Below are 57,671 nucleotides of genomic sequence, written 5' to 3'. Positions count from 1 at the left end.
TGCTTAGAAGGGGATGAAGCTGCTTTAGAATTATTAATGTCAAAATTATTGAAAGACCCTAGACATAAAGATATCAGAGTCTTTGAGGCGAAAACCATTCACGCGGCACATTTTAGAGCTTGGGGCATGAAGTATGTGCAACGTATGAGTAGTGTACATACCAAAATGCGTGAGATGGGTTTTGCAACATTTGAACCGCAGAGTATGAGTCAGCAACAAATTGATCAGTTGTTACAAGACCTTTACGATGCCCAGCCTGATGAGAGTTTGTGTTGAAAAAAGCCCAAGTAGAACTTGGGCTTTTTGTTAGATTTGCTTACGTGTAGGGCGATTGCTTAACCGACAAAGTAGCTCATAACCAATAGTTCCATTGGCTTCCGCAACATCGTCAACTAAGCGGTTTTCACCCCAGAGCTCAACCTTTGTACCGAGTTTGGCGTTTAAACCCGTCACATCGATCGCAATCATATCCATCGCAACTCGGCCCACAATAGCTACTGCTTGACCATTTATAGCAACATAGTTTTGCTTTGGAAATGCACGTGGATAGCCATCACCATAACCAATCGAAACAATGGCCAGTTCAGTTTCTTGGTTTGCGACAAAATGCGAACCATAGCCGACACCTTCACCTGCTTGAATGGTATTTAATGCAATAATTTCCGCCGTGAAGCTCATAACGGGCTTTAAGTCCAAGTCGTGTGCATTTTTATCGGCAAAAGGTGATGCACCGTAAAGCATGATGCCGGGACGAACAAAATCAAAATTAAGTTCTGGCCATTTAAATATAGCAGCTGAGTTACAACATGAGGCTAGGATGGGTGAACAGGCTTCTTTGATGTGTAGAAATTGCGCACGTTGCCGCTCATTGAGTGGGTGATCCGCATCGGCATTGGCAAAGTGCATTGCCAGTACGCATGTAAAGCCTTCTGCTTTTAAAGTGTTGATGACATCAATGATTTCGGCAACTTTAAAGCCTAAACGGTTCATACCGCTGTTGAGTTTGACCCATACTTTGAGCTTTTGATCGATATACGCTGCTTTGTGTGAGATTAACCAATCGACTTGTTGTTGCTGATGAACCACACACTCGATATTTTGCTCAATGACGGTTTGCATTTCATCTGCTGAGAAAACACCTTCAATCAGGGTAATCGGCTGTTTAAAGCCGAGATCACGAATCTCTAGTGCTTCTTGTAAACAGGCGACGCCAAAGGCATCGGTTTCACTTAAGGCTGCTAAACAGTCTTTGACTCCGTGTCCATAAGCATTGGCTTTGACCATGCTGACGATTTTCGCGTTTGGGGCAAGTTGTTTGACACGGTTTAAATTATATTGCAGCGCTTGGCTATCAATATAAACTGTTGCTTGACGCACCCTAATTACTCCTACAGGGTCATGGAAAGGCGATGATGAGGCTTTAATTATTCCTCATCATCGTACTGAGCATAAAACTCAGGGGATAAGTTGCTAAAGCGGGTGTATTGGCCTTCAAAAGCAAGTCGAACGGTACCAATAGGGCCGTTACGCTGTTTGCCAATAATAATTTCGGCAGTGCCCGCTTCTTTGGACTCTTTGTTATAGACTTCGTCACGGTAAATAAACATGATTAAGTCGGCGTCCTGTTCGATCGCACCGGATTCACGTAAGTCTGACATCACGGGACGTTTGTTTGGCCGGTTCTCGAGGGAACGGTTAAGCTGCGATAGTGCAATCACAGGGCACATCATTTCTTTGGCAAGAGCTTTTAAGCTTCGTGAAATTTCCGAAATCTCACCGACACGGTTATCACCCATGCCTGGTACTTTCATTAGCTGTAAGTAATCGACCATGATGCAGCCGAGTTTACCATCGTGCTGTTTGGCAATACGACGTGCGCGAGCACGAACTTCTGTAGGCGGAAGAGCAGAGGAGTCGTCGATATAGAGCTTTTTCTCTTGCAGTTGCAAAATGGTGCCCGTAACTTTTGACCATTCATCACCATCGAGTTTACCTGAACGTAAATGTCCCTGATGGACTTTCCCGTAAGATGAAATTAAACGCATGGCGATGGAGTCGGCTGGCATCTCCATGGAGTAAACCAAGGCAGGTAAGTCATTATTAAACAGCACGCTTTCCACTAAATTCATGGCAAAAGTGGTTTTACCCATCGATGGACGCGCTGCAACAATAATCAAATCACCTGCTTGCATGCCCGAGGTTTTATTGTCGAGTTCAAGAAAGCCTGTAGTTAAGCCTGTAATGCTGCCTTCCATTTGCGACAGCTCATTCAGCTTATCAAATACATCAGCTACAACTGTATTGATGGCTTTAGGCCCTTGAGCTTTGGCATTGTTATTGTGTTGTTCAGCCAAAGAGAAAATATTAGTTTCGGCCAAATCTAAAATTTCACTGACGTTACGACCTTTGGTGTCATAGGCATTTTGTAAAATTTCAGAACTAACCTTGATCATGCTGCGCAAAGTCGAAAATTCTTTGATCTTGGTGGCATAAGTTTCCATGTTATAGAAACTAGACGGGGAGTCTGCCATCAATTGCATCAGGTACTCTTCACCACCAACCGCATCGAGTAGGTTTTGTGTAGTGAGCCAGTCATGCACTAAAACCGCATCATAGGGTGAGCTGTCTTTGGAGAGTTGTGCAATCGCGCGAAAAATATATTTATGGCGCGTCGCATAAAAGTCATTTTCAGTCAGTACATCGCCAACTTGTTCAAAGGATTCAGCAACCGTCATTAAAGCGGCAAGTACAGCTTGTTCCAATGCTAAGTTATGCGGAGGTGTACGGAATTCTTTCAGTTGCCCTGACTCATTTGGTTTATTGTCTTGTTTCGATGAGCTCTTTTGAGCAGTGGCATTCGCCTGTGACATATAACGCCCTGATTTTTAATACAGTAAGAGGGATAACTTAAGATAAATTTCACTGTAAATTTGGAAAAAATTACAGCCATTTAACTGTATGCACTTTATCAAAAAATGCAGCTGCTGTGTGCTGAATTCAAGGCTTATGGATAAAACCCATAATATTCAAATTTGGCATTTTTCGGGGCAGGCTGATGAAGTTTTAAGCTGAGCGAAGAAACTACTTTTTCATAGAGATAAAAAAAGAGCATGCAAAAGCATGCTCTTTTTTTTGCAAGAAATTACTCAGATACGATAGTAACGAGAACTTCAGCAACAACATCATGGTGCAATTGGATTGCGATGTTGAATTCGCCAGTGTGACGAAGTGCACCGTTCGGTAAACGAACTTCTGCACGGTCAACTTCAAGACCAGCATTTGTTAACGCGTCAGCGATATCACGAGTACCGATAGAACCGAATAGTTTACCTTCGTCACCAGCTTTCGCAGTGATTACGATGTTAACTTCGTCTAATTGGCTAGCACGTGCTTGAGCAGCAGCTAAAACATCAGCTTCAGCTTTCTCAAGTTCAGCGCGACGAGCTTCAAAAGCAGCAGTGTTAGCTTCAGTAGCTGCTACTGCTTGACCTTGAGGGATAAGGTAGTTGCGGCCGTAACCAGCTTTAACTGAAACTTTATCGCCTAATTTACCAAGGTTTTTAATGCGTTGTAATAAGATAATATCCACAGCTCAACCTCACTTATGATTGTCAGTGTAAGGGATCAAAGACAAGTAGCGAGCTTGTTTAATAGCAAGCGCTAATTGACGTTGGTAACGAGCTTTAGTACCTGTAATACGGCTAGGAACAATCTTGCCGTTTTCAGTGATGTACTGTTTTAAAGTGTCGATATCTTTGTAGTCGATGTACGTAACGTTCTCAGCTGTAAAGCGGCAGAACTTGCGACGACGGTAAAAACGTGCCATTGATGTTCTCCTTATGCTTCAGCAGAGTCTTGAGCTTGTTGTGCTTCTTCACGTTGAGCTTTACGCGCACGTTTTTCTTCAGCACTCTTAGCCAATAGTGACTCTTCAGTGATAGCGTTCTCACGACGGATGATAAGGCTACGAATAATTGCATCGTTGTAACGGAACAATTCTTCTAACTCATCAAGAGTAGTTTGACCACACTCAACATTCATAAGAATGTAGTGAGCTTTGTGGATCTTGTTAATTGGGTAAGCCAATTGACGACGGCCCCAGTCTTCAAGACGGTGAATTTGACCTTCAGCTTCTTTGATGTGAGTTAGGTAGCGTTCTACCATACCAACGACTTGATCGCTTTGATCAGGGTGTACTAAAAGTACGATTTCGTAATGACGCATTGTCAGCTCCTTACGGTTTAAACAGCCCCTAACAAAAAAGTTGTTAGAAGCAAGGAGTCACAACCAAGGTTGTGTCGCATTAGATGCGAAGGGGGAATTTTAGAGACTTTGCTCGCCAAATTCAAGAACTTCTCTTAAAAAGCCCTAATTATTTTGAGGTTTTGAGCGTAAAAGGAAGACAACATAGCCTTTAAAGTTTGTATCATTTTCAAGCTTTGGCGGTCTATGCCACTCACCGTGTTGAACGATGCCAATTTTATAAGGTAGTTTCAGTACTGAAACTTTTTTTAGATAAGCTGCATAGTTGGGTATGGTGGTTGAACCTTGATAGGTTTGAATGACCAACTCATCGATGGTGTTATTCAGGAGGTTTAAAGTCTCCTGATTTGTAACATTGGCCCAGTCCATTAAACCCGTGATACTGAGTTGATAGTGCTGAGGCAATTGTTTTCTTAATTGACTTAAGAATAGGGCATATTGGTGAATGTGTTTGGTTTTGGCATCGAAATCAATTTGTATGCCTTGAATATGATTCCCTGCATTTTCCCATTGCTGAACGCGTTGTAGAATGTGTGTAAGCTCTTGGCCTTGCCAGTCTAAATGATAATTACGAAAAACCAGCCACACCTTTTGCTGAGGAATTTTTAAGACGCTTACGCCTTGCGGTATGAGCTTAGAGTGATGTGTTTGGGAATCTAAACGGATTTCACCTTGTAAAATATAAAGTTCTTTAGCCGCTTTGAGATAAGGGGCAGATGAAATATTGCCCCAAATCCAAAACGCATCATAGTCTTCGGCATTTACCCGACTAGATGTTGAAGCTGACTGACTCGGCTGACAAGCTATGATGCTCAGCATACAGATCAACGTTATAACAACTGAAAAAATCTGCTTCAACATATACGTTTTACCAATAATACTTTAAAGATTGTGCCCAAGCGGTAGTTGGATAGTCACGTTTAATGTGGTCGAACCATTGTTTACGGGTAGATTTTTCAACTTCTGCATCCTGACAGTCATTCACCCCGCTTGGTGAATAACACATGATTGAGCGATAAAGAGCATAAGCTTTTAAATCGGCTACAGAACTGGATTTGATGATGTCTTTATACACTTGGCCACGGGTAAAAATTGCACCTTGGAAGCGAGCAGTTTCTTTTTCTAAAGCGGTGACATAGCTTATGTTGTAGCCTTGAGGCGAGCGCACATATTCGCCCAAACAAAGTCGGAGTTTTAAATCTTGAGGTGAATTTTCAAGTTTTTGAGTCAGACTGAATAAGTCAGGGCATTGCATTTGTGGCGTGATTTTTGTTCCAGCCCAGATGAAATCACTGAAAGGCGGTTGGTTTTTATAATTTTTATATGTTTCTGAGTCATATTTATACTTCTCGGCATCTTGTGGTAGTAGTAAAAAGGCTTGATTAAACAGTTTAAAGTTCTGATGTACCAATGATTTTTGCAAAGTTTTAAATAAAGCTAAATTTTTTTGATCTGTATTCGATGCTTTGCTCTGGACAATTTGCATTAAGCTTTTTTCATTGGCTTCATTTTCAATAAAGCTTTTTTGCAATGAAGCTTGCTTGATTTTAGCATCTGAACCGATGAATACGTTTGCACTTTGCTGCTGAGCATAATATGGATACAACATTAGCTCAAATAAGCCACGCTGTTCAATGGATTTTGATTGACTAAGTTGACCTTCCCAATACTGCTGTGCATTTTGAGTTTGTCCGAGTTTTTCTAAAATACGACCTTTTAACAATATTTGACTGAGTTGAAGGTAACTATCGATTGAATTAGAGGAATGTTCTGGCAAATATTTTAAAGCTTCAGTTGGTTTGTTCTGCACAAAGAATAAGTGATTGGCTTGTAGGTATTGGAACAGTTCTGGCTGACTCTTAAATAGTGTTTTTTGGTTGTTGAGTTCAGACCAACTTAAGACTTTATCTTCTGCCGATGTTGCCTGACGCATTTGCATTAAATCTGAAATGATCAGAAAGAAGGGATCTTTTAGATTTTTTGCATTGAATGAGCGGCTTTGAAAAATATGGCGATCCATTTCAAAGACTAGATTATCGAGCTCTAAATTATAGTATTTGGAATCAGGATGATTGATTTGCCATGCGAGTTCGTTGGTCAGGAGTTCTGTATTTCCACTCAGCCAATAACAACGACGTAGTAAACCGCGTGCACTTGCTGCATATTTTCCCTCAGGAAAGCGTTTGAAGTAGGTAGTGATATGCTCATAGGTGTTTTTGAGTAAAGCCTGATCTACTTTATCGATTTTTAAGTCACCATATTCACCGACACCCGACTGATAGCTTTCATTGAGGCTGCTACGAATCAGCATATATTGCGATGTTTCTTTGATCCAAGGCTGATCAACCGTAGTTAATACTGAGTAAATTTTAGTAGCTATGGAAAAGTTACTATTATAAAAGGCAATGGTTGCATTTAAATAAGACGCATACTGACGTGCTTGTATAGACCAGTTCGAGTTGACTTGGATGAGGGCAAGATCACGGTCACAGGCCGAGATATTTTGTCTTTCTTGAATCAGTAAATCTTTTTCCGCTTTGCTGAGATTTTTGTCGGCTTTCACCTGCTGGGTATATTGATCCGCACCATTGTCTAGACTACTGCAATGTTCTTGGTAGGGTGTATTTACATTGCTTGGTTTTAATCGGGCATTCGGTCGTTTATTGGTTACGCTTTCAAACAATGTTTTAGCCGCAAATGGTACGTTGCTATATTCATTTTCCCAAAGTGGACTATTTGGCTGATTAAAAATTCAACTTGGCCAAACCCATGTCGCTCAGGAGTAGAAGCATATTAGTTTGGTTGTCATTGGCGGGCGTTAGCGCAGGCAAATTGTCACAGGCTGTATAAGCATTGGTTTGAATGTTGGTCGATGGGTAGCAAGAAACATCGAAACCAGAAAAACTGTGCGTGCTATAAGCAAGAGTGATAGGGAAGAGACTAATAAAAATAGATTTTTTAAAAAATTGTGATGGCATTTTCATTGCAGAGCATGAGTTATTGTTGTGTCTGCTATGGTAACAATTTAAAGACTAGACTTAAATATTGAATAAGTTGAAATAAAAAAGATAGAGAGAACTCTATCTTTTTTAAAACAGCGGCAAATGTGGCGCAGGTGAGACATAGCTAAAACTAAAACTAAAACTTAATGCAGTAATTAAAATCACTGAATATAAGAAATAGCGTTTTGCCCAAACCTGATCATTTTCAGCTTTAAAACCAATGATTGATAAATATACCCAATAAGCACAGAGTGCATTAAAGGTGATAAGAAAAAACATATTGGTATAGCCAAAACAATACAAACCATTTAACACCGCAGCAAACAGCAAGACATAAATCAAGCTTTCAACTTTCGTGCGGAAAATTGAACGTGCTACAGGTAAAATTGGAATGCCTGCATTTTTATAGTCGTCAAAGCGGTATACCGCAATTCCCCATGAATGAGGCATTTGCCAAAGTGCATATGCTAAGAAAAGCAACAATGCGGCAACATCAAATTCATTGGTCACAGCTGTATAGCCGATCACTGGTGGACTAGCACCAGAAATACTTCCAATCACGGTTTGGTGAATGGATGTGCGTTTGCTCCATAGACTATAAAAAATCACATAAACCACAAAACCAAGTACAGCAAAGCCAAAGGCATAAGCATTAACAAAGAACCAGAGCAGGGCGAAACCTAATATTCCAAGCGCAGCAGAAAATGCCAAAGCTACGGAAGGACTGATGGTTTTTTTAACTAATGCACGGTTCATCGTCCGTTCCATCTTTTGATCAATATCTTGATCAATGACGTTATTGACGACACAGCCAGAAGCAACAACCAGTGTTGTACCGAGTAGGGTGATGAGAAGGAGGAGGAAATCTACAGACCCCTGAGCGGCTAAAAAGAAGCCGCCCAGAGTGGTAACGAAGTTACCAAAGAGAATTCCTGGTTTAGTCAGGAATAAATACTTTTTCAACATGACGATCAGTTTAGATCATCATGTTGTAGTGTAAGTAGTTCATAATCCATACAGAGCCGACTAGAAGTACAGCAATACAAAGTACTGTATAGATAAATGCAATCACGTTCCAACGTTGCTCTGAAGATGAGTTCATGTGCAAGAAGTAAACTAATTGAACTAGAACCTGAGCAACCGCTGTAATTGCGATAACCGCCATAACAATACCGCGACCAAAACCACCCGCCATTACCATACCGAATGGAATTACGGTCAGGATAACTGAAAGGATAAAGCCGATCGTGTATTGCTTGGTGTTACCGTGTGAAGCACCAGCTGAGTTATGATCGTGACTCATTATAGAACTCCCATCAAGTAAACTACGCTGAATACACAGATCCAAACGATGTCAAGGAAGTGCCAGAACAAGCTTAGGCAAGCAAGACGACGAGTGTTTGGAAGAGTCAAACCATTTTTCTTGATCTGAATCATCAAAATGATCATCCATACCAAACCTGAAGTTACGTGAATACCGTGCGTACCTACTAAAGTAAAGAACGACGATAAAAACGCACTTACGCTTGGACCGTGGCCAGCATGAACTAAGTGATTAAACTCATATAGTTCCATGCCGATGAATGAAGCACCGAATAACCAAGTGATCGCTAACCAAGTTAAAACTTGGTTGACGTTCTTTTTGTATGCAGCAAGAACCGCAAAACCAAAAGTTACAGAAGAGATCAAGAGAGCGAAAGTTTCAGTTAAAACGAAACCTAAAGACTCACCGAATAATTCTTTTGCACTTGGTGTACCCATAGGCACATGGCTACTTAAAACAGCGAATGCAATGAAGAGTGTACCGAATAGAATCAAGTCACTCATCAAATAAGTCCAAAAACCAAAGACGGTGATGTCAGTATCATCGTGGTGATGATGCTCATCGTGTCCGTGGTTTTCGTGATGAAGTACGTCAGCCATTGTCTTAGTCCTTCTTCAAATGTTTTTCAAGAATCGCGTAACGTTCATTTTCAATACGCTCAACTTCAGCAGCAGGAACATAGTAGTCCACTTTCTTCGTAAACGAAGATGCGATGAAGCTGATAATAGCAGCGATGAACATCACAACAACTAACCACCAGATATGCCAGATTAAACCAAAGCCCATAACAGTAATGAACATGGCAATCACAACACCAGCAGCACGATTCGTTGGCATATGAATGTCTTCGTATGAAGTCGGTTTCGCATATGCTACGCCATTCTCTTTGTCATTCCAGAACGTATCAATACCATTGATTGTTGGAAGGTGAGCAAAGTTGTAGAACGGAGCAGGAGACGAAGTCGCCCATTCAAGTGTACGACCATCCCATGGATCGCCTGTAAGGTCGAGGTTGTCGTTGCGTTGTAAGTAACCAACAACAATCTGCATAACGAAACATGCAATACCAATCGCGACTAACACAGAACCGAAGAATGCAATAGCAATGTACGGATCCCATTCAGGGTTGTCATATGTATTCAAACGACGAGTCATACCCATGAAACCAAGGATATAAAGTGGCATGAATGCGAAGTAGAAACCGAAGAACCAGAACCAGAACGCAGCTTTACCCCATGCTTCATTGAGCTTCCAACCAAACATTTTCGGCCAGTAGAAAATGATGCCGGCAAACATACCAAACACCACACCACCGATAATTACGTTATGGAAGTGAGCAATCAAGAACAATGAGTTGTGTACAAGGAAGTCCGCAGGTGGAACAGCCATTAATACACCAGTTAAACCGCCAATACCGAATGTTACAAGGAAGCCAAGCGTCCATAACATAGGAGTAGTGAAGGTGATACGACCCTTATACATCGTGAATAACCAAGAGAAGATTTTCACACCAGTAGGAATCGCAATAACCATGGTCATGATACCGAAGAACGCGTTCACGTTCGCACCAGCACCCATGGTGAAGAAGTGGTGAAGCCATACTACGAACGCAAGTACTGTGATCGCAATTGTTGCATACACCATTGATTTGTAACCGAACAACGTTTTACGAGAGAACGTTGATACAACTTCAGAGTAAATACCAAATGCTGGTAATACTAAGATGTAAACTTCTGGGTGACCCCATGTCCAAATCAAGTTTACATACAACATTGGGCTACCACCCATGTCATTTGTAAAGAAGTGGAAACCGAAGTAACGGTCAAGCGTTAACATTGCAATTGTTGCTGTTAACACTGGGAATGACGCAATGATCAATACAGCTGTACACAAAGATGTCCAAGTAAAGATCGGCATGTCCATAAGTGACATACCAGGCGCGCGCATTTTAATGATGGTAACGAAGAAGTTAACACCTGTTAATAGCGTACCTAAACCTGAAATCTGAAGTGCCCAGATATAGTAGTCCACACCCACACCCGGAGAGTATTCGATACCTGAAAGAGGAGGATAAGCCATCCAACCTGTTGCAGCGAATTCACCAATTGCAAGAGATGCCATCATTAAGCCTGCAGCACCAGCAAATAACCAGAAGCTTAGAGAGTTTAATAATGGGAAGGCAACGTCACGTGCACCAATTTGAAGTGGTACAGAGATGTTCATTAAGCCAACAACTAGACCCATTGCTACGAAGAAGATCATGATTACACCGTGTGCGGTGAAGATCTGATCGTAGTGTTCTGGGTGTAAATAACCTTCACCGCCACCTTTTACAAGGAACAGTTGAAGACGCATCATAATCGCATCGGCGAAACCACGCAAAAGCATGATGATCGATACGAAAAGATACATGATACCAATTTTTTTATGGTCGACTGATGTGAACCATTCGTTCCACAAGTAGCCCCATTTTTTAAAGTAGGTAATACCAGCAACAACTGCGATACCACCTAAGATCATCATTGCAACTGTGACCAGTACAATTGGATCGTGCGGAATAACGTCCGGACCTAACTTACCTAAGAAGCTCATGTCTTATTCCCCTACAACTGATGAAGCAGGTTCAACAGCGGCATGCGCTTCAGATGAAGCAGCCCCGTGAGCACCCGCAGTCGCTGAGTGATCAGCACCGTGATAGTTGCTCATATATTTGCTGATGACTGACTTAAACAAGCCTTCCTCTACAGAAGAGTAGTAAGTCACAGGGTGTGGCTTAGTTGGATAAGGCTTCATTGCCTCAGCAGCAGCCTTCTCTTCAGGAGTTTTTGCTTTTGAAATCAAAACTTCAATTTGGTGTTTACCACGGTTACCGTCACGTAAAGACTCAAATTCAGCTTGATCTAAAATTGTTTTTTGTACAGCTTTAGGATTAATGCTTGTACCGTTACCTGCTTTAACTGCAGCAACCCATTCAGCGAATTGAGCGTCAGTTACAGAGTGAGCACGGAAGCGCATTTGCGAGAAGCCGTAGCCTGAATAGTTCGAAGAGAAACCGCGGTAGCCTTCAGCTGGGCTAGTTCCATCTGCTAACAAATTCAAGTGCGTTTGCATGCCTGCCATTGCATAAATTTGACCACCTAACGCAGGGATGAAGAACGAGTTCATCGTGAAGTTAGAGGTAATTTTAAGTGCAACTGGAGTTTTTTCAGGGAAACGAATTTCGTTAACCGTCGCAATGTTAAGATCAGGGTAAATGAAGATCCATTTAAACTGTTCTGCAATGACTTGAATATTTACAGGTGCTTTATCAGATTCGAGTGGGCGGTAAGGGTCATACTTGTGTGAACCCCACCAAGTTAACCAAGCCAGAATACCAATAATAATGACAGGAATACCCCAAACTACAATTTCAATTGCAGTAGAGTGTGCCCATGTAGGTTTATAGTCTGCATCTTTATTCGACGCGCGATATTTCCAACCAAACCATAATGCCATTACGACTGATGGAATAACCACCAATAGCATTAAATAGATCGCAGTCATCATTAAGTCAGATTGACCTTGTGCAACTGGACCTTTTGAGTTTAGAAGTACCATATCACCACCACACCCAGTTAAGAGCGCGGCGATCGCAGATAAAGACAATACAGCTAAAATCGTTTGTCTCATTTTACAACCTCGGTGAAGAGTCCCATTCCCTAATAAAATTGGGATAGCGATTAAAGTGTCGCATGATTGAAAAGTTTCTTTTTAAGTCTAAAAACACTTCTCAATCATAAGACACCGCTACGTTGTAGGGCATTATGCCTCATATCGACAAACTAAGCTATACGTAAAGATGCTTTAAATGACTGTTATAAAAACCGATTTCTTCACTCGGAATTTTATAATTTATTTATGGATTTATTTTGAATATCAATAAACTGAGGAAAACTGAGGTGCGCCAAACCTCAGCTTAAATATGGTCAAATTACTGCTTAATGACCTTGGTTTTCGCCAGCTTATCGTGCAAAGTTTGACGCTTTGAAGTTAAACCAAAGACGTGATCGATGATGGTAATAAACGGCATGAATAGCATATTGAGCACAATAAAGACAACGCTGCGTAATGTGAATACACGCAAAAGGCTGACTTTTTCGTTGGTTTCAACGTCTACAATTTTAATCTTCGTAAGTTTTTTGCCAATACTTTGACCACTTTTCGCCAAGAAAAAGGCCTGAATACCGAGCATAATCAGCAGGTAAATTCCCATGGTGGTCCATGCTTCAGTAGGAATCAAACTGAACAGTTGTGCTTGTAGTTCACTGGCCTGAGTTGCTGTAGTAGCCGCTTGCATTTTTTGCTGAATTTCAGTGAGTTCACCAAATTTATCTGCTTGTAAAAAGAACGAGGGAATAGCAGCGGCGGGGAGCCAAAGAAGTAAATCAATGACTTTGGCTAAGACACGTGTGCCTATTGATGCCAGTTCAGGTTGAGCAACTTTCGCCGCTGTGCGGTTTGGCTGTGAAAATTGATTTGGCGTATGTATTGGCTCAGTAATAGGGGGCTGAGGTTGATAACCTACAGGTTCATACGCCAGTTTTCCTTGGGTGAGTTCACCTAAAGCTTTCCATTCAGGCATACCCTGATGCCAAACTAAATCCGTCAATAAAACTTGTTGGCTTGCGAGCATCTGATTCAATTGCTCTAAGGTATATGGACCGGCTTGTTGATTATTTCGTGCCAAGTAAATCTGCATATAAACTTAATCTCAAAATATAAGTTGGGATATTCAAATAATAAATGTATTTGTTTCAGATGAAAAACAAATAAAAAATCTATGGTAAAACATGCGGATAGTCTAGAGAATTTCAAGCTGGAATTAACCAAAACTACACAAAATGCAGGACAGTGTAGCAAGGATTATGCTGCTTCTTCTAGCTTTATCGTAATGCGATTTCTTCTCAATCAAGATGTTGATGCATGAATGCCAGACTTAGTCTAAGTTTTTGTATAAAAACGTTTGTTCAATGCGAATGCGTTGAAAGAGTGGATATAAAAAAAGACCCTTGAAAGGGTCTTTTTTATCGGATCAAAAAGTTAAGCTTTTTGAACTTTCTCTTCAGCAAGGAAGAACCAAGTGTCTAATACTGAGTCAGGGTTAAGTGATACAGATTCGATACCTTGTTCCATCAGCCATTGCGCAAGATCTGGGTGATCTGATGGGCCTTGACCACAGATGCCCACATATTTGCCTGCTTTACGGCATGCATGAATTGCCATAGAAAGCAGTGCTTTTACTGCTGGATCACGTTCATCAAATAGGTGAGATACAATACCAGAGTCACGGTCTAGACCAAGCGTTAACTGAGTTAAGTCGTTTGAACCGATAGAGAAGCCATCGAAGTGTTCAAGGAACTGTTCAGCCAATAATGCGTTTGTTGGTAACTCACACATCATGATCACTTTCAGACCATTTTCACCACGTTTCAAACCATTTAATGCCAATAATTCAATTACACGTTTTGCTTCATGTACAGTACGTACGAAAGGAATCATGATTTGAATATTGGTTAAGCCCATTTCGTCACGTGCTTTTTTCAACGCGCGGCATTCTAATTCGAAGCAGTCACGGAAGTTGTCAGACACATAACGGCTTGCACCACGGAAGCCCAACATTGGGTTTTCTTCTTCAGGTTCGTATAATTTACCACCGATCAAGTTTGCGTATTCATTTGACTTAAAGTCAGACATACGAACGATCACAGGTTTGTCTGCAAATGCTGCAGCAAGGGTAGAAATACCTTCAACCAGTTTTTCAACATAGAATTCGATTGGCGATGCATAACCCGCAGTACGCGCCATGACCGCAGCACGTGTTTCACGTGGCAAGCTATCAATGTTCAACAATGCTTTAGGATGGACACCGATCATACGGTTAATGATGAACTCAAGACGTGCAAGGCCAATCCCTTCATTTGGAATTTGTGCAAAGTCAAATGCGCGGTCAGGGTTACCGACGTTCATCATTACTTTGAACGGAAGCTCTGGCATAGATTCGATTGAATTGGTTTGAATCTCAAAATCTAAAGAACCTTCGTAGATGAAACCTGTATCACCTTCAGCACATGAAACAGTCACTTCCTGACCGTCTACTAGAACTTCAGTTGCATTACCACAACCGACGATTGCTGGAACACCCAGTTCACGTGCAATAATCGCTGCGTGACAAGTACGACCACCACGGTTAGTGACAATTGCAGCAGCACGTTTCATGACTGGTTCCCAGTCTGGGTCTGTCATGTCAGATACAAGCACGTCACCGTCTTGTACTTTGTCCATTTCTTTAATAGACGTAACAATACGGACTTTACCAGAACCAATACGTTGACCGATTGAACGACCTTCACAAATCACTGTGCCTTTTTGTTTTAAAAGGTAGCGTTCCATAGTGCCGACGTTTTCACGGCTCTTCACTGTTTCAGGGCGCGCTTGAACGATATAAATTTGACCGTCATCGCCATCTTTTGCCCACTCGATGTCCATTGGAGAACCATAATGGTTTTCAATGATCAGCGCTTGTTTTGCAAGTTCTTGTAGTTCGTGGTCGTTTAATGCGAATTGTTGACGCTCTTGTTTTTCAACATCAACCACAACAACTGATTTACCTGCAGAAGCTTCTTCGCCATAAATCATTTTTTGGTGTTTAGAACCCAGATTACGACGGAGGACAGCGTGCTTGCCTGCATTTAAAAGGGGTTTAGAGAGGTAAAATTCGTCAGGGTTTACAGCACCTTGAACGACCATTTCACCCAAACCATAAGATGCAGTGATGAAGACTACGTCACGGAAACCTGATTCAGTGTCGAGTGTAAACATTACACCCGCTGCACCAGTTTCAGAGCGGACCATACGCTGAATACCAGCAGATAAAGCCACAACATCATGCGCAAAGTTTTGGTGTACGCGGTAAGAGATTGCACGGTCATTATACAGTGATGCAAAGACTTCTTTGATCGCGATCAATACGTTGTCGATACCGCGAATGTTTAAGAAGGTTTCTTGTTGGCCTGCAAAAGAAGCATCTGGTAAATCTTCTGCTGTCGCAGAAGAACGAACGGCAACCGCGATGTCTGGGTTGCCGTTTGAAAGCTCTGCAAATGCTTTACGAACTTCTTGTTCGAGTTCTGCCGTAAGTGGAGTATCTACAATCCATTGGCGAATTTTCGCGCCTGTTTCAGCAAGAGCATTTACATCATCAACATTGAGGACTTTTAACTCTGCATTGATTTTAGCGTTTAGGCCACTTTGCTCGAGAAATTCACGATATGCTTGAGCTGTAGTAGCAAAGCCACCTGGTACAGATACACCTGCATTTGATAGGTGGCTGATCATTTCACCTAAAGATGAGTTTTTCCCACCTACAAGTTCAACGTCGTGTTTCCCTAATTTTTCTAGACCAATTACGCGCGCTTCCAAAGTTGTTACTCCACTTTTGCAGTATTTAATCACTATCTTGGCATCAGATTATAACAAATCTACTTAGCTTTTTGATTTTACTAAGCGACAGTCATGTAAGATCGGTTTACTATAAAGATTATATAGCACTAAGACAAATTTTTGAGGAGAATTTTAATGTCGGGAAGTAAACAATTTAAGCGGAGTGTTTTTTTTGTATCTGATGGTACTGCAATTACCGCTGAAACCCTTGGGCACTCGCTATTGGCGCAGTTTCCAAATGTTGACTTTGACATTCATATTATTCCTTATATTAGCTCTGAAGAAGCTGCTACAAATGTCGTTGCTGAGATCAATTTAAGGGCACAACAAGACGGACAAAAGCCACTGGTTTTTGACACTTTAGTCGACCCGTACGTGCGTGACATTATTAATACTGCAAATGCTATAAATCTTGATGTATTTGAAGGGCTTATTAGTAAATTGTCTGAAGAACTAGGAACGCCGCCTACAACTTTAGTCGGACAGACCCATGCGGTGACCGATTCGGAGTCTTATAAAGCACGTATTGATGCGGTGCATTTTGCTTTAGATAACGATGACGGTGCACGTACACGCCACTATGACAAGGCCGATCTGATTCTGATTGGGGTGTCACGTTCGGGTAAAACACCGACGTCAATTTATTTGTCATTACAGTTTGGTATTCGTGTTGCAAACTATCCTTTAACTGAAGAAGACTTGGATGACAACCGTTTACCTGCGGTACTTCGCGCGCATAAACAGAAGCTTTTTGGTTTGATGATTGATGCGGAGCGTCTTGTTGCTATTCGCTCTGAACGTAAAGCCAATAGCCGTTATGCAAGCTTCAGCCAGTGTCAAATGGAGCTTCGCGCAATTGAAGGGATTTATATCTCTGAAGGGATTAAATACTTAAATGTCTCGGAAATGTCGATTGAAGAAATTTCAACTCGTGTACTGCAAATGACGGGTCTAAAACGTCGCATTGGTTGATATTGTCATTACATTATAAGGCGTCATATTGATGATGCTTTATAATATTGATCAATACAAAAATACAGATTAGATCAAATGAAAATAATATCGAAATGTCTATTAGGTGTATTTTGTTTTACTTATTTTAATATGGCTTTATATGCGCAAAATATATCAATTCAACAGGCTGAGCAGGCGATTAATCAAAAATATGCAGCGCTAGATTTTTATGCAGTGAATCAACAGATCGAAAATGATGTGGTTGATTTAATCCGTGAAAATGCAGAAAGTTATGCTTATTCTTTCCCCAAATTGACTGAAAATCTTAGACTAAAGATTAATGCCTCACCGGACCAACTGCTTAAATTCTATACCTTTGATGTAGGCGGTGGCGGTACTATGGGTGAATTTTCATCCTATGTGCAGATGAAATCGAGCAAGTCCACTAAACTTCAGCCTTTAGAAACAGGCTATATTTTAAAGATTGATCAAGTGAAATGGGGTGCACAGCCGATTTATCTGATTCAAAGTTATTACAAAGGCGATAGTTGTCACGGTCTCTATCAAATTCAAGCCTTTAAAATGCACGCCCAAGCTTTGACAGCAACACCAGTTTTCCAGACCAAGAACAAGCAATTAAGTTCGATTGAAGTAGATTATGACTGTCACTATGACGAAGAGCGGCGCGGTTCATATATTCGTGTTTCAAAAGACTTAAACAAGATTGATATCACTTTATTAGATCATAACAGCCGCCCGACTGGAAAGTACTTACGTTATCAGCGTTCAAATACAGGTTATCAATATACAGGTGTGATGAAATAAACAACGGGTAAGTGGGTAAAACTTACCCTATACGGTTAATGGCTATAGGTGGTAATGATCACATCGACTGGATATTCAGCCCCATCTAAACTTTGAATATCATGTTCACGAATTTTGACTATTGGCCAAGTGATTAGCTTACAGTTGTCACGCTGTAGGGCATGATAATAATGATCGGACTTAAAAAATTTAAGTTTATCGGCAGCGGAGTTAGGTTTTAGTTGGTGTCTAAGCCATGGGTCTTGAACTTGGGTTTCTAAAAAGCGTAAAGCCAGTAGGCATTTGATGCGTGTATTAAATAGGCGTCGGTTCTTAATAACCAGTGGATGTTGGATTAAGCGCTGAATTCCGCGCTCTGTTTTTGGTAAGATAAATTGTGGCGCATTTTGAAAAACATAGACCGATTGAGCGACCTGACAAATCGATTCGAGGGCAGTTACTGTATGCTGGTTAGTGCCAATAATTGCGACACGTTGCTCAGCAAAAGTATGTTGTTTAATTTCTGATGAGGGAATCAGTTGCCCTTTAAAATGCTGAAAATATTCGGGATGGTTTTGAAATAAACCAGATACGTTGTCTGTTGAATGCAAATTGACCATGCTCGATCCTTATATTGTTTTTTATCGTCTTTCCTTAATTTATTATTTTTAGTGCTTTTGCTCTAAAAAGGCAAAGTGATAAATTGTCTGAGCAGTCACGCTAACTTTAGTCTAGACATAGCAGCAGTTTTTGCACGGTTTTTAGGATTTTTTAGGTATCGGCTGAGATTTTAGTTATTCATTTATACACGTCGCCTTATGGGTATGTATTAATACGCATAAGGCGAACAGATTTATATGGACTTAGCTGTTTTTGATCTGCATGAGACGTTCAAAGTTTTCTAAACGTTTGTCCGTGTCATAGATGTCACAGGTGAAAATAAATTCATCGACATCATATTCTAAAAGAAGTTGTTTCAAACCTTCTTTCACTGTGCCATTGGAACCGATTTGCGCCATGGCATAAAAACTGTCTACCGACATTTTTTCCGCAGGTGACCATAGACCGTCCATGCTGGCAATCGGTGCTTTTAACTTTAAACTTTGACCGCGCATGAGACCTAAAACCCGTTGGTAGGCACTGGTCGCTAGATATTCAGCTTCAGCATCAGTTTCAGCAACGACTGTCGGGACACCCATAGACACATAAGGTTTCGATAAGTATTCAGAGGGTTCAAAGTTTTCACGATAGAGCTGAATCGCTTGTTTCAGCATACGCGGTGCAAAGTGTGATGCAAAAGAGTAGGGAAGTCCGAGTTTTGCAGCCAGTTGTGCACTAAATAAACTTGAACCGAGTAGCCATACAGGCACATGTGTCCCTTGCCCCGGAGTTGCAATGATGCGCTGATTCGGCTCAGCATCTTTAAAGTAATGCAAAATTTCTAAGACATCTTGTGGGAACTGATCTTCAGTTTCTTGACGGCCACGGCGAAGTGCGCGCATGGTCACTTGGTCTGTACCCGGTGCTCGACCTAAACCTAATTCGATCCGGTTTGGATAGAGTGTCGCAAGCGTACCGAATTGCTCTGCCACGATCAGCGGGGCATGGTTTGGGAGCATGATACCGCCAGAACCCACTTTTAAGGTTGAGGTATTTGCGAGTAAATAGCCGAGTAGCACCGCAGTTGCAGAGCTGGCAATACCATCCATATTATGATGTTCTGCAAGCCAAAGTCGGCTATAGCCTAAACGCTCAGCTTGTTGGGCCAATTTTAAGCTATGCTGTAGAGTGATTTGTACAGTTTGATCTTCGCGGACAGGAGCTAATTCTAAAATAGAAAATTGAGTCTCGGACAACGTGCGCATTCTACTTCTCAGTTTTGCTTTATATATCGAAATAATACGATATAACTGTTATTTTGTATATCGATTTTATTCGATATTCTGGTTGTTTTATATAAGGTTTTGATTTAAAAATGAAACTAAATATCTATTCAACATCGTTGAACCGCACTAGCCACACATGCGTTTAAAGCAAAAAGAAGTAAGCAACTGCATCGCAGGAACGATACAGTGTCTTTCTTAAGTGTAGTTGTCAGATAAACAAAGAGCACCCGAAGGTGCTCTTTTATTTGAGAATGTTTTATGCGGTGCTTAACGTTTCCCGTTTTTGTACCAGCCCAAGTGACGGCCATTGTCACCACGATAGTCACGACCATTATATTTATAATTGCTGTTACGGTAGCCGCGGTTGTCATAACGACGATCGTAACGCTCATCGTAACGGCGGTCATATTCATCATCGTAACGACGGTCTTCAGAGACTTTTTTACCCAGAACTGCACCACCCGCTGAACCTAGACCTGCGCCAATATACCCACCATTGGTACCGCCCATGTTTTTACCTACGGTATAACCACCAGCACCACCGAGTGCTCCACCAATGATTGCACCATTACGGTCACGTTTGTTGGCTGAAGCAGCTGCACCTGCACCACCACCAATGGCAGAACCAATCATCGCGCCTGTTTGTCCACCCATTTGGTTACCAATCGCGGCACCGACAACACCACCTAATGCAGATGTTAGTGCAGTATTGGTTGTATTACCTGCATATGTTGTGGTCATCGTTAATGCTGAAGCTGCAATTACGGTACTCATTAAAATTGATTTAATTTTCATTTTTAAACTCCTAAGAGCATGTCTATTTTGTCTTGATTTCACTTTAGCGAAACAAGTGGGAAGAATAATGAAGAAAAACTTTATCGAAACTGTTGCTTTGGTAAGTGCTGTGTAACGACTCTTCGTATTTTCTACCAGTTTAGCTGATGTGTTGTTGCGTCTAAATCTGTGCCATAAAAAAGCACCCGAAGGTGCTTTCAATGACATCTTTACGATGCAGCTAATTAATGGTGTTTATGTTTTTTCTTCCATTTTTTACCATGGTAAGAGTCATATTGTTTGTCTTTTGAGATCTTGTTGCCGAGTGCTGCACCGCCGGCTGCACCTAATGCAGAACCAACGTAGCCACCATTGGTGCCGCCCATGCTTTTACCTACGGTATAGCCCGCACCACCACCGATGGCACCGCCAATAGCAGATTCAGTACGGTGACGTTTGTCACTTGCAACTGCTGCACCACCCGCGCCACCGAGTGCTGCGCCAATAGTTGCACCAGTTGTGCCGCCCATGTTTTTACCAATTGCTGTCCCTGCAACACTACCTAAAGCACTGGCTGCTGCAACTCGAGTTGTGCTGTCTGCATATGCAGTTGCAGTAAACATAGATGCCGTTGCTAATGTTGCTGACATTAAGAGTGTATTAAGTTTCATGTGTTTCTCCATGTCCAACATTGGTTGAACTGTCTTACTTTTTTCGATGTGGCTAATGTAACAAAAAGATTCCAGTTAATTGTGGAGAGTTAAAACTAAATTGAAACCCTTTGGTTTCTTGTTTGTATCAGTTTTATTACAAATGTGAATAAGCAGAATGAAATTTATCCAAAATCATGCAAATGTGGATAAACCTAGGAGTGATGCATTTCACACTCTAAATTTTGAGCTGAAATGACCTATTTAAAAGATGTATATGAAATAAGCAGTTTTGCACTTTTTAAGCGTTAGTAAGTGCATAAACACGCTTTAAAAGTATATCAATCCACTGAGGCGTATAAAGTAAACGTCGCTCAGGATTGAATAAAGATGTTCTTTGCGTGATAGAGCCGTTAAACTAAGCGCAAATTTTTTGGTGCTGTGAAACTGTATTGCAGCCTTTATATTGAGATATTTTCCTAATGAAAGAATCGTTACGTTTACGATTAGATCAACTTTCTGACCGTCACGAAGAATTAACAGCATTACTTGCAGATGTAGAAGTCATTTCGGATAACAAACGCTTTCGTCAGTTGTCACGTGAACATAGTGATTTAAGCGAAATCACAGAAGTGTGGACCAAGTACAAACAAGCTGAAGCTGATATTGAAACGGCCGAAGCGATGCTGTCAGATCCTGATTTTAAGGAAATGGCTGTTGAAGAAATTAAAGAAAATAAAGCCATTATTGCGTCTTTAGAAGCTGATTTAAATATCTTAATGATTCCGAAAGATCCAAATGATGCGAACTCTGCATATTTGGAAATTCGAGCGGGAACAGGCGGTGATGAAGCTGCTATTTTCTCGGGTGACTTATACCGCATGTACACCAAGTATGCTGAATCACAAGGCTGGCGTATTGAAGTGTTGTCTGAAAATGAAGGCGAACACGGTGGTTATAAAGAAATCATTTGCTTGGTGAATGGTGAAGGTGTTTACGGCCGTTTGAAGTTTGAAAGTGGCGCGCACCGTGTACAACGTGTACCTGCAACAGAGTCTCAAGGTCGTGTGCATACTTCGGCGTGTACCGTTGCGATTTTGCCTGAAATTGATGTCGATACAACGGTCGAGATTAATGCATCAGACTTACGTATTGATACCTACCGTGCCTCAGGTGCGGGTGGTCAGCACATCAACAAAACCGATTCGGCTGTGCGTATTACCCACATTCCAACAGGAACGGTGGTGGAATGTCAGGAAGAACGTTCGCAGCATAAAAACAAAGCCAAAGCGATGGCTTTACTTGCTTCACGCTTGGAAAATGCAAAACGTGCAGCAGCTGATGCAGCAACTTCTGAAATGCGCCGTGACTTGGTCGGCTCGGGTGATCGTTCAGAACGTATCCGTACCTATAACTATCCGCAAGGTCGTATGACTGATCACCGTATTAACTTAACTTTATACAAGTTAGACGCGGTTATGGAAGGTGATTTAACTGAACTATTAGATAGCTTACATCGTGAATATCAAGCAGATCAGCTTGCGATGCTTGCACAGCAGAATGGTGGATAATGAATATTGCCCAAGCTTTGGCTTTACGTGGTGAAGCCGAGAGTTACGAACGTCAAGAGAACGCATGGTTGCTGGAACACATCACCAAAATTGATTCTTTTGATTTGGTTATGAAAAAAGATCAAGTGCTGACCGATGAGCAAGAGCAAGCCTATGTTGCTGCCTTGGCACGAATCGAAGCAGGTGAACCTTTGGCCTATGTGACAGGTTCACAGCCGTTTTGGACGCTAGATTTGATTGTCACTCCTGACACCTTAGTGCCACGTCCAGATACCGAGGTACTGGTAGAAACTGTATTACGTTTAGACTTACCTGAAGATGCCCGCATTGTCGATTTAGGTACGGGGACGGGTGCGGTTGCGCTTTCATTGGCCAGTGAACGAGACACGTGGGACATCACGGCTACCGATATTTATGAGCCAACTTTAGCCGTTGCACAGCAAAATGCAGAAAAGCATGACTTAAATGATGTGACTTTTGTGTGTGGCAGTTGGTTTGCACCGCTAAATCGAAAGTTTTTTGATGTGATTGTTTCGAATCCACCGTACATCGATGCCGATGATGCTCACATACAAGACTTAGCAACTGAGCCTGAACGTGCTTTAGTTGCTGCGGATCATGGTTTGGCTGATTTAAAAGTCATTATCCAGCAAGGTAAAAAGCATTTAACTCTTGATGGTTGGGTGGTACTTGAGCATGGTTATGATCAAGGTGACGCTGTACAGAAAATCTTTAAAGAAGCGGGTTATAAACAAGTCCGTACGGTGAAAGATTATGGTGGAAATGACCGCGTCACTTTAGGGCAGTGGACACAATAATTTCATTGTTCCCTCCAAAATAAAAGCGCATTCGATGCGCTTTTATTTTTTCTACCTTATGTTCCAAATACGTCACGCCAACGCAGTAGCCAAGTCTCGATGGCTTTCATGATGCTATCACTGAATTTTCCGAGCACGGCTAAAAGAATAATCGCTAAGATCACAATATCAGGACGTGAAGTTTCTCGACCATCACTCAGTAAGTAGCCAATGCCTTGTGTTGCTGCAATGAGTTCTGCGGCAATCATAAACATCCATGCCAAACTTAAACTGTTGCGCAGTCCCGTTAAGATCCCCGGCGATGCCGCAGGCAAAATAATCTGTTGCACTTGTTGCCAGTACTTCAGTCGATAGACTTGTGCGACTTCGATGAGCTTGCGATCAACCCCTTTAATCGCTGCGACAGTGTTGGTATAGGTCGGAAAAAATGCGCCAATCGCAATCAAGGTAATCTTCGATGCTTCATCAATTCCCAACCACAGTAAAAGTAGAGGAATCCACGCCAAGCTCGGTATGGATTTAATCGCTGAAAAACTGGGTTCTAAAAACGCTTCAACCTGTTTATTGAGTCCCACCAAAATCGCAAACATTAAAGCCAGGGCACTCCCAATAAAAAATCCTAAAAATACTCGCCATGTACTGGTCCATACATGCATCCATAAATCTGCCTGCCATAAATCTAGAAAGGTTTGCCACAGACTACTGGGAGCAGGCAATAAATAAGGTTCAATAAAACCTGCACGAACCAGATATTCACAAGCAATCAGTAAGAGCATTGGAAGGGTGATCGCTTTGAGAACACCCTTCAATTTCAACTGAAATGAGGAACTCTTTTTCACTACAATAGGGGTGAAAGAGCTCGCGACTGACTTGGTCATTATTTGCTTACAACCTTTTGTGCATATTGTGGTTTAAACAACTGAGTCACGACTTGATTAACATTGGTGCCTTTACGGACTAAGTCTTCTTCATTCAAAATTCCGCCAGACTTTTGTAATGCAGCAATCTGTTTGGCTGACGGAATGTTTTGATCAAAGTTGGTACGGCTTAATTGTAATTTTGCGACATTCAACGGCAGTTTGGACTCGCGTGCCAGTAACTCCGCCAATTTCTCTGGGTTAGCTTTGGCCCATTTACGTGCTTGCTCATAAGCTTTAATCACTGCTTCAATAGCTTCGGGACTTTGCTGAGTAAAAGACTCTTTGACACTGAGTACGCTATAACTGTTAAACCCAATATTTCGATACAGCAGTTTTGCGCCAGATTGCACTTGTGCCGATGCCATCAATGGATCTAAGCCTGCCCAAGCATCGACTTGACCACGTTCTAAAGCTGTTTTGCCATCTGGATGTTGTAAATGAACCAGTTGGACATCACGTTTATTTAGACCCACTGTATCCAACGCTTGTAAGGTAAATAGAAATGGATCTGTGCCTTTTGTTGCGGCAATTTTCTTTCCTTTTAAATCTTTTAGGCTTTTAATTTGGGAGTTCTTAGCAACCACTAAAGCGGTCCATTCAGGTTGGCTCTGGATATAAACGGTATTGATTGGACTGCCGTTGGCACGACTGAGTACGGCTGCAAGCCCTGCGGTTGAAGCAAAATCGACACTGCCACTATTTAAATATTCCAGTGAACGATTACTGCCTTGGCTAAATACCCATTTAATTTCAGTTTTAGGTAAGGCTTTTTCTAACAGCTTTTGTTCTTTCACCACAAGGCTGGTTGGTGCGTAGTAGGCATAATCGAGTTTGAGCGTGTTTGGAATAGCGGCATGGGCATAAGAACCGATCAGACCTAAAATCAGTGAAGTGCTCAGTAGTTTAAAGTTTTTCATGTTGCATTATTTAAATAAGTTCATTTGTGAGTTCTTTTAACCTGATGTATGCGAAAAATAAAAAAAGAATAATGGATAACAAAATATTAAATTGAAATAAGTAGATGATCTTAATTTAAGTGATTGAATTTTAATAAATATATCGAGGGGTGTAGAGATTGTACGATATAGAATAACTTTAAAAAAGCATAGAATAATTTCTTCTTATATGAAGATTGCATAACTAAATCATTCATTTTGAATGTAAAAAAGCGACTGTAATAGTCGCTTTTTTAAGGGGGTTGCAAGCTTACATAGGATAGTCTTGTAAGCTGTCAAACACTTCAACTTGCTCTAAAGCATCAGTTTCAAGTGCAAGACAAAGTGTCACAATTTTCTTTAGATCAGCTAGATATTGTTCATCTTTAAACGACGCACCTAACTGCAGGGCTTGAATACGGTCAGCGCTAATATCCAACGCTTGAGCGGCTTCAATTGCATTAACTTCATTAAAAAATGCAGTAACAGCATGATTTAATTCAAGGTCTGATGCATTGAGAATACCTTGATCCAATTGCTCTTCAAATTGTGGGGTAGGAGACTGCAAAGCTTGAGTAAAGTTTTGCACCAGACGTTGATCGAGAACATCAATCATTTTAAGCATGTCATAACCTTTAAAAGAAATAAGGTGATTAAACAGGGGAGTACAGCCGGAAAATAAGCATTAAAGAATGCTTTAAAATTGGTTGAAAAATAATCCATTTTGGAGCTTTTTGCAAATAGATTCCGATAAATGAAAGATGGATTTGTTAAGTAAATGAAAAGATTAAATTTATTAAATTGAGTGACTGTTTGAATTTTATACTATTGTTCCAATGGACTCGGCTTGATCAAAAAGAAGTATTCAATGCGGACTATCGAGGGGCTTCAATTGAAAAGTTATTGGAATTATTTTTAAGGTATTGAAAAATAATATCTTATTAATATTTTTTCTGCAATAGTCTTTATTTTACGCATCACTGATGCGAACTCAAAACATTGTGGAATTGCAATTTATAAGGACATGCTAAAGCAACATGGGGTATATCACCTTGCTTTAGCTGTCTTTGTTTGATGTGGAGAATGATGAACGTTTAAGCCACTAGTTAAAGTGCTTTTGCCTCAGTTGTTCTAGACGGAATTGATATTGCTGCTGCCATGCACTTTCAGCTAAGTTTTGTTTTTGCTGGTTCATTTCTTGGTTGAGAGCAGCAAGTTCAGATTGATAACTGGCGATCTGTTGTTGTTGCCGAGCGACTTGTTGTTCGCGTTCAGCCAACTGCGCCGCTTCTTTGCCTGAAAAGTAGCTGTTACGAATTTGTTGGGTAATTTCTTGCTGTTGTATTGGATCGGTGACGCCAATTAAAGCCAATTTAAGGGCTTTATCGTAACTACCACTTTGACCATCAATATTTTTGCTCGGGTTTTTATATTGTTGCTGTAGTTGCGCAAGTTCACTCAACCGTTGTTGTAGCGTCATTTGCGGTGCGCGGCTCAAGAGCTCACCATAAGCAAACTGATAGCTGGCAAATTCTTTTTCTTCAGCAAAGCCGAGTTGTGTTTCTTGCTTACCTAAAGTCTGTTCACGTAAGTTCCAAATCTCCTGATAACGCTGTTGCGGTGTCATTTGTGTGGACATGGTCTTAGCTTGCATTTCTTTTTCATACAGTGGTAGGCGTTCTATCAATTGTTTTAAAGTCTGAGCAAACTGCTGATCTGGATATTCGTCCAATACCTGTTTTAATAATGCTTGACAGTTGGTATCGGGACAGTTTTGCTGTAACTGGTTTAATAATTGTGTGATATTGCCCGGATTTTTTTGAAAGAGTTGAATGATTTGTTGGATGGATTCTTGTTGCTGTTGTTGCTGCATTTTTGACTCGTCATTGTTTGCAGCGGCAAGCTTCTCTTGCAAACTGCTGGGTTGAGCAGTCTTTGTAAGGGACGGTGAGGATGCCTGAGTTTGACCCGATGTGGCATATGATGAGCCAAGGCCCAACCATATCACCACACCGATCACCAATACACTCAGCACCAAAGCGATAAGCCCAAAGCGCTTCATTATTCTTCCTTATGGGTTGTATTGGAATTGACCCATTACTGGGAAGTGGTCAGATAAGTCCCAAGTCATAAATACGGGGTCGGCAGTCGAGCGAAGAATGCGGACATCATTACGTGCTTGCATAGGCTGACGGTGGTTATTGGATGACACCACGTAGTCTAAATACTCTACGGTAGAGCCGCCTGTGAGTCCTGCACCCGCGAGTTTATTCACTCGTGGATCGAAGGTGGATTCGGTATATCCTGTGCTGACTGGCACCGTACCATTCAAGTTGATTTGCATTTGCGCATAATCTTGAGGCCACAGGAGTTTGTTGACATTAAAGTCACCGCCCATGAGTACCGCATCAAATGATGGGATATTTTGCTTATCGACCAAAGCGCGGATTTGCTTAAATTGTTGCTGGCGCATATCACGTGCCGCGTCGGTATCAAACGATGCGGTATGCGTGGAGGTCACATGATAGGCTTTGCCATTCTTGAGAATTTCAGCATAAATCACACCTTTATCGGCAAAACAGTCAATGCCTGTACAGCTCGGATAAATAAAATGATCCGTTTTTACAATTGGATAGCGACTTGCAACCAATATGCCACTGTCATAGATATTGAAACCTGAACCGATTGGAATATAAGTTTGGTACGGATATTCCTGCGCTAATTTGGCCAACATGGCGGTACGACCAGAAGCAAAGGTTTCTTGGAATAAGATTGCGTCGTAGCCTTTTAGGTTTTGCGGCAGTTGCTCTAAACGCGAATCAATTTTACTTGCCACCAAAGGAAGAGCATAAATATTGTAGGTTAAAACTTTAAACTCATCGGCACTGCTGACAACGGGTTCTGGCACGGTATTTTGATGGATAGTGTAGTGGAAGTCGTCATAACCACCAGTGTACTCAGCTTTAAAAGCAGTCTGCGCTGCTTTTCCTGCATAATTGGTGTTGAAACGCTGAATGTTACGATCGTTAAACCATGGTGCAGAGAAATCACTGCCAGATGCAGAGTGTTTAATATCACTGCCAGACCAAGTGCCAGTCATAGATTGCTTCAGCGTGATGCTTGAACCACCGCCTGTAATCACGGTATCAAAATTATAAGTTTGACCTGACTTTACCCCAGTATAACGGTTAAAACGCAGTACACGTTTGGTTTCATAAGGTGCAATTTGGGTGGCTTCTTGAGCCCATTGACTCCCTTGAGTTAAGGTGCGTGTACCATGATGATTAACATTGACGGATACCGTTTCAGGGGTGGTATTGGTCACATAAATGTATGAGTCTGCTATCGCTTGCTGCGTACACAGCAGTAATGATAACCATCCGATATTTTTCATTAAATTTTTATTTAATTGGGTGCTCATGTGTTCCCTCCATGATGTTTTTATTCAATATTGTGTAAAACAATATGACGAGATCACTATGGCAGGTAATTTTTTTAAGTCAGTGACAAAGTGCGACAGCCCCCTGATTTTCCGATGAATGAGCATCAAAAATTCAATTTAATTTATAAGCTCTGTTGACATTTCATTTGGCCAATCAAAACCAAACCCAGAACAATAGAATGTTGAGGTTTACTTTAACGAGAGAATAGTATGGGTTGGTTATTTGTTATGTGGAAAGAGCAAGGGCGTCGCGTAGTTGCTTATACCAATCGATCTAAGTTAAGCGTCTTTATTTTGACGATAAGCGCCGGGGCTGACGCCTGTCCATTTTTTAAAAGCACGATGGAAAGCACTCGGATCATGAAAATTGAGTTCAGTGCTAATGTCTTGTAATGATACTTGGCTGTTGCTGAGCAGCTCAATCGCCATATCACGGCGTATATCATTTTTGAGCTGTTGATAACTGAAACCTTCACTTTTCAGTCGACGCTGAATGGTCGCCTCAGACATATTGAAATGATGGGCAATTTCAGACAGTTCAAGCCACTGTATCGGGGGTTCTTGCATTAAATAGCGACGAATTTGGGCACTGGTTGAATGTGGGTTTTTATAACGGGTCAGTAAAATATGAGGGGTTTGCTGAATAAATTGATACCACGATTTACTGTCCTGTTTTATGGGCATTTTTAAATAATTTGCATCGAACTGAATATAATTTTCAGCCATTTGATACTGGATATTTTCACAAAAACGAACTTTGTAATCGATGTCATCTGTAGGTGTATCACATTTGAGTTGAATTTGATTCAAAATCACTCGTTGCCCAACCAGCCAACACATTAGGGCATGAATTAGCATGATGTAAGTTGCGTAACTAAACATGCGCTTGGGCTGTAGTCGTTCATAAATCACAATATAGGCATAATGTTCTTGCACCATGAGCTGACTGCTAAAGTCGTCTAACACCAAATTCATAAACTGCAAAATATGTTGAATGGCTTGGTCTAGCTGGGTGGTGTGTAACAGTGATTTAGATAAAAACTGAAAGCTGCCACGGCGCATAGCATGGCGATCCATCCCAAAAAATTCATCATTCATCACATTGGCCAGTTCAGTCCAGAGATGTGCATATTGATTGACTGAGACTCGTGCTTTTGTCGCACTTAACAATTCGCTATTGATGCCTGCATTTTTCAAAATATCAGCAACTGCATATCCCTGCTTTTCAGCTACAAACAATGCTTCGTGTACCAAAGCAATTGAAATGGAATCTTTCTGGGCGTTTGCATGTTCCGATGCAGTCATAGTGGCGTCCATATTTTTATTGTGCATTTTGAGCATTGTCCAAAACCATCATGGAAGATGCAATATTTGGAAATTGTACTTAAAGGGTTCTGTATTTACATTTCTTCTTAAGTCGTAGCATTCAATCATACAAGGAAAAATAAATGAAGATTCAAGGGAAGGTTTTTGTCGTCACGGGTGGAGCATCCGGTTTAGGCGCAGCAACAGCTCGTCATTTGATTGAGCAAGGTGCGAAAGTCATTTTGGTGGATATGAACCAAGCTTTAGGTGAAGAGCTACAGCGTGAGTTGGGTGAAAATGCTCAGTTTAAAAGCCTCGATGTTACTGATGAGCACGCTGTGCAAAGTTTCTTCCAAGAAGTCGAGGCGGAATATGCACAGTTGAATGGTTTGGTGAACTGTGCGGGTGTAGCGCCTTCAGCCAAAGTGTTGGGCCGTGATGGTATTCATGAGCTGGCGTTATTCCAAAAAGTATTAAACATCAATGTTTCAGGTACTTTTAATATGCTGCGTTTTGCTGCGCAGTTAATCGCGAAATATGAACTTCAAGCTGGTGAAGAAGAGCGTGGTGTGATTGTGAATACAGCTTCGGTTGCAGCCTATGACGGACAAATTGGCCAGACCGCTTATGCAGCCTCTAAGGGCGCTGTTGTCTCGATGACTTTACCGCTGGCACGTGAACTAGCACGTGAGAAAATTCGAGTGATGACCATTGCTCCAGGCATTATGGAAACGCCAATGTTGAAGGCGATGCCGCAAAATGTACAAGATGCGTTGGGTGAAATGGTGCCATTTCCGAAGCGTTTGGCAAAGCCACAAGAGTTTGCTCAGCTTGTGGGGCACATTTTTGAAAATAGTTATTTGAATGGTGAAGTGATTCGTTTAGATGGCGCGATTCGTATGCAGCCTAAATAAGTTAGATTTTTATAGAAAATGATGATCTGTACAGCTGCAAATTTCTAATCGAATTAAAATAGCGTTGTGTCCGTATTCATTTTCTTTTGAAGGATCAAAAGAAACAAAAATCCTTTTCGAAACTGAAGATACATCCTTGTATCTCAGTTTCGGAGGCGACATCCATGTCGCCGTCACATCTATCCAAATGCTGTAAATAGTAGAAATTTTGAACTGAATATAATTGATATAGAAAAGGACATCTAATGCTTTTAAATGAAGAACAGAAAATGGTTCAGGATATGCTGCGTAGTTATTCGCAGGAAAAACTGAAGCCAACCGCGGCTGTACGTGACAAAACTGCACAGTTTCCTGCGCAAGAACTTAAAGAGCTTGGTGAGTTAGGTGCTTTGGGTATGACTGTTTCACCTGAGTGGGGTGGTGCGGGTTTAGATTATATTTCACTGGTGGTGGCACTTGAGGAAATTGCAGCAGGTGATGGTGCGATTTCGACCATTGTCAGTGTGCAAAACTCACTGCCGTGTGGCATTACCCAGCGTTATGGAACTGATGCACAAAAGCAGAAATATTTAAGCAAGCTTGCCACAGGTGAGTGGTTGGGATGTTTTTGTCTCACTGAACCACAAGCAGGCTCAGATGCAGGTGCGTTGGAGTGCAAGGCCGTTCGTGAGGGCGATGAATGGGTTCTGAATGGAACCAAGCAATTCATTACCACAGGTAAGCATGCGCAAGTCGCTTTGGTTTTTGCAGTCACAGATAAAGCTGCGGGTAAGAAAGGTATTTCTTGCTTTTTAGTCCCAACCGATACCGAAGGCTATATCGTCTCTCGTATAGAGGAAAAGATGGGGCAGCACTGTTCAGATACGGCAACCATCGTTTTGGAGAACTGCCGCATTCCGGCAGATCATTTGCTAGGCGCGGAAGGTGAGGGCTATAAAATTGCGCTTTCGAATTTGGAGTCGGGACGTATTGGTATTGCAGCGCAATCAGTCGGTATGGCACGTGCCGCTTTAGATGCTGCGGTTGAATATGCCAATGAACGAAAAGCCTTCGGTGTTGAAATTGTGCAACATCAGGCAGTTGCTTTTCGTTTAGCCGATATGGCGACGCAAATTGAAGCGGCACGTCAGTTAATTTTCCATGCAGCCGCTTTGAAGGATGCAGGTTCGCCATGTTTAAAAGAAGCTTCTATGGCCAAACTGTTTGCCTCAACTATGGCGGAGCGAGTTTGTTCTGATGCGATTCAAATTCATGGTGGTTATGGCTATGTTTCAGATTTTCCTGTTGAACGAATTTATCGGGACGTCCGTGTGAGCCAGATTTATGAAGGAGCGTCTGATATCCAGCGTCTTTTGATTGCACGTGAGGTAACCAAGGTTTAAGTCTACCCAGTTTTAGACCTTGGTCGATGTTCAAAGCCTGCATTTTCATTGAGGGATTTGGAAATTGTAGGTGCATTTAAAACATGGTTATCTAGGTATAGCAGTTAGTTACAGGCATTTAGTCGAACAGCTGAGCTGCTCTATTTTTTCAAATAATATAGGACTGACAATCAGGTCAGTTCAACGCTTAAAACGATAAAGAACATGGACGGCCAAAGTGGATTTGGCCTTAAAAAATGGATAATGCGAGGTTGTCGTGATGAAGACATTAGAACAAGCCCACCAAGAATTTAACTATGAGCAACTGATTCAAGAACAATTGGTCGGCCAACCCAATGCAGTGAATGCTTATATTGAGTGCTGTCAGCGCTATGTCGGGCAGCAAAAAACAGCACTCATTTGGGAAGGAAAAAATGGCGAGTCAGAGCAATGGAGTTTTGAACAGCTCGATGTTGCCTCAGCACAGTTGGCGAATTATTTTAAAAGTATTGGCATTCAAGTGGGTGACTGTATCGCAGGGCTGTTACCGCGTACGCCTGAACTGCTGATTACGATTTTAGCAACATGGCGGATCGGTGCGATTTATCAGCCTTTGTTTACTGCTTTTGAGTCGAAGGCGATTGAACATCGAGTTTTAACTGCGAACACCAAATTGATCGTGACCAATGCAGAGCAACGTCCAAAGCTAAATCACGTTGAAGTCAAACATATCCTGACTGTGAATGCAGGAACAAACTTAGCTAGCAATGAAGCTGAATTTTGGCAGGAGGTCAAACAACAGTCTGATCAATGTGAAGCTGTTTTACGTAGCTTTGATGATGATTTCCTGATGATGTTTACCTCAGGCACCACAGGTTTGGCCAAATCAGTGCCTGTCCCTTTAAAAGCTGTTTTGGTTTTTAAGGGTTATATGCAACATGCGGTTGATTTAAGAGAAGACGATTCATTTTGGAATTTAGCCGATCCGGGCTGGGCTTATGGGTTGTACTACGGAATCACAGGGCCGCTCAGCTTGGGGCATAGCATCATTATGGATGAGCGCGCATTTAGCGTCGATCATGCGGTTGAAGTCATTAAAAAGTATCGCGTCAGTAATTTAACAGGTTCGCCTACAGCTTTTCGGATGTTCTTTGGTTTTAAAGAAAAGTTTGATCCTTCCATTAAGACCCATTTACGCGCCGTCAGTAGTGCGGGTGAGCCTTTGACCCCAGAAGTGATTCATTGGTTTAATAATGATCTGAACGTCAACATTTATGACCAATATGGACAAACTGAGTTGGGCATGGTGATTGCCAACCATCATGCACTGGAGCATGAGAAAAAAGTCGGGTCGGCAGGCTTTGCCAACCCAGGACACCGCTTTGCTGTGCTGGATGCGAATCACCAAGAAGTGAAGTGCGGTGAAATTGGAACGTTGGCGATAGACTTTAGCCAGTCACCACTGACATGGTTTAAAGGCTATGGTGGCAATAATCGTAAGTCCTTTGTGGGGCAGTATTATTTAACCGGTGATACGGTCAAACTGAATGAAATTGGCGGTATCGACTTTGTTGGGCGTGCTGATGATGTCATTACAACGTCAGGCTATCGAGTTGGGCCTTTTGATGTCGAAAGTACTTTGCTTGAGTGCGAAGAGGTTTTAGAGTCGGCTGTGATTGGTAAGCCTGACCCAGAACGTACTGAAGTGGTGAAAGCTTTTGTGGTGCTGAAACCTCAGTACCAAGCCTCTAAAGAGTTGGATAGCAAACTCCAAGCCTATGTGCGTTCACGTTTATCTAAACATGCGTATCCGAAAGAAATTGAGTTTGTTGAAAGCTTGCCGAAAACGTCGAGTGGCAAAATTCAACGTAATTTACTGAAACAGCAAGAAGTGGCAAAGATACAAACCTTACAAGCTGCAATTTAATTTAAAAATAAAAGGGTCTTAGTGGTAAGTCGAATTCGCAGTAATTGTTGATCTAACCGATTGAAAAAAATTATCTTGGCGGAGTTTTATCGAATTTTCATCCAATTTCGTCATTAGCCTGCGGCTCGCCCTACTTTTGTTTCGGCAAAAGTAGGCAAAACCATTGTCACCTGCAAAACCTGTTCTTTTCTTGGATTTATTAAAAGATATCGAAGAAACATTATCTTGCTTAGACCATGCAGGTTGCAGATGACATTTTCGCGTATCATATTTTTTGTTGAACTCTAATTAGAATTAAAGCCAGCCAGTTCTAAATAGGCTGGCTTTTCTTTGATCCATTTATAGCGGATGTGACTTGTGGAACACCGTTCTAAACATGGTTAGAGATATAAATAGCCTAAGTCAAAATAGGCAACTAGTTTGGTTCAATCTCCGTAACTTAAAAATGGAAAAGCTTAGCTATGTAAAACACATAGCATTTATTGAATTTGTGCATAGCTAACCTTGGTTTCATGGTTATAATTCGCCATCAACATTTTCTTTAGCAAAAGGCTGAATCATGGACGAGTTAGATGAAAGTCTAGAACTCAGTAGTGCTGAAATGTATCTCTATAGCCGTCAAATTTTATTGGACGGATGGGATATAGAGGCACAAGAAAAACTAAAGTTGGCCAATGTACTCATTGTGGGCTGTGGCGGAATTGGTTGTATGACTGCAGAGTTATTGGCACGTGCTGGCGTAGGGAAAATCACCTTGATTGATGCTGATACCATCGAAGTGAGTAATCTCCAAAGACAGATTGCCTATGTAGAAAACAATGTCGGTTTTTATAAAGCAGAGGTTTTAGCCCAGCGTTTAAAGCAGATTAATCCCTATATTCAAGTCCATGCACATGCCGTAAAACTTGATACAGCCAATGCATCTAGCTTAATTTTAGGTCAAGATTTAGTTCTTGATGGTTGTGATAATTTTACGACACGGTATTTGGTCAATCAGCAGTGTAAAGCAGCCAATGTTCCACTCATCAGTGCATCGGCCATTGGTTTTCAAGGGCAGCTGTTTATGGTGGAAGGTGAGTCTGCTTGCTATGAATGTTTGTTCCCGAAAGAAGAACATGCGAATGAAAGCCTACGCTGTGCAGATTCGGGCGTTCTCGCCACCACGCCAAACGTGATGGCCAGCCTTCAAGCGCATCATGCACTCTTATATTTGGGTTTAAATGTAACTGCACTCAAACAACGCCTGTTGCTTTGGGACGGCTTAAGTATGAAACAACGTTTGCTTGCTTTCGAAAAAGATACAGATTGTCCAGTTTGTCAGGCAAGATAAGCCTGCAATTTTTTCATTCTTTGATACACTCAATACAATTTATTTTTGACCGATATTATGAAAAACAATATCTTTTTAGATGGACTGCGCTCTGTTGCCCGTGTTGGGGAAACAGCAGTCATTGCAGCACGTGCGGGTATTAAGTACGCAACTGAAAAACCAAGTAATGCCAAACTGATGCGTGAAACCTTTGAGTCTCTGGGTTCAACCTATATCAAGTTGGGGCAGTTTATTGCGAGTACACCTTCACTTTTTCCACGTGAATATGTTGAAGAGTTTCAAGGCTGTTTAGACCAAACGCCATCTTTACCATTTAGTTATGTGCAAGGGGTTTTGGCATCTGAGTTTGAAGGCCGAAACCTGTCTGAGATTTTTGCATCTATTGATGAAACGCCTTTAGCTTCAGCATCTATTGCCCAAGTCCATGCCGCAAAACTGGTGACGGGCGAAGATGTGGTGATTAAAGTACAAAAGCCAGGTGTAGAAACGATTCTCTATACCGACTTAAATGTTTTGCACTGGGCAACCAAGGTTTTAGAAAAAGCAGTGCCTAAAGTCAAATTTGCATCTCTTGCAGACATTGTGGAAGAAATCAAAAACCGTATGGTTCGTGAAGTTGATTTTATTGAAGAAGCCAGTAATCTGGATGACTTTGTAAACTATCTCAATATCACGCAAAACCATAAAGCCATGGCGCCGAAGGTCTATCACCAATATTCGACTCGCCGTGTGCTGACTATGCAGCGTCTTTATGGCGTACCACTGACTGATTTTGAAGTGGTTAAAAAGCGCTGTAAAGATCCATCTCAAGTCCTGATAACTGCCATGAACACGTGGTTTGGTAGTCTGATGATGTGTAATAGCTTCCATGCCGACTTACATGCTGGAAACCTGATGCTACTTGATGATGGTCGTGTGGGTTTTATTGATTTCGGCATTGTGGGGCAGTTGAAACCTGAAGTATGGACAGCTTGCATCGCGTTTATGGATGCCTTACAAAAAACGGATTATGCACTTATGGCGGAAAACATGCTGAAAATGGGCATGACCGCTGTGAAGATTGATACTCAGGTATTGGCCGCAGATCTTGAGCGTTTATTCAGTGGTGTGTTGTTGGCAGATCCGCAAGAGTTGCTGAGTTCAAACCCAGCAGATTTGAATGACATCATGATGGATATGGTTGCAGTAGGCGAGCGCCACGGGATTCGCTTCCCGCGTGATTTTGCTTTGTTATTTAAACAGATGTTGTATTTTGATCGTTTCATGCGCATCCTTGCGCCGTATACCGACATCTATGCTGACCAGCGTTTGCAAATGGTGCAAACTATGGACCCAAATGTGTTGTTAAAAAACTAAATTCTTTTGAAACACATTCTCCAAAAAATCCCTTTCAGTTCCTCTTTTGAAAAGAGGGATTGAAAACGCTTTCCTGTTTAAGGAATGAGAAACTTGGTTTCGCAAGGCAGGGATTAAAAGTCAAAATCTGTTAAAGGTAATAATGTGGACGCAATTATCATTGAAGGCTTAAAAGTTGAAACAGTGGTTGGCTGTTTTAACTGGGAACGTCAGATTATTCAGCCTTTAATGTTGGATATGATTATTCAAACGGATTTGGAGCAAGCATCAAACTCAGATGACTTAGACCATACCTTAAATTATGCTGAAATTTGTGAAATTGCAGCAAAGGTCATTCAAGACGCCAAGCCTGAACTGATTGAACATGCGGCAAAATTGGTCATCAATACACTTTTTTCTACCTTTCATGCTATTGAATCGATTAATATTACCATCCGTAAGCCTGCCATTATCGCGCAAGCAAATTCTGTAGGAATTCGTCTTGAACGCCACCGAAACGATTTTCGCCCTAGCTCTGGCGAGTAATAATAATCCAAAGCAACATTTTTTATATGCCTCTGAGCAACTTGCTAAAATTGGGCAACTGCAATTTTCGAATATTTATTTAATTCCATGCCGTGATGGAGTTGGGGCAGATTATTGGAATGCAGCCTGTTTGCTGAAATCGTCTTTGTCGGTTGCCGATATTTCGGTATTGCTGAAAAATATGGAAGCAGTATCTGGGCGTGTCCGTCCATCACATCAGATTTCACTGGATGTCGATTTGATTGCATGGGGTGAAAACTTAGAACATATGCAGTTCAATCCCAAAAAATTGCCTTTGGCGTTAGACGTTAAAATTCCAATGTTCGATGTGTGGAACGATACTGCATTTCAACATGCAAAGCATGCATTTCCAACGGTGAGTTGCTTGGAAGACAAGTAACATATTGAAGTGTGATTGGCCCTTAAACTGCCTTAACATGCTCATAAAGCACAATTCATAGCGAGTTATTTTCATGAAAATCCAAATTTTGAGCGCTCTTTCTTTAGCAGTGCTTCTAGCGGGCTGTCATTCAACTCCGTCTAAGATGACAGCGACGACTACAACTGCTATGGATACAACGAGTATATCTCAAACTGCTGAAAAACAAGGGCTAAAACTAGCTGTACAGGCCTATACGCAAGATCAATCGGATTATCAAAGTAGTCTGTATGATTTAAACCAAGACGGTATCGATGATGCCGTGGTGTTATTATGTGGGATGGAGTGGTGTGGTTCAGGTGGCTGTACATTGTTGGTCTTTAAAGGTCTTGCAAATGGAAGTTTCCAACCGCATAGCAAAATGACCGTATCATCTACACCGATTTATGCTTTAAGTACCCAAACCCAAGGTTGGCGTGACTTGTCGGTTTATACGCGTGGTTTAGGGCAAGTTGTACTGAAGTACAATGGGAAAAGCTATCCATCCAATCCATCACTAGCGTCAAAATATACGGCGAATTTAAAGCAAGTAGGTAATACTTTATTACTGCCGATATCAGCGGAATAAGCAAATTGGAGTAAATAAAAAAGTAGTGGTATAACCACTGCTTTTTTATGGGGGGTAAAGCATATTTGTTTAAATAAAATAACTGGTCTTGGTCATGAGTTTTGAAATAGCCGTCATGGTGATTTTGACAGGAATCGGTAAATCGACACCGCCAGCATTCAGTGCTGTATCACGATGGTGTAATTCATCTTCATTCATTTGCACAAGGATATTGCGTGAACGGTCATCTTGAGCAGGGAGTTGGCTGATGTGATGCTGTAAATGCAGGCTCACTTGGCGTTCAGTTTCTGCGACAAAACCTAAGCTATATTTATCGCCTGCAATGCCTGCGATTGCGCCCATACCAAAGGATAAGCCGTACCAAATTGGATTGAGCAGACTGGTATGGCTGTCTAGCTCTTTTAAGCGGTCTTCACACCATGCAAGATGGTCTTGTTCTTCAATTGCGGCTTGTTCCATTTCGCGGCGTACATTCGGCAGTTTTGCCGTTAAAGCTTGCCCATGATAAAGCGCTTGCGCACACACTTCGCCACTATGGTTGACCCGCATTAAACCTGCAACATGACGAGCTTCACTCACTGCGAGTTGTGTTTCTACCGCCTTGCCTGGGTTTTCACGTTGAGCAGACGTCGTGCCCGGAACTAAGCTACGCAGGGCTTGATCAAAAGAATTGATAAATTTATCGATGCCAGTGTAATGACGCATAACTTTAGTCCTCTAACTCAGGTTGTACGGTTTTTAGCATGGGTTTGAGTCGATATAACAACCACAGCGTAAATCCCGCACTTAATACAGCAGTAATACTGAAAAGTATTTTAATATCAATCTTCAAAACACTTAAAATGATAATCGAAAATATAGCAGAAGACACCATAAACACCGCATTTAATATGTTGTTTGCGGCAACAACACGTGCACGGTGTGAACGCGGTGAATAGGCTTGCATCATGGCGTATAGCGGCACAATATAAAAACCGCCACTGATGCCGAGCAAGGTCACCGCAAGCATGACATGGTAGTAAATTGCACCGTGGTTAAACATATCCGCGACATTCATCATCGCCCCTGTACGTTCAGGTACAAAAGCCAGACTCAAAGCCAAGTAAAAAGCGAATAGGGTGAGCCCAATCGCACCGATAGGCACCATTTTAATATTCACTTCAGAGCCACCAATTCTACGACAGAGCAGGGAACCGACTCCAATCCCGACAGAAAAGAACGTGAGTAAAAGACTGACGACATTTTCGGATGCATGTAGGTTTTGTTGAGTCAACTGTGGAATTTGGGTGAGATAGGTTGCACCGTAAAACCAATACCATGAATTCCCCAGTAAAATCATAAAGATGAGGGGGAGGCTTTTGGCATATTTGAGTGTTTGAAAACTAGTTCTAAAGAAGTTCCAGTCAATTTTTAAGTCGGGTGAGCTGACTTGTTGTTTTAAGATAAATCGACTCGAAATATAGCCTAAGATTGCAATAGTGACGACCGTGATACTAATCCACAGCAAGTTACCTTGAGAAACCGAAATAACTGCGCCACCCAAAATCATCCCGATTAAAATAGCAATGGATGTGCCCGACTGAAATAGCGCATTGCCCGACATGAGTTCATTCGGTTTTAGAATCTCAGGCAAAATGGCGTATTTAATGGGGCCAAAGAAGGTGGAGTGTGTGCCCATCATAAATAGAGCCAAGAGCAGTAGCCATAAATTGCCCAATAAGAAACCCGCGGAACCGATGAGCATAATCACAATTTCTAGAACTTTGATGCCACGAATAAGTTGTGAGCGCTCAAATTTATCGGCAATTTGTCCTGCGGTTGCAGAAAAAATGAAGTAAGGCAAAATAAATAACAGTGCGGCTAAATTATTTAAGGTACTGACATCTGCAGCTTGTTGATTAATCCATCCATAAGTAATGACTAAAAGCAAAGCTTGTTTATAGACATTGTCGTTTAAAGCACCAAAAAATTGGGTAATAAACATGGGAAGAAAACGACGGGTACTTAATAGATGTTCATTGTTTTTCATGCTTTTTGCGCTGTATTAAGTTTTATTAAGAAATGTGACTAATTGCTCAAACGTTCAATAAAATCATGTAAGATATTTAAAACCTGAAATTGGGTAAAATAATCAATAGATTTCAGTTCTTTTGTGACAATTCATTAGAGCAAATCCATAACGATTAAATAAATTTAGAGTTTTCTATGCTTGCCAAAACACAATTTAAAAAGTCGACTCTTTCATTGAGTATGAATTCTTTCATACCGTGGCATCATAACAATAAATATTTGTGTCTGAGTATCTTTTTAACGCTTTTGTCACAAGCGGCTTTGGCTGAAACCCCCGTTGCGATTGAACCAAGTAACGTACAAGTCGAGCCACAAAATTCTACAGAATTCACTGAAGACATTAAAAAAGAAGCGATTCGTCAAGGTATGGGTAGCGCGGACGAATTAAAAAAAGTTGAAAATTCTGTAGTTCAGCCCACGGTTCCAGACAGTATGCAAATGTTGCAACAGCAACAGACGGCTTTAAAAAATTTACCTGAATTTGCACCGATTGAGTTTGATGATCTTGAGGACTTGCCAACTGTACAAGTTGATCAAGGCATGGCCAATGATATTTATCAGGTGGCTGAGCAAGCGAAAGCAGAAGCTCAAGCTTACCGAAGTGGTCAAACGACAGAGTTGGTGGTGAGTGATGCAACTCAGCAGGAAATGGCGGAAATTAATCAAGCTCCGGTCAATGTTGATCAACTGATGCAAAGCATTCAAGCAGACAGTAAAATTTCAGTAGAAGCCAACACGGAAGGAAATACTTTAGACTTTGCCATGAGTACTGAAGAGCAAATTGCCAAAGAACCCAATTTCTTTAAGCGCATGCTTTATAAAATTCGACCACCAAGAGAACTGGATACTGCAAAAGTGCCGCGGATCAGTGCGGATGTCGAAATCATCAATGCGAAATATGAAGGTGAAATATCCAATAAAGCGTATCAGGCCGCTTTGGTTAATTTAAAAGAAAATATCAAAGGCAAAATTTCTAGCTTTACCGAAGAGTCTTTTGAAGACTTTCCTTCGGCATTGCCACAGTTGCGTTCACTCTCCAACCAAGCCGCACAAGCTGTCGGTTTTTATAATGCTGAGTTTAAGTTTGAAAAAACCAGCAGTAACCGTGTGCGCATTCAAGTGGTACCGAATACTCCTGTGCGGATTGAAGAACAAAATATCGAGTTTAGTGGTGCAGGTCAGTACTTACCGCAGTTCCAAGTGATTAAAGTCTTACCAGAGCAAGACGTCGGTGATGTATTGCACCACGGCTTATACGAGTCGACGAAAGCACGAATTAATGAAGCGGCCAGCAATAACGGTTTCTTTGATAGTTACTGGCGCTTACATGATGTGAAAGTGGAACAGCCGCAAAATACGGCAGACATTAACTTACGTTATGAAACGGGTGAACGCTATAAACTCGGCGATGTTGAGTTTGTGATGAGTGACCCAAGCAAACCACTGCCTATTGATTTAGATGTTTTACAAAGTTTAGTGACTTGGGAGCCTGGGGCGGACTATACCTTTTGGCGTGTTAATGGTTTGGCCAATAATTTGACTAACTCACGTTACTTTAACTACAGTTTGGTAGATGCTGTTCGACCTGATCCTGTAGAAAGGGTTCGTGAGTTACCGCCTGATTTACAGCAGTTGGTCGATGAACAACAACTTTCTCGTCAGGATGTTCTGGTTCAAGAAAAACAGGAAGTTGCTTCGAATCGTGAAGTGACGCAGTCTGTGGTGAGTGAAGCACAGTTCGCAGGTGTTAATGATCCTGAGCAGAATAAAGCACAAGCAGCGCTTCGCACCGCACAAGAAACCAAACAGAGTGAAGAAGAGCGTTTAAAACTTGAAGCTCGGGAAACAAAAGTAATTCCTGTTAAAGTTACTTTAAATGCAGACCAGTTAAATAGTGTAGAAGTCGGTGCAGGTTATGGTAGTGATTCTGGTGCTCGCTTACGTACACAGTATCGCCGTGCGATTGTGAACCAGCGTGGACACTCTTTTGATGCCAACTTAGAACTTTCAGAAATTCGACAGGCTATTGATGGTCGCTATAATATTCCCTATAAGCATCCACTAAATGATTATATTAGTCTCGTGGGGGGGTATGAGCGTGAAGAACGAGATGACATCGGACAAGGCGTAAACTTACTCACTGAATCTGCTGTTGCTGGGGCTGACCGTGTTATCAAAAACCCAATGGGGAATTGGCAACATACCTATGGTGTGCGTTACCGTTTAGATCGATTGACGCAAAAGGGTTCAGCGAATGTAGATGATTTGCCGGATGCATTTATTGCAAATAATGACCCTGAGCAAGAGTCGCTTTTATTGGGCTATGAAATTTCTAGAATTGACAGTGATAAACGTGTAAACCCTAGTAAAGGAATTAAACAAACTTATAAAATTGAACTGGGAAGCGAAAGCCTACTTTCAGATGCAGATATGGCTATTGTAAATGCGGGTTGGCGCTTTATCTATTCATTGGGTGAAAATGATAATCACCAGTTTGTCGGACGTGGCGATCTCGGTTATATCTTTACCCCAGACTTTAATAAAGTCCCTTATAACTTACGTTATTTCACGGGTGGAGACCAAGGTATCCGCGGTTTTGACTACAAGAGTTTGTCACCTGTGGTCGATGGTTTTAAAGTGGGTGGTCAGGCCTTAGCTGTCGGCTCCATGGAATATAATTATCAGTTTAAAGAAGGCTGGCGTGCAGCAGTATTCAGCGACTTTGGTAATGCTTATGATACAGATTTTAGCAATGACACCGAATACAGTGTTGGTCTTGGTGTGCGCTGGGCATCACCGATAGGACCGATCCGGATCGATGTAGCTTCAGGTATTTCTGATGATAGTCATCCGATACGTGTGCATTTCTTTATTGGCTCATTATTATAATATTTAACACTTTTTTGGGAAGACTATGGCTGAAGTAGAACAGCAGCAAGAACCAACACCACCTACGCCGCTTGCCAAACAGCGACGTATTCTTAGAAGTGTCCTTTTGACGCTGTTGTTGACGCTCATCTTGTTGGTGATATCGCTTGCGGTCATGTTTTCTACAGATAAAGGCAGTAAGTTTTTACTCGACCAAGTTTTGCAACGTCAGCAGATTATCCAATATGAGTATGAAGGCGGTAATCTGTGGAAAGGTATTATCCTTAAAAATGTGGTGGTCACCTTAAAGCCTGTCGATGTCAAAATTGACCGTGCTGATGTAAGTTTGGGTTGGCGCGCCATCTTAGATAAAGAGATTCATCTACGTGAAGCTGATGTGCGCAATTTGCGCATCATTACCAAAGGTGAACCGAGTGATGAACCCTTTAAGTTCAGCGAAATTAAATTACCCTTTGTTTTACGTTTAGATACAGCAGATGTTGATCATTTAAATATCCGGACTGCATCCGATGCCCAAGTAGATTTTTATGATGTGCATTTAAATAATGCCCTCTGGTCGGGGACGGAACTTGAGTTTGAAGACTCTCGCATGGACATGGGCTATTTAGCAGTTCGTAATGCAACTGGGAAAATGAAATTCTCAGGGAAATATCCACTTGAGGCGACTGCTATTGCCAACCTACCGGCACTGCGTGATAGTTTAAATGTGCATGATATTGCTGTACACGCAACAGGGACATTGGATACTATTCAAGCGGGTTTTGCAACGCGGACACCTGACCTGTTGACGGGTTGGGCCATTTTGCACCCTGTACGTAAGCATGTACCGATGCAAGGTCAGCTTAAATTTAATCATTACAACTTACCACTCCTGACCGATTACAAACTCTATGCTGAAAAAGGCGTTGCTAAATTTTCAGGTGATATCGAACGTTTAAATATCGACTTAAATACAGATCTGAGTGGTAAAGACATTCCAAAAGGTCAATATACAGCTTTGATGCATACCGATTTGGTTCATCAACTTGATATTGATAACCTAAATGCTCAGTTGATGAAAGGTTCGGTCAATCTGGGTGGTGTGGTGAGTTGGAAAGATCATGTCACTTGGGATGTACAAGGTCGTTTAGATAAAATCAATCCTAAAGATGATGTACTGCCACAAGTAGTTTCTGACTTTCTACCACCAAGTTTGGATGCAAAAATTGCATCCAAAGGTACGCTTGAAAAGGGTTTATACTTAACCGCAGATCTAGACTTTGATCGTTATGAAGCATGGCATCTCGCACTAGACCAAAACCCAGAGAAAAATAACAAAGTCCAGCCAATGTTGATGGATGTTTCTTGGAAAAATATTGATCGTGCTGTGCCTTATATCGGCTGGTTAAGTAGTGCTTCAGGAGATGTAAAACTGGCGTTGGTTGAAGGTCAGCAAGATATTCATGTTGCTACTGTTGTGAGTCAACACGAAAAAGCGACTTTACCTGCGGGTAATTACCTCGCACAGTTAAATTTTAAAAATAATAATTTAAATGTGCCGAGTTTTAGTTATGTAGCAGGTAAGGGAAGCTTAAGTGGTAATGCGGTGGTAGAGCTGCCAGATGAGAAACGTCAACTGAAGTGGAAAGCTGCTTTAAACGCGAAAGATTTTAACCCGCAAATGGTAGCAGAAGCTTCACCAGTTAATCTATTGAATGGAAAGCTCCAAGCAAGTGGCTATGCCAAACCGAATCAGCAAATCATTCAGCTACAGGGCATTGATCTGACTGGAAAACTGGTGGGCAATAATGAAACGGTTCACTTAACTGGTCAGTCAACCGCGGCACTCCTGTTTAATGATGAAAAAGCGGGTGGTGCTTTCAAAGGCTATGCAGTGAACTACGATGGCGCTTTAAAAGCCAGCCAGTTTGAAGCCAGTCAGGGTGCGTTAAACCTAAAACTTTCAGGAACGCCCGAATTTATTAAAGTGACTGAGCTGAAACACAATGGTGTGGCGGGTCAAATTAATGCCAGCGGTTTGGTGCATTTTATTCACGGTATCACTTGGGATGTGAATGCAGCATTCATTCGTTTTAAACCGCAATATTTTGCGTCTAGTGTTAAAGGCGAATTGTCTGGTGTAGTGAAAACCAAAGGCACATGGTCGGATGCTTTAAAACGCATTAACATTGAAAGCTTAAACCTAGCGGGTACACTGAACAATAAGCCAGTCCGTGGTACAGGTAATTTAGCTTTGGTGCTCAACTCCAGTGAAAAGGGCTTTTTACCGCAACAGTTTGAAGCGAATAACCTACTGTTGGCTTATGCCAAAAACCAAGTGCAAGCAACGGGTAATGCACAAAACCTAAGACTGAATATTAATGCGCCTGCACTGTATGAAATTTATGCGGGCTTACGTGGTCGTGCTTACGGCTATTTAAATATCCAATCTCAACCACGTTTAAGGGCTACGGCAAACTTAGCAGTGGATAATTTTGGCTTTAAAGATCTGATTGATATGCGTAAATTACGCATTGTTGGGCAATTACCGACATCGGAAACAACGCCGTCATTATTGACTGCAAAAATGGAAAGCTTAAGAAGTGGTAATCGTGAAATTCAACAAGGTGAAATTTCACTGGCAGGTATTCGCAAAGCGCATTTATTAAAAGTTTCTGCACAAAACGAAAAGTCGAAATTTTATGTGCAATTGGCAGGTGGTTTTAATGCGCAAAATGATTGGCTAGGTCAGATCCAAAAAGGTGATTTTGACTCTTTGCGCGCACGTTTGGTACAGCGCCAAAGTGCAGCCGTAGTCTATAACAGTGCCAAAGCAGATTTGTTGATTGGCGCGCATTGTTGGATGAGTCAACAAAGTCAGTTGTGTTTTGACCAGCCGATTCGAGTCAGTAAAACACGTGGCAATATTTCATTCTTGACTCAAAACCTCGACCTAAACGACTTTGCTGCCTTTATGCCTGAAGGGTTAGCAATTACAGGTAAGTTAAATGGACATGCTAAAGCGGTTTGGGCACAAGGGTCTAAACCAAAAATTGATGCGCGCTTAGTCACCCGAGATGGTGTGATTGGCTTGGCGGCGGATGACCCACAAGATATGGGCTCAACCTTAAAATATGAACAAGTGGCTTTGGTTGCCAAAAGCATCGCAGAAGGATTACAAATCCGTTTGGATGTCAAAACACCTGAAATTGGTGTGGGCTATGCCAATGTGGTTATTGATCCGTATCGGGACAACATGCCTATGCGCGGTGAAATTGCATTTGATCAGGTGCAACTCAAAGTCTTTAAACCTTTCATTGCCGATGTACGCTCAATGGGCGGAACACTTTCGTATGCGGGTAAGATTAATGGAACGCTAAAAGCACCACTACTTACAGGCGATGTCCGTCTGAAAGACGGTTCAATTAGTATGATCTCACTTCCAGTCAATTTGACCAATATTCAGCTGTATTCCGCTATACGCCAAGACCAAGCCACCATCAATGGTGCTTTTAACAGTGGTCGTGGTGTGGGTACACTTACAGGGACGGTAGATTGGAAAAATGATCCACGCATTCAGCTTCAGTTGAATGGAGAAAATTTACTGATTCGTCAAGCGCCATTAATTACCGCGCTAGTGACACCGAAAATCACACTGGATGTTTTACCGTTGAGTAAGAAGTTAACTTTAAACGGTGAAATTCAAGTTCCTCGTGCGCTTATTTCGATGCCTGAAGCATCTGTACCTGTGGTGAACGTATCGTCAGATGTACGCGTGGTCAGAGAAGGTCAAAACCAATTGGCGATTTTAAATAGCGCAAAACCTTGGGATATTCGTGCTGATGTGATGGTTGGACTAGGTAATCAAGTTGTGTTCCAAGGGTTTAATAGTCGTATTCCATTGTTAGGACGTTTATATCTGTCGCAGCGCGGTGCTGAAACAGCAATGCGTGCCAATGGTGCAATTGGGGTAAGTCAGAAAGTTAAAATTGAAGCTTATGGACAGAGTTTGGATTTAAACCGTGCCATAGCGCGTTTTAACGGTGTGTTGAGCAACCCAACACTGGATGTCGATGCAAATAAAAATGTACAAGGTAGCACGGTGGGTTTCCGTGTGACGGGTACGGCAACATCACCCAATATTCAAGTCTATAACGATGCAGGGCTTTCTGAGCAAGAGGCTTTGAATGCGTTAATTACAGGCCGAATTAATGAAGGTACAACTGGTTTAAGTCAAACGGAAGGCTTCAAGTCAGATGTCAATAACACCATTGCTGCCGCAGGGATTAGTTTAGGTTTAGGCGGTACACGTGCCTTTACGAACCAAATTGGACGTACTTTTGGCTTAAGTGGTTTGGCGTTGGATGCGCAAGGTACTGGGGATGACACACAAGTCAGCCTGACCGGTTATATTACACCTGACTTATATATTCGTTATGGTGTGGGTGTCTTTACACCAGTCAATAAATTGACTCTGCGTTATCAAATGAACAAACGTATGTACTTAGAGGCGAGTCAGTCATTAGAGCGTGCCATCGACGTCTTCTATAACTGGAAGTTCTAAAGCCACTCTTCTGCTAAGTAAAGCCTACATCATGTAGGCTTTACTTTTAGGTGTTAAAAAAGCTTAATCCGCCATTTGATAAAAATCTTTATTTGATAGATGAAGAAAACCTATGAATAACAGACACTAGATACTTAAAATCAATTAAACCATAATGAAAGTAGGTGTATAGTAAATGGACTTGCTAAATTTAGAGTGATGATCCCTATGCCGATCAATTTTGTAATACGCTTTGCAGCGATTTTATTTTCAGTTTTAATTTTAGTGGCGCTTGCTATTCAGTTTTTCTTTGATCCGCACTATACCGTGGTCTTTTGGATCTTTGCTATGCCGTTCATTTTAGGTACTCCAATTCTAGCATCTGTAGTTTTAGCGAAAAATGAAGAGCTTGATATTCACTCAGTCAATTAAAAATGACCTGAAAATCTAGCTTTTCAAAATAAAAAGTCCGTCAAATGATGGGCTTTTTTATGCAATCTTAAATTTTGCAAAACTCGCACAGTTTTTTAAAAATATATTTGCTATGTTGATCTTTTATTTAAAGAAATATTTTTTATGAAAAAAATCGTAATGCTTGGATTAATGGTTGCTGCTATTTCGGGTTGTAGTACTGCGCAAAAGAATGAAACTGAAAAGCCAACTTTAGGTATGGCTAATCCTGCCAGTACGTACTGTGTTGAACAGGGTGGTAAATTAGAGATTCGGAAAGATGCCAATGGCGAAGTAGGCTATTGCCATTTACCGAATGGTCAAGTTGTTGAAGAATGGGCGCTTTTCCGTGCTAGTCAAAGCAAATGTGTTGCTGAGCAAGCAACAGCTTTGATTGGTCAGTCAAATTTAACTGAAGCGCAGATTAAGCAAAAAACCAGTGCGAAGATGGTACGCTTAGTACAACCGGGGCAGCCTGTGACTATGGATTATCGTGAAGACCGTGTGACAGTAACAGTTGATCCGAAAACCGATAAAGTGGTTCAAGCAAGCTGCGGTTAATTTTTCTAAGAATAAAAGCCCGAATTTGGGCTTTTATTTTATTTAAAGTGGGTAATGGTTTTTCATTTGAAAAAGTTTGATTATGATAGGGCGAATAGGAGAGTTGTAATGAAAAAGTTATTCGCTTTGGCTGCTGTGATTGCACTGGTGGGTTGTGCTGAGAAAAAACCGTTAACACCAGAAGAGCAATGGCATGGCTATTGTAAAAGTATTGGTAATGCAGCACGTTCAATTATGTTAGACCGTCAAAATGCCATTGAAAAAGATAAAGCGATTGAGCATGCCAATAAAGTTGAAGACGAAATGACCAAGGCATTTGCGTTAGAAATTATTGAAGATGTTTATGCTTTACCTGAGGCTGAAATTAAGTCCGATATTGAAGGTGCGCGTGAAAAAATTCGTGTGAAATATACTGAAAAATGTATCGCAACACCGCATACTGAAATGCCAGATTACAAACCGTTCTAAGGAACGGTTTTTTTATTTTTTGGATAGAACTTTTTGTGACAAAACTCTAAATCATATATATAGCAAAGCATATAAAAATAAAGAATAATGAACATAGAATAAAAACGAGAGGAGCAGAAAATGGAAGTTGTTGGCTATTTAAATCACGCAGATTTACTCTTGGAAGATGAAAATGGTGTGGCCGTAATTGGCGGCGGCCATTATGTCCTTAGCTTGGGTGACCATGTATACTTCAAACACGCACTTGACCATGAACCTACACGAATTTCAGTACAAATTTCTTTTGCAAGCTCTGCACATCAAAATTTACATGAGGATGAAATTCAGATGAAATTTGAAGGTTGTCGTGAAAGTTTCAAACAATATATTCAAGCCACAACAGTACACTAAGGTTGAATATTTATATTGAGTAAAAAGAGGCAACATAGGTTGCCTTTTTTGTTTTTAAATGGCAGTTCAAAGTTAATGTGAAACATTTTCAAACGATCTGACTAGATTGCTGTTTTTATGTTCAATCGATATGAGCATCATTTAGTTAGAAAATAATGGGCATCACGAAGAAACACTTGTAGCGCATTAACTTTTAACTGGAATTTTAGTAAAATTAAGCAGTCCATATTATTTACGTAGCTTTATTTAAAGCAGGAATACGTAAATAATTTTTTAAAAAAGAGGAATAACACCGTGCTAGAAGCTTACCGCCAACACGTTGCAGAACGTGCCGCACTCGGAGTCCCACCGAAGCCACTTGATGATGCTCAAACAGCTGCATTAGTTGAATTATTAAAAAACCCACCAGCTGGCGAAGAAGCATTTTTAGTTGATTTACTAGAAAACCGTGTTCCAGCGGGTGTTGACCAAGCTGCATATGTTAAAGCTGCATTCTTAGCTGCTTTGGCTAAAGGCGAGGCGACCTCTCCATTAGTTTCTAAAGAACGTGCGGTTTACTTACTAGGTACTATGCTTGGTGGTTATAACGTTGCTCCTTTAGTTGCTCTTCTTGATGATGCTGCACTTGCTGAATTAGCGGCTGAAGCATTGAAGAAAACTCTTCTTGTATTTGATGCGTTCCATGACGTTGCAGACAAAGCAAAAGCGGGTAACGCGAATGCACAAGCGGTTATGCAGTCTTGGGCTGACGCTGAATGGTTCACGACTCGTAAAGACGTTCCGACTGAAATCAAACTGACTGTTTTCAAAGTAACTGGCGAAACTAACACTGACGACTTGTCACCTGCACAAGACGCATGGAGCCGCCCAGACATTCCATTGCACGCAAATGCAATGTTGAAAAACGTACGTGACGGTATCAACCCAGAAGTTCCTGGTGAAGTTGGTCCATTAAACCAAATCAAAGACTTGATCGCGAAAGGCAACCAAGTTGCTTACGTAGGTGACGTTGTTGGTACTGGTTCAAGCCGTAAATCAGCAACTAACTCTGTACTTTGGTTCTTCGGTGACGAAATTGCTCACATCCCGAACAAAAAAGACGGTGGTTACTGCTTAGGTTCTAAAATCGCTCCGATTTTCTTCAACACAATGGAAGATGCTGGCGCATTGCCAATCGAAATTGATGTTGCAAACATGAACATGGGCGATGAAATCGTTCTTAACATTGATCATGCTGCTGCAAAAGTAACTGCAACTAAAGACGGCGCAGTCATTGCTGAAGCTGAACTTAAAACTCCAGTGCTTCTAGACGAAGTACGTGCGGGTGGTCGTATCAACTTAATCGTTGGTCGTGGTTTGACGACTAAAGCGCGTGAAGCTTTAGGTCTTGCTCCATCGACTTTATTCCGTACTCCAGTTCAACCTGCTGCTACTGGCAAAGGTTTCACACAAGCACAGAAAATGGTTGGTCGCGCATGTGGTCTTCCTGAAGGTCAAGGTGTACTTCCAGGTACTTACTGTGAACCTAAGATGACGACTGTTGGTTCGCAAGATACCACTGGTCCAATGACTCGTGACGAATTGAAAGACTTGGCTTGCCTAGGCTTCTCTGCTGACCTTGTGATGCAATCTTTCTGTCACACAGCTGCATATCCAAAACCAGTTGACGTTCAAATGCAACACTCGCTTCCTGATTTCATCATGAACCGTGGCGGTGTGTCTTTACGTCCAGGTGACGGTATTATTCACTCTTGGTTAAACCGTATGCTTCTTCCAGATACAGTTGGTACTGGTGGTGACTCACATACGCGTTTCCCAATTGGTATTTCATTCCCTGCGGGTTCTGGTCTTGTAGCGTTCGCTGCTGCGACTGGTGTTATGCCACTGGATATGCCTGAATCTGTTCTTGTTAAGTTCAAAGGCAAAATGCAACCTGGTATCACACTACGTGACCTTGTACATGCCATTCCTTACGTTGCGATTCAGCAAGGTGACTTAACTGTAGAGAAGAAAGGTAAGAAAAACATCTTCTCTGGTCGTATCCTTGAGATCGACTTAACAGAAATGGAAACAGACCTTACTGTTGAGCAAGCATTCGAACTTTCTGATGCATCTGCTGAACGTTCTGCTGCGGGTTGTTCTATCACTCTTTCTGAAGAGAAAGTTGCTGAATACCTGAAATCAAACATCACTATGTTGAAGTGGATGATTTCTGAAGGTTATGGCGATGCGCGTACTATGGCTCGTCGTGTTGAGAACATGGAAAAATGGTTAGCGAACCCATCACTTCTTAAAGCTGATGCTGACGCTGAATACGCGAAAGTGTATGAAATTGACCTTGCGACAATTACTGAACCAGTTCTTTGCTGCCCGAATGACCCAGATGATGCGAAATTGCTTTCTGATGTTCAAGGCGTGAAAATTGACGAAGTATTCGTTGGTTCATGTATGACGAACATCGGTCACTTCCGTGCAACTGGTAAGTTGTTAGAGAAAGTTCCTGGTGGCGTACTTTCAACTCGTTTGTGGATTGCTCCACCTACGCGTATGGACGAACGTCAATTGATGGAAGAAGGTTTCTACAATACTTATGGTAAAGCTGGCGCGCGTACTGAAATGCCGGGTTGTTCATTATGTATGGGTAACCAAGCACGTGTAGCGCCGAACACTACTTGTGTATCGACTTCTACTCGTAACTTCCCGAACCGTTTAGGTCAAGGTGCGAACGTTTACTTAGCTTCTGCTGAACTTGCATCTGTTGCTGCTGTATTGGGTAAACTACCAACTCCAGAAGAATACCAACAGTATGCAGCTCAAATTGATAGCATGTCTGCTGACATCTACCAATACTTAAGCTTCGACAAAATGGGCGACTATACTGACGCTGCTGCGAATGTTGATACGAAGAAAATTGCTGCTGCTCAATTAACCTAAATTATTGAAAAATAGATTAAATTGAGTTAAAAATAAGGGCTGAGTAATCAGTCCTTATTTTTTTGGATTGTTTTTGTAAGTAATTATAATTAAAATGATTTAAATTTATTTTATTGATTTTAAATAAAAAATGGCTAAACCAAGAATTTTTATTAGCTCAACATATTATGATTTAAGAAATATTCGTTCAGATCTTGAACGTTATATCAAAGAAAGAAATTATGATCCAATTTTGAATGAAAAAGGACATATTCCATATTCAAATTTATCTAGATTAGAAGATTATTGCTATAAAGAAATTGATAATTGCGATATTCTAATTTCAATTATTGGTGGAAGGTTTGGTTCCGCGGCATTTGAAAGTGGTGGTTACTCCATTTCTCAGAAAGAATTAAAGATAGCCTTAGAAAAAGGTAAGCAGGTATATATTTTTGTTGAGAAGGCTGTTTTACATGAATATAAAACATACGAACATAATAAAGATAATGAAGAAGTCATAAAGTTGATGAAGTTTTCTGCTGTAAATGATATTGGCATATATAAATTTTTGGATGAAGTATTTGCCCTGCCAATTAATAATCAATATACAGGATTTGAAACATCAAATGATATTATTATGTATCTTCAGGAGCAGTGGGCAAGCCTATTTCAAAGTTTATTAAGTGATGTTTCAAAACAAAAAGATTTTAAGCTTATTGAAGAGCTTAAAGATACAGCTAAAACTTTAAAACAACTCGTCACATACCTCACTAATGAAAAGTCAAAGGGAAATGAGGCAATTAGTGAAATTCTATTCTCGAATCATCCTGTATTTAATGCTATTAAGAAAGCTATAAATACAAACATTAGAGTTTATTTTGCAAATGAAGAAGAATTGAATACACTTTTAAATGCTTTTGGATATCAGTTTGAGTTCTTTACTGGGAATAACGAATTTGAAATTTGGGAGAATAAAGAAGGGAAAAAAATCAAGATCGCGAAAAGTTTATTTTCTGAAGACAAAAAACTAAAACCAATGGATATTAATGAATGGGATAAAGATATGGTGCAAGCTATATTAAAACCAGCTGAAATGGATGATGATTTACCATTTTAGATCATTTAACTAAGTGATTTTTAAAGTCGATATAAACAAATGCCCAAACAATCCCGATTCCTCTGTATTGGTGGTTTCCTTAATGGAACTCAAATCAAAGACCAAGGCGATAGCTTTATCTGTGTAGAAAATAGCAAACAGGTGACCTATCGAAAAATGGAAATTTTCCATCAAGACTCGTGGGATCAAGACTACTATGTGTGTGAAACTACGACAGACCAACAAGCCAAAAACTGGGTGTATGACATCGAGTAAGTCGTCGACAAGACCATGAGTTAAAAATAGACCAAAATATACGTGGTCTTTTTTTTGTTGTCATATTTATAATTATAAAAAAATAGAGCATTATAAATATCGAATGTTTGTTTTTCACTCAGTTTTCTGTGAAAAGAAACGTATATCTACAATACAAATATCTTAAATCTAAATTAAAGATGTATTTGCTAATGATAATTAGTATCACTTGCGTTATTTTTTGTTTATAATTTTTCGAAATGGATTGATATGTAATGACTCAAACCACTGAGATGTTCGAAAAGGATTTTACGAATCTTAGTACTTGTGATGCTACAAAGGTACTTGTTTTACTTAAGCATAGTAGGCACGTGCGCACTTTAAAATTATCAATTCATTGTCTTATTTTTTCTCATTAGCTGTGAATATCCTGATATGTTTATACGTCCTCTGTCTACGCAAAAGCCACTTTATTTGGCGATGCAAATTATTTTCCTGTCTTCAACTGCCATGCTGTCTATGACACATGCAAACACGGTAGAAGAGGAGGAGGCGAATGCAACGTCTCAGCCAAATGCACAGTTGGCGACCATTATTCTTACAGCCCAAGATAAAACAGCAGTCACCGAAAATACAGGCAGCTATACGACGAGTAGCACAAATACCGCAACCAAGTTAAATTTATCACTGCGTGAAACCCCACAAACAGTCAAAGTCTATACCCGTGAATATTTAGATGACCGTAATATCGAATCTTTCCAAGATTTACTCAATAACATTACTGGTGTTTCTACAGTTCGTACTGATGAGCGTCAAAGTGCATTTGCGCGTGGTTTCCAAATTGATTATTACTTAGTAGATGGTTTACCAAGTACGTTAACTTTGGGTGCGGGGGACCCTGACCTCAGTATTTATGACCGTGTCGAAGTGGTAAAAGGCGCGAACGGGTTAATGACAGGTGCAGGTAACCCAGCCATGGGCTTAAACATGATTCGTAAGCATGCCAATGCCAAAGAATTTACAGGTAAGGTAGATGCTTCTGTTGGCTCATGGGATAGTTATTCAAGCTCTGCAGATTTATCTGCACCGCTCAATAGCGATGGGTCATTACGTGGTCGTGTGTTTGTGAAGCATTCTGATGAACATTCGTATATGGATTTTTACTCTAAAGAACGTAATGTTGCATATGGTGCAATTGACTATGACTTAAGTGATAAAACCTCATTATCTTTTGGGGCAACCTACCAAGAATTAAACCGAGATGGCGTGCGTTGGGGTGGTTTACCTGCTTTTTACACTGATGGTTCACGTACTAACTTTGCCCGCTCACTTATAGTTAGTTCGGATTGGACATATTGGGATGTAGCTTCGACAGCATTCTTTGCAAGTGTAAAACAGAATTTATTTAATAACGTTAATTTAAATGTGGCTTATTCTTATCGTCGTGATGACACCGATAGCTTTATTTTCTACACTGCAGGACAAGTTGATAAAGCAACAAATACGATTCCAATTGAAAATGCATCGGTTTACAAAGATCATAAACAAAACGATGAAAGTAATGTCGATGTGTACATTTCGGCGCCTTTTACAGTTGCAGGGCGTAATCAGGAAATTGTGGTAGGTGGTTCATGGAATAAAGCGGAACTTAAGAAAAATACCTATGGTCAAACTTTTGTACAGGGTAATCCAGCAAAAACAAAGCAAAACCTAATTGACTTATTAGGTCAAGATGTTATTGATTTTAATAACATGAATACCCATTTGGTGGGTACTTTAGAAATGGATAAGACCAATCCTTTGAATGAAACCACGCAAACTTCTGGTTATATTTCAGGGAAATTCCATATTCTTGATCCATTGAAAGCAGTTGCTGGCTTACGCGTATCGAGTTGGGAATATGAGTCCGAAAATGGTGCAGGTAATCGTAAATTTGAAAATGAGTTAACGCCATATGCAGGTATTATTTTTGACTTTGCTAAAGACTATTCATGGTATGCAAGCTATACCAGTATTTTTAAACCGCAGAGCAGAAAAGAACAATCAGGTGATTATTTAGACCCGATTGAAGGTAAAAGTTACGAGACAGGTTTTAAAGGCGAGCTGTTTGATGGCCGTTTGAATGCTGGATTGGCAATATTCCGTATTGAACAAGATAATGCTGCGGCGCTTTTACTTAATGAAAAAGGTGAAAATATTAAAGTAGATGGCTTAGCTGAAAATGCTTATTACGGTACTGATGGTGTTGTGAGTAAAGGGGTTGAGTTGAATGTTGATGGTGAAATCAATGATAACTGGGGTGTGAGCTTTGGTGTGGCTAATTTTGATGCTGAAGATGCCGAAGGAAATGATTACAACACGACCAGTTCACGGAACACAGCAGATCTATTTGTAAAATATAAAAATGAAGCATGGTATGCAGGTGCAGGTGTAAATTACCTAAGCAAAATTTATACAGGTACTGGTGCAACTCGTATCGACCGCGGTGATTTATATCTTGCCAATGCAATGCTCGGTTATAAGTTTGATAAAAACTTTAGTACGCAAGTTAACGTGAATAATATCTTCGACAAAAAATATTATGAAGGCATTGGTACGAGTGCAATGGCGTGGGGTGCTCCGCGTAATGCAACACTTAGCTTTAATTATAAATTCTAATTTTAAAGTAACGCTGCTATAAAAATAAAAAGACCCAATGGGGTCTTTTTATTTTACGATGATGAATTCCTATAATACCGAGCTTAGTTTTAAAACATCATGTAATCTATAGCATAGAAATTGTACATTGAGAAACTTTAGCCTGTTCACCACTGACTTATCTGTTTTAGAATTAATGCAATAAGCATCATTGGATATCTCATGAATTATCAATTCGATGCATTTATGACCATTGTTGCAGCAGTTGCTGTGCTATTGGTCGGTTATGTATTTGTGAATAAAGTCAGTATTTTAAAAAAATATAACATTCCCGAACCTGTTGCGGGTGGGTTGGTTGCAGCTGTTATCACTTATATCTTATTTAAAAGTTCAAACATAACTGTCAACTTTGATACCAATATTCAGCAAATTTTTATGCTGATGTTCTTCACCTCTGTGGGGTTAAGTGCAAGCTTAGTTAAGCTCAAAGAAGGTGGGAAGTCGCTGCTTGTATTTTTGGTCTGCGTTATTGTATTTGTCCTGCTGCAAAATGTGGTTGGTATTAGTCTTGCCAAAGTTTTAGGTCTAGACCCGCTGATTGGTTTAATTACCGGTTCGGTCACACTCACAGGTGGTCATGGGACAGCAGGTGCATGGGGCACGATATTTGAACAAGAACATGGTGTGCATGGTGCGATTGTGCTGGGTATGGCAAGTGCAACATTTGGTTTAATCATTGGTGGGGTAATAGGCGGACCTATCGCTAAATTTCTGATACGTCGCTACCAGTTGGCTGAAGAAATTCCAGCTGCAACAGGGCGTAATGAAGCGCCACCTTCAGCACAAACGGCTCCATTTGAATTTCCTGAAAAA

49 protein-coding genes and 1 pseudogene (2 of these 50 cut by a window edge) are annotated in these 57,671 nt (G+C 41.1%); 24 read left to right on the top strand and 26 right to left on the bottom strand.

Features of this window, described 5'->3' with window-relative positions; translation table 11 throughout:
• Positions 1-276, top strand: partial view of a BLUF domain-containing protein gene (locus tag GVX98_RS13810; RefSeq protein ID WP_159128409.1) — the 3' portion only. Its footprint begins 150 nt before the window's first position; only the last 276 of its 426 coding nucleotides appear in the window; its start codon lies beyond the left edge, outside the window; it ends in the stop codon at positions 274-276.
• Between the two features lie 30 nt (positions 277-306).
• On the opposite strand, the gene alr is transcribed toward GVX98_RS13810, so the two are convergent.
• The 14 genes and pseudogenes from alr to ppsA all read right to left on the bottom strand — a co-directional run bounded on the left by alr (position 307) and on the right by ppsA (position 16,047).
• The gene (alr, locus tag GVX98_RS13805; protein WP_159128408.1) at positions 307-1,377 is read right to left on the bottom strand and encodes an alanine racemase; all 1,071 of its coding nucleotides are present in this window, start codon (positions 1,375-1,377) and stop codon (positions 307-309) included.
• A 47-nt stretch (positions 1,378-1,424) separates the two neighbouring features.
• On the bottom strand, positions 1,425-2,870 hold the full coding sequence (gene dnaB / locus GVX98_RS13800; protein WP_004696432.1) for a replicative DNA helicase: 1,446 nt from the start codon (positions 2,868-2,870) through the stop codon (positions 1,425-1,427).
• Between the two features lie 272 nt (positions 2,871-3,142).
• Entirely contained in the window at positions 3,143-3,589 is a 447-nt protein-coding gene (rplI, locus tag GVX98_RS13795) for a 50S ribosomal protein L9 (RefSeq protein ID WP_004696433.1), read from the bottom strand.
• 9 nt (positions 3,590-3,598) lie between these two features.
• Entirely contained in the window at positions 3,599-3,826 is a 228-nt protein-coding gene (gene rpsR / locus GVX98_RS13790; RefSeq protein ID WP_004278792.1) for a 30S ribosomal protein S18, read from the bottom strand.
• 11 nt (positions 3,827-3,837) lie between these two features.
• Positions 3,838-4,224 carry a 30S ribosomal protein S6 gene (gene rpsF / locus GVX98_RS13785; RefSeq protein ID WP_004696436.1) on the bottom strand — a complete coding sequence of 129 codons (387 nt, stop codon included), beginning with the start codon at positions 4,222-4,224 and terminating at the stop codon, positions 3,838-3,840.
• Positions 4,225-4,368: 144 nt separating this feature from the next.
• Positions 4,369-5,124, bottom strand: coding sequence for a DUF3142 domain-containing protein (locus GVX98_RS13780; protein ID WP_159128407.1), 756 nt, complete (start codon positions 5,122-5,124; stop codon positions 4,369-4,371).
• A 7-nt stretch (positions 5,125-5,131) separates the two neighbouring features.
• Positions 5,132-7,241 (bottom strand): annotated as a pseudogene (locus GVX98_RS13775) (hypothetical protein).
• Between the two features lie 111 nt (positions 7,242-7,352).
• On the bottom strand, positions 7,353-8,231 hold the full coding sequence (gene cyoE / locus GVX98_RS13770) for a heme o synthase (protein ID WP_004982036.1): 879 nt from the start codon (positions 8,229-8,231) through the stop codon (positions 7,353-7,355).
• 10 nt (positions 8,232-8,241) lie between these two features.
• The gene (locus tag GVX98_RS13765; protein WP_026056475.1) at positions 8,242-8,571 is read right to left on the bottom strand and encodes a cytochrome o ubiquinol oxidase subunit IV; all 330 of its coding nucleotides are present in this window, start codon (positions 8,569-8,571) and stop codon (positions 8,242-8,244) included.
• Entirely contained in the window at positions 8,568-9,188 is a 621-nt protein-coding gene (gene cyoC / locus GVX98_RS13760) for a cytochrome o ubiquinol oxidase subunit III (RefSeq protein WP_004696446.1), read from the bottom strand. Before cyoC ends, GVX98_RS13765 begins: the two co-directional genes overlap by 4 nt.
• A gap of 4 nt (positions 9,189-9,192) precedes the next feature.
• On the bottom strand, positions 9,193-11,181 hold the full coding sequence (gene cyoB / locus GVX98_RS13755) for a cytochrome o ubiquinol oxidase subunit I (RefSeq protein WP_159128406.1): 1,989 nt from the start codon (positions 11,179-11,181) through the stop codon (positions 9,193-9,195).
• 3 nt (positions 11,182-11,184) lie between these two features.
• Positions 11,185-12,258, bottom strand: a complete 1,074-nt coding sequence (gene cyoA, locus GVX98_RS13750) for a ubiquinol oxidase subunit II (RefSeq protein ID WP_004696450.1) — start codon at positions 12,256-12,258, stop codon at positions 11,185-11,187.
• A 301-nt stretch (positions 12,259-12,559) separates the two neighbouring features.
• The gene (locus tag GVX98_RS13745) at positions 12,560-13,327 is read right to left on the bottom strand and encodes an RDD family protein (protein WP_159128405.1); all 768 of its coding nucleotides are present in this window, start codon (positions 13,325-13,327) and stop codon (positions 12,560-12,562) included.
• A 341-nt stretch (positions 13,328-13,668) separates the two neighbouring features.
• Positions 13,669-16,047 carry a phosphoenolpyruvate synthase gene (gene ppsA / locus GVX98_RS13740; RefSeq protein WP_004982030.1) on the bottom strand — a complete coding sequence of 793 codons (2,379 nt, stop codon included), beginning with the start codon at positions 16,045-16,047 and terminating at the stop codon, positions 13,669-13,671.
• 156 nt (positions 16,048-16,203) lie between these two features.
• Between ppsA and GVX98_RS13735 the strand changes: the two genes are divergently transcribed.
• Both GVX98_RS13735 and GVX98_RS13730 read left to right on the top strand, forming a co-directional pair.
• Positions 16,204-17,040: a pyruvate, water dikinase regulatory protein gene (locus GVX98_RS13735; RefSeq protein ID WP_005400687.1), complete on the top strand. Its 837-nt coding sequence runs from the start codon at positions 16,204-16,206 to the stop codon at positions 17,038-17,040.
• A gap of 132 nt (positions 17,041-17,172) precedes the next feature.
• Positions 17,173-17,847, top strand: coding sequence for a hypothetical protein (locus GVX98_RS13730; protein ID WP_171503351.1), 675 nt, complete (start codon positions 17,173-17,175; stop codon positions 17,845-17,847).
• 35 nt (positions 17,848-17,882) lie between these two features.
• Here the strand turns inward: GVX98_RS13730 and GVX98_RS13725 are convergent, their stop codons facing one another.
• From GVX98_RS13725 to GVX98_RS13710, 4 genes are all read right to left on the bottom strand, one after another.
• Positions 17,883-18,446 carry a flavoprotein gene (locus tag GVX98_RS13725; protein ID WP_159128403.1) on the bottom strand — a complete coding sequence of 188 codons (564 nt, stop codon included), beginning with the start codon at positions 18,444-18,446 and terminating at the stop codon, positions 17,883-17,885.
• A 243-nt stretch (positions 18,447-18,689) separates the two neighbouring features.
• Positions 18,690-19,691, bottom strand: coding sequence for an LLM class flavin-dependent oxidoreductase (locus tag GVX98_RS13720; protein ID WP_159128402.1), 1,002 nt, complete (start codon positions 19,689-19,691; stop codon positions 18,690-18,692).
• A gap of 288 nt (positions 19,692-19,979) precedes the next feature.
• Positions 19,980-20,507, bottom strand: coding sequence for a hypothetical protein (locus GVX98_RS13715; protein ID WP_159128401.1), 528 nt, complete (start codon positions 20,505-20,507; stop codon positions 19,980-19,982).
• Positions 20,508-20,731: 224 nt separating this feature from the next.
• The gene (locus GVX98_RS13710) at positions 20,732-21,157 is read right to left on the bottom strand and encodes a hypothetical protein (RefSeq protein WP_004696467.1); all 426 of its coding nucleotides are present in this window, start codon (positions 21,155-21,157) and stop codon (positions 20,732-20,734) included.
• Positions 21,158-21,618: 461 nt separating this feature from the next.
• On the opposite strand from GVX98_RS13710, the gene prfA reads away from it, so the two are divergent.
• Both prfA and prmC read left to right on the top strand, forming a co-directional pair.
• Positions 21,619-22,707: a peptide chain release factor 1 gene (prfA, locus tag GVX98_RS13705; protein ID WP_004982013.1), complete on the top strand. Its 1,089-nt coding sequence runs from the start codon at positions 21,619-21,621 to the stop codon at positions 22,705-22,707.
• Positions 22,707-23,525 (top strand): peptide chain release factor N(5)-glutamine methyltransferase, encoded by an 819-nt coding sequence (gene prmC, locus GVX98_RS13700; protein WP_159128400.1) that lies wholly within the window; start codon positions 22,707-22,709, stop codon positions 23,523-23,525. Before prfA ends, prmC begins: the two co-directional genes overlap by 1 nt.
• Before the next feature lie 56 nt (positions 23,526-23,581).
• Here prmC and GVX98_RS13695 read toward each other — a convergent pair whose 3' ends face one another.
• The 6 genes from GVX98_RS13695 to GVX98_RS13670 form a co-directional block, all read right to left on the bottom strand.
• A complete protein-coding gene (locus GVX98_RS13695; RefSeq protein WP_159128399.1) occupies positions 23,582-24,403 on the bottom strand; it encodes an ABC transporter permease in 822 nt (273 codons plus the stop codon).
• Entirely contained in the window at positions 24,403-25,362 is a 960-nt protein-coding gene (locus GVX98_RS13690; protein ID WP_140402872.1) for an aliphatic sulfonate ABC transporter substrate-binding protein, read from the bottom strand. Before GVX98_RS13690 ends, GVX98_RS13695 begins: the two co-directional genes overlap by 1 nt.
• A 289-nt stretch (positions 25,363-25,651) precedes the next feature.
• On the bottom strand, positions 25,652-26,005 hold the full coding sequence (locus GVX98_RS13685) for a hypothetical protein (RefSeq protein WP_029575052.1): 354 nt from the start codon (positions 26,003-26,005) through the stop codon (positions 25,652-25,654).
• 477 nt (positions 26,006-26,482) lie between these two features.
• Positions 26,483-27,442, bottom strand: coding sequence for a hypothetical protein (locus GVX98_RS13680; RefSeq protein WP_159128398.1), 960 nt, complete (start codon positions 27,440-27,442; stop codon positions 26,483-26,485).
• A gap of 9 nt (positions 27,443-27,451) precedes the next feature.
• Positions 27,452-28,774, bottom strand: coding sequence for a sphingomyelin phosphodiesterase (locus tag GVX98_RS13675; RefSeq protein WP_171503374.1), 1,323 nt, complete (start codon positions 28,772-28,774; stop codon positions 27,452-27,454).
• A gap of 327 nt (positions 28,775-29,101) precedes the next feature.
• The gene (locus tag GVX98_RS13670) at positions 29,102-30,127 is read right to left on the bottom strand and encodes an AraC family transcriptional regulator (RefSeq protein WP_159128396.1); all 1,026 of its coding nucleotides are present in this window, start codon (positions 30,125-30,127) and stop codon (positions 29,102-29,104) included.
• 143 nt (positions 30,128-30,270) lie between these two features.
• Here GVX98_RS13670 and GVX98_RS13665 point away from each other — a divergent pair, with 143 nt between their 5' ends.
• The 8 genes from GVX98_RS13665 (at position 30,271) to GVX98_RS13630 (ending at position 38,547) form a co-directional block, all read left to right on the top strand.
• A complete protein-coding gene (locus GVX98_RS13665; RefSeq protein ID WP_151836002.1) occupies positions 30,271-31,041 on the top strand; it encodes a 3-hydroxyacyl-CoA dehydrogenase in 771 nt (256 codons plus the stop codon).
• 245 nt (positions 31,042-31,286) lie between these two features.
• The gene (locus GVX98_RS13660; RefSeq protein WP_159128395.1) at positions 31,287-32,423 is read left to right on the top strand and encodes an acyl-CoA dehydrogenase family protein; all 1,137 of its coding nucleotides are present in this window, start codon (positions 31,287-31,289) and stop codon (positions 32,421-32,423) included.
• Positions 32,424-32,682: 259 nt separating this feature from the next.
• Positions 32,683-34,329, top strand: a complete 1,647-nt coding sequence (locus GVX98_RS13655) for an AMP-binding protein (protein WP_159128394.1) — start codon at positions 32,683-32,685, stop codon at positions 34,327-34,329.
• 559 nt (positions 34,330-34,888) lie between these two features.
• On the top strand, positions 34,889-35,659 hold the full coding sequence (locus tag GVX98_RS13650) for a HesA/MoeB/ThiF family protein (RefSeq protein ID WP_004981985.1): 771 nt from the start codon (positions 34,889-34,891) through the stop codon (positions 35,657-35,659).
• A 57-nt stretch (positions 35,660-35,716) separates the two neighbouring features.
• Positions 35,717-37,015, top strand: a complete 1,299-nt coding sequence (locus GVX98_RS13645; RefSeq protein WP_151836005.1) for an AarF/ABC1/UbiB kinase family protein — start codon at positions 35,717-35,719, stop codon at positions 37,013-37,015.
• A 144-nt stretch (positions 37,016-37,159) separates the two neighbouring features.
• Positions 37,160-37,540, top strand: a complete 381-nt coding sequence (folB, locus tag GVX98_RS13640) for a dihydroneopterin aldolase (protein ID WP_159128393.1) — start codon at positions 37,160-37,162, stop codon at positions 37,538-37,540.
• Positions 37,497-37,940, top strand: a complete 444-nt coding sequence (locus tag GVX98_RS13635; protein WP_159128392.1) for a 2-amino-4-hydroxy-6-hydroxymethyldihydropteridine diphosphokinase — start codon at positions 37,497-37,499, stop codon at positions 37,938-37,940. The genes folB and GVX98_RS13635 overlap by 44 nt, the downstream gene beginning before the upstream one ends.
• Before the next feature lie 169 nt (positions 37,941-38,109).
• Entirely contained in the window at positions 38,110-38,547 is a 438-nt protein-coding gene (locus GVX98_RS13630; RefSeq protein ID WP_159128725.1) for a hypothetical protein, read from the top strand.
• Positions 38,548-38,616: 69 nt separating this feature from the next.
• Here GVX98_RS13630 and coq7 read toward each other — a convergent pair whose 3' ends face one another.
• Both coq7 and GVX98_RS13620 read right to left on the bottom strand, forming a co-directional pair.
• Complete coding sequence (coq7, locus tag GVX98_RS13625; RefSeq protein WP_004696505.1) at positions 38,617-39,252, bottom strand: 2-polyprenyl-3-methyl-6-methoxy-1,4-benzoquinone monooxygenase; 636 nt, start codon at positions 39,250-39,252, stop codon at positions 38,617-38,619.
• A gap of 4 nt (positions 39,253-39,256) precedes the next feature.
• Positions 39,257-40,576, bottom strand: a complete 1,320-nt coding sequence (locus tag GVX98_RS13620) for an MFS transporter (RefSeq protein ID WP_159128391.1) — start codon at positions 40,574-40,576, stop codon at positions 39,257-39,259.
• A gap of 176 nt (positions 40,577-40,752) precedes the next feature.
• Here GVX98_RS13620 and GVX98_RS13615 point away from each other — a divergent pair, with 176 nt between their 5' ends.
• The 11 genes from GVX98_RS13615 to gltS all read left to right on the top strand — a co-directional run.
• Positions 40,753-43,506, top strand: coding sequence for an autotransporter assembly complex family protein (locus tag GVX98_RS13615; RefSeq protein ID WP_159128390.1), 2,754 nt, complete (start codon positions 40,753-40,755; stop codon positions 43,504-43,506).
• 25 nt (positions 43,507-43,531) lie between these two features.
• Positions 43,532-48,049 (top strand): translocation/assembly module TamB domain-containing protein, encoded by a 4,518-nt coding sequence (locus GVX98_RS13610; protein ID WP_159128389.1) that lies wholly within the window; start codon positions 43,532-43,534, stop codon positions 48,047-48,049.
• A gap of 207 nt (positions 48,050-48,256) precedes the next feature.
• Complete coding sequence (locus tag GVX98_RS13605) at positions 48,257-48,460, top strand: hypothetical protein (RefSeq protein WP_010327009.1); 204 nt, start codon at positions 48,257-48,259, stop codon at positions 48,458-48,460.
• A gap of 144 nt (positions 48,461-48,604) precedes the next feature.
• Complete coding sequence (locus tag GVX98_RS13600; protein ID WP_159128388.1) at positions 48,605-49,039, top strand: I78 family peptidase inhibitor; 435 nt, start codon at positions 48,605-48,607, stop codon at positions 49,037-49,039.
• A 108-nt stretch (positions 49,040-49,147) separates the two neighbouring features.
• Complete coding sequence (locus GVX98_RS13595) at positions 49,148-49,507, top strand: hypothetical protein (protein WP_058869841.1); 360 nt, start codon at positions 49,148-49,150, stop codon at positions 49,505-49,507.
• Between the two features lie 120 nt (positions 49,508-49,627).
• The gene (locus GVX98_RS13590; RefSeq protein WP_004696516.1) at positions 49,628-49,897 is read left to right on the top strand and encodes a hypothetical protein; all 270 of its coding nucleotides are present in this window, start codon (positions 49,628-49,630) and stop codon (positions 49,895-49,897) included.
• A 294-nt stretch (positions 49,898-50,191) separates the two neighbouring features.
• Positions 50,192-52,831, top strand: coding sequence for a bifunctional aconitate hydratase 2/2-methylisocitrate dehydratase (locus GVX98_RS13585; RefSeq protein ID WP_004981961.1), 2,640 nt, complete (start codon positions 50,192-50,194; stop codon positions 52,829-52,831).
• A gap of 130 nt (positions 52,832-52,961) precedes the next feature.
• On the top strand, positions 52,962-53,927 hold the full coding sequence (locus tag GVX98_RS13580; RefSeq protein WP_159128387.1) for a DUF4062 domain-containing protein: 966 nt from the start codon (positions 52,962-52,964) through the stop codon (positions 53,925-53,927).
• Positions 53,928-53,966: 39 nt separating this feature from the next.
• A complete protein-coding gene (locus tag GVX98_RS13575; protein WP_159128386.1) occupies positions 53,967-54,182 on the top strand; it encodes a hypothetical protein in 216 nt (71 codons plus the stop codon).
• A 414-nt stretch (positions 54,183-54,596) separates the two neighbouring features.
• Positions 54,597-56,819, top strand: a complete 2,223-nt coding sequence (locus GVX98_RS13570; RefSeq protein WP_159128385.1) for a TonB-dependent siderophore receptor — start codon at positions 54,597-54,599, stop codon at positions 56,817-56,819.
• 201 nt (positions 56,820-57,020) lie between these two features.
• Positions 57,021-57,671, top strand: the 5' portion of a protein-coding gene (gene gltS, locus GVX98_RS13565; protein ID WP_159128384.1) for a sodium/glutamate symporter. It continues 573 nt past the right edge of the window; the window shows 651 of its 1,224 coding nt (coding positions 1-651); the start codon lies at positions 57,021-57,023; its stop codon lies beyond the right edge, outside the window.

This window comes from Acinetobacter sp. 8I-beige (genome assembly GCF_902505955.1).
Classification (GTDB): domain Bacteria; phylum Pseudomonadota; class Gammaproteobacteria; order Pseudomonadales; family Moraxellaceae; genus Acinetobacter; species Acinetobacter johnsonii.
Note: the sequence above shows the minus strand (reverse complement) of the source record. Positions and strands in the feature narration are given on the sequence as shown.

Excerpts from the sequence above, each read along its gene's own strand:
- GVX98_RS13745 (WP_159128405.1), bottom strand. The coding sequence starts at position 13,327 with ATGCAGATTTACTTGGCACGAAATAATCAACAAGCCGGTCCATATACC.
- coq7 (WP_004696505.1), bottom strand. The coding sequence starts at position 39,252 with ATGCGTCATTACACTGGCATCGATAAATTTATCAATTCTTTTGATCAA.
- GVX98_RS13730 (WP_171503351.1), top strand. The coding sequence starts at position 17,173 with ATGGCTTTATATGCGCAAAATATATCAATTCAACAGGCTGAGCAGGCG.
- GVX98_RS13665 (WP_151836002.1), top strand. The coding sequence starts at position 30,271 with ATGAAGATTCAAGGGAAGGTTTTTGTCGTCACGGGTGGAGCATCCGGT.
- cyoC (WP_004696446.1), bottom strand. The coding sequence starts at position 9,188 with ATGGCTGACGTACTTCATCACGAAAACCACGGACACGATGAGCATCAT.
- GVX98_RS13720 (WP_159128402.1), bottom strand. The coding sequence starts at position 19,691 with ATGCGCACGTTGTCCGAGACTCAATTTTCTATTTTAGAATTAGCTCCT.
- GVX98_RS13695 (WP_159128399.1), bottom strand. The coding sequence starts at position 24,403 with ATGACCAAGTCAGTCGCGAGCTCTTTCACCCCTATTGTAGTGAAAAAG.
- GVX98_RS13735 (WP_005400687.1), top strand. The coding sequence starts at position 16,204 with ATGTCGGGAAGTAAACAATTTAAGCGGAGTGTTTTTTTTGTATCTGAT.
- cyoE (WP_004982036.1), bottom strand. The coding sequence starts at position 8,231 with ATGTTGAAAAAGTATTTATTCCTGACTAAACCAGGAATTCTCTTTGGT.
- dnaB (WP_004696432.1), bottom strand. The coding sequence starts at position 2,870 with ATGTCACAGGCGAATGCCACTGCTCAAAAGAGCTCATCGAAACAAGAC.
- GVX98_RS13590 (WP_004696516.1), top strand. The coding sequence starts at position 49,628 with ATGGAAGTTGTTGGCTATTTAAATCACGCAGATTTACTCTTGGAAGAT.
- GVX98_RS13650 (WP_004981985.1), top strand. The coding sequence starts at position 34,889 with ATGGACGAGTTAGATGAAAGTCTAGAACTCAGTAGTGCTGAAATGTAT.
- GVX98_RS13615 (WP_159128390.1), top strand. The coding sequence starts at position 40,753 with ATGCTTGCCAAAACACAATTTAAAAAGTCGACTCTTTCATTGAGTATG.
- GVX98_RS13580 (WP_159128387.1), top strand. The coding sequence starts at position 52,962 with ATGGCTAAACCAAGAATTTTTATTAGCTCAACATATTATGATTTAAGA.
- GVX98_RS13575 (WP_159128386.1), top strand. The coding sequence starts at position 53,967 with ATGCCCAAACAATCCCGATTCCTCTGTATTGGTGGTTTCCTTAATGGA.
- GVX98_RS13710 (WP_004696467.1), bottom strand. The coding sequence starts at position 21,157 with ATGAAACTTAATACACTCTTAATGTCAGCAACATTAGCAACGGCATCT.
- GVX98_RS13610 (WP_159128389.1), top strand. The coding sequence starts at position 43,532 with ATGGCTGAAGTAGAACAGCAGCAAGAACCAACACCACCTACGCCGCTT.
- GVX98_RS13685 (WP_029575052.1), bottom strand. The coding sequence starts at position 26,005 with ATGCTTAAAATGATTGATGTTCTCGATCAACGTCTGGTGCAAAACTTT.
- GVX98_RS13605 (WP_010327009.1), top strand. The coding sequence starts at position 48,257 with ATGCCGATCAATTTTGTAATACGCTTTGCAGCGATTTTATTTTCAGTT.
- rpsR (WP_004278792.1), bottom strand. The coding sequence starts at position 3,826 with ATGGCACGTTTTTACCGTCGTCGCAAGTTCTGCCGCTTTACAGCTGAG.
- GVX98_RS13600 (WP_159128388.1), top strand. The coding sequence starts at position 48,605 with ATGAAAAAAATCGTAATGCTTGGATTAATGGTTGCTGCTATTTCGGGT.
- GVX98_RS13570 (WP_159128385.1), top strand. The coding sequence starts at position 54,597 with ATGTTTATACGTCCTCTGTCTACGCAAAAGCCACTTTATTTGGCGATG.
- GVX98_RS13645 (WP_151836005.1), top strand. The coding sequence starts at position 35,717 with ATGAAAAACAATATCTTTTTAGATGGACTGCGCTCTGTTGCCCGTGTT.
- GVX98_RS13630 (WP_159128725.1), top strand. The coding sequence starts at position 38,110 with ATGGATACAACGAGTATATCTCAAACTGCTGAAAAACAAGGGCTAAAA.
- GVX98_RS13620 (WP_159128391.1), bottom strand. The coding sequence starts at position 40,576 with ATGAAAAACAATGAACATCTATTAAGTACCCGTCGTTTTCTTCCCATG.
- GVX98_RS13725 (WP_159128403.1), bottom strand. The coding sequence starts at position 18,446 with ATGGTCAATTTGCATTCAACAGACAACGTATCTGGTTTATTTCAAAAC.
- GVX98_RS13670 (WP_159128396.1), bottom strand. The coding sequence starts at position 30,127 with ATGACTGCATCGGAACATGCAAACGCCCAGAAAGATTCCATTTCAATT.
- GVX98_RS13690 (WP_140402872.1), bottom strand. The coding sequence starts at position 25,362 with ATGAAAAACTTTAAACTACTGAGCACTTCACTGATTTTAGGTCTGATC.
- cyoA (WP_004696450.1), bottom strand. The coding sequence starts at position 12,258 with ATGAGACAAACGATTTTAGCTGTATTGTCTTTATCTGCGATCGCCGCG.
- GVX98_RS13675 (WP_171503374.1), bottom strand. The coding sequence starts at position 28,774 with ATGAAAAATATCGGATGGTTATCATTACTGCTGTGTACGCAGCAAGCG.
- rpsF (WP_004696436.1), bottom strand. The coding sequence starts at position 4,224 with ATGCGTCATTACGAAATCGTACTTTTAGTACACCCTGATCAAAGCGAT.
- prfA (WP_004982013.1), top strand. The coding sequence starts at position 21,619 with ATGAAAGAATCGTTACGTTTACGATTAGATCAACTTTCTGACCGTCAC.
- cyoB (WP_159128406.1), bottom strand. The coding sequence starts at position 11,181 with ATGAGCTTCTTAGGTAAGTTAGGTCCGGACGTTATTCCGCACGATCCA.
- prmC (WP_159128400.1), top strand. The coding sequence starts at position 22,707 with ATGAATATTGCCCAAGCTTTGGCTTTACGTGGTGAAGCCGAGAGTTAC.
- GVX98_RS13680 (WP_159128398.1), bottom strand. The coding sequence starts at position 27,442 with ATGAAGCGCTTTGGGCTTATCGCTTTGGTGCTGAGTGTATTGGTGATC.
- GVX98_RS13715 (WP_159128401.1), bottom strand. The coding sequence starts at position 20,507 with ATGAAAATTAAATCAATTTTAATGAGTACCGTAATTGCAGCTTCAGCA.
- GVX98_RS13780 (WP_159128407.1), bottom strand. The coding sequence starts at position 5,124 with ATGTTGAAGCAGATTTTTTCAGTTGTTATAACGTTGATCTGTATGCTG.
- GVX98_RS13595 (WP_058869841.1), top strand. The coding sequence starts at position 49,148 with ATGAAAAAGTTATTCGCTTTGGCTGCTGTGATTGCACTGGTGGGTTGT.
- GVX98_RS13660 (WP_159128395.1), top strand. The coding sequence starts at position 31,287 with ATGCTTTTAAATGAAGAACAGAAAATGGTTCAGGATATGCTGCGTAGT.
- GVX98_RS13655 (WP_159128394.1), top strand. The coding sequence starts at position 32,683 with ATGAAGACATTAGAACAAGCCCACCAAGAATTTAACTATGAGCAACTG.